Source organism: Modestobacter marinus, from assembly GCF_019799945.1.
GTDB lineage: Bacteria > Actinomycetota > Actinomycetes > Mycobacteriales > Geodermatophilaceae > Modestobacter > Modestobacter marinus_B.
Genome location: NZ_JABGCH010000020.1, coordinates 1 through 55124, shown reverse-complemented (window position 1 = coordinate 55124; position 55124 = coordinate 1). Strand labels below are relative to the sequence as shown.

Sequence of the window (55124 nt, the reverse complement as noted above, 5' to 3'; positions counted from 1 at the left end):
CGGGTGCCGGAGGCCTACCGGGGCTACCAGGAGTCGCTGACCGCCGGCGCGGGCCGGGGGCTGTTCGCCGCGCCCCGCCAGATCCGCACCGTGGTCGGGCAGCTGGACGAGTGGCTGGCCGGTCCGTACTTCGCCGGTGTCGTCGCCGGTGGGCCCGAGGAGCTGCGCGGGGAGCTCGACGCGGCGGCCGCCGCGGCCGACGCCGCCGTCGCCGAGGTCCGCGACTTCCTGCGCGACGAGTACGCCCCGAAGGCGGAGGGGACCCCGGACGCCGTCGGCCGGGACCGCTACGCCCGCTTCGCCCGCTCGTGGAACGGCGCCGACCTCGGCACCGGCACCCGGCTGGAGGAGGCGTACGCCTGGGGCTGGGCCGAGCACCGGCGGATCCTGGCCGAGCAGCGCGCCGAGGCCGAGAAGGTGCTGCCCGGTGCCACGCCCATGGCGGCCATGCGCTGGCTCAAGCAGAACGGCGAGGCCGTCGAGGGCGTCGAGGCGATCCGGCAGCGGCTGCAGGCGATGATGGACCAGGCGATGGACGCCCTCGACGGCGTGCACTTCGACATCGCCGGGCCGGTCCGCCAGGTCGAGGCGATGATCGCCCCGCCCGGCAGCGCGGCGGCCCCGTACTACACCCGCCCGGCGCAGGACTTCTCCCGGCCCGGCCGGACCTGGCTGCCCACGCTCGGGCAGGAGCGGTTCCCGCTGTGGGACCTGGTGTCCACCTGGTACCACGAGGGCGTTCCCGGCCACCACCTGCAGCTGGCCCAGTGGGCCTACGTCTCCGGCCAGCTGTCCACCTACCAGACGTCGGTGGGCTCGGTCGGCGCGAACGTCGAGGGCTGGGCGCTGTACGCCGAGCGGCTGATGGACGAGCTGGGCTTCCTGGAGGACCCGGGCGCGCGGCTGGGCTACCTGGACGCGCAGCAGATGCGCGCGGTGCGGGTGGTCGTCGACATCGGCATGCACCTGGAGCTGCCGATCCCCGAGGGCGTCGAGGGCTCGGTGGCCGGGCACGCCGGCGAGCCGTGGACCCCGGAGCTGGCCCGGGCCTTCTTCGGTGACCACTGCGGCCGGGACGAGGCCTTCCTCGACAGCGAGCTGGTGCGCTACCTGGGCATGCCCGGGCAGGCGATCAGCTACAAGCTGGGGGAGCGGGCGTGGCTGGAGGGCCGGGAGGCGGCCCGGCAGGCCAGGGGTGCGGAGTTCGACCTCAAGGCCTGGCACATGGCCGCCCTCTCCCAGGGCAGCCTCGGCCTCGACGACCTCGCCGCCGAGCTCGCCCGCCTCTGAGGGCGGAAGTGGCCACGTCCGCCCTCGACCGGGGGACGGTCGGGCGCTGCCATAGGGCGGAAGTGGCCACTTCCGCCCCTACTCGGGGGCGTCGGCGGGGACGGGGTTGACCTCGTCGGCGTCCCAGGCGGTCCGGTCCCGTGGGTCGGCCGGCGCGATCTCCAGCCCGGCCGTCGTCAGCAGCTCGCCGATGCACGCGGCGCTGCCCCCGACGTAGGTGCTGACCAGGTCGACGTCGGTCACCACGCACCAGGCGCGGTCCGCCGGCCACCAGAGGTTCGCGCTCTGCTCGAAGGGCTCGGCCGCGAAGTTCGCCGTCGCGAGCTCGATCGGGCCGTTGACCAGCCAGTACTCTCGCGTGGGCAGGGCGAGCGGGGTGTGGTCGGTGATGATCGTGCCGCCGACCGCCACGCCGAACCAGCAGACGTCGGGAGTCGTGGTGTGCCGGGAGAGGACCGGGACCATCCGTTCGGCCACCGGCACCGGCAGGTGGCCGCGCGCGGGGGCGCCGTGCCACAGCGGCGCCTGGTCGTCGTTCTCGAAGTAGTCCATCGCGCCGGTGACCGAGCCCCACTGCATGAGAGGGTGCGGGGTGGTGGCGTTGGCCGCGGCCACGGCGGCCCAGGGCACCTCGACGTCGTCGTCCCCGACGTACCGGACGGCGGGGTGGAAGATCCGGGCAACGGCCTCGAAGCGGGCGGGGACGTGTGCGGCGACGGTGTCCGGGCGGGCGCCGCGGGTGGCCTCGGCGAGCCACAGGCCGGCGGAGGTGTCGAGCGCGACGGCCCGTCCGGCGAACTGCACGCGGCCATTCTCGCAGAGAACGGACAACCCCCGGGCTGCTCCGCGGCGCTGGGCCCCGCCGGAGCGGGGGAGCGGCACGCGGGCCGACTGGACAATGGTCGGCGGCCCGGGGGTCGGGTGACTGTCCGGTTCTCGCTCGCCGCCGTACGACGGACGGGCGATCATGCCGTCGTTCGGAATCCACTCCGAACAGGCGGCCCATCTGGACGGCGGCTAGCGGACAGCCACCTCACGAGTCCGATCAGCATGCAAGGTTACGGACCACCTCCTCTCTCGTGTGCCACGACGGTACGTCGCGATCCGAGGGGCGGCAACGCGCTTTTTCAGCCCTCGGCGGACGGCCGCTGGTAGACGTCGGGCACCCCGTCGGCGTCCTCGTCGGCCGTCTCCGCCTCCTCGATCAGCCGGTACCGGCGGTCCCTGAGGCGCAGCAGCACGGCCGCGAGCGCGGCGGCGGTCAGGGTGCCGGTCAGGACGCCGACCTTCACGTGCTCGTCGCGCACCGACCCCTCGCCGTAGGCCAGTGCGCCGATGAGCAGCGAGACGGTGAAGCCGATGCCGGCGAGCAGCGCCAGCCCGATCACGTCGGGCCAGCCGAGCGACGGGTCGAGCTGGGCGCGGGTGAAGCGGGAGACCAGCCAGGTGGCCAGGGTGATGCCGATGGCCTTCCCGGCCACCAGGCCGACGACGATGCCGATCGCCACCGGGTCCGACAGCGAGTCGACCAGGCCGGAGAACCCGCCGATGGTGACGCCGGCGGCGAAGAAGGCGAAGACCGGGACGGCGAACCCGGCGGAGATCGGCCGGATCCGGTGCTCGAGGTGCTCGGCCAGGCCGGGCCCGGCGTCCGGTCCGCCATGGGAGTCCGCATTGCTGCGGACCACCGGGACGGTGAACGCCAGCAGCACGCCGGCGACGGTGGCGTGCACGCCCGACTCGTGCATCAGCACCCAGGTCACCACGGCCAGCGGCACCAGCAGCCACCCTGCCGTCCGCCCGCCCCACCACCCCGACGAACGCACCCGCTTCTGCACGAGGAACCCGAACACCGCGAGCGGCACGAGCGCGAGCAGCAACGGCGTGATCGCCAGCGACGAAGTGTAGAAGATCGCGATCACGGTGATCGCCAGCAGGTCGTCGACGACGGCCAGGGTGAGCAGGAACGTGCGCAACGCGGCCGGCAGGTGGGTGCTGATCACCGCGAGGACGGCGAGGGCGAAGGCGATGTCGGTCGCCGTCGGGATCGCCCACCCCGCGAGCGCGCCGTCCCCGGTGCGCAGGTTGACCAGGGTGAACAGCACCGCCGGGACGATCATCCCGCCGACGGCGGCGGCGACCGGGAGGACCGCCCGCCGCGGCTCGCGCAGGTCGCCGGCCACGAACTCCCGCTTCAGCTCCAGTCCCACCACGAAGAAGAAGACCGCCAGCAGCCCGTCGGCCGCCCAGGTGCCGAGGGTGAGGTCGAGGTGCAGCGACGCCGGCCCGACGCGCAGGTCACGCAGCGACTCGTACGCCGCCGACCACGGGGTGTTGGCCCAGACGAGGGCGATGGCCGCGCCGATGATGAGCAGGACGCCCCCGACGGTCTCCCTGCGCAGGACCTCGGCGATCCGGGAGGTCTCGGCCCAGGACCCGCGGCGGAAGAGGGGGCTGGTCATCGGGCGGCTCCGGGGTGCGGGGGTCGGGTCAGGAGTTGCCGACCAGACTTCCCGGCGCACCAGTGCCGAGACTACCGGGCGAGCAGTTCCCGGGCCCGCCGGGTGAGCCCCGCGTCGCCGCGGTCCACACCGTCCAGCCGGGTCACCGGCGCCGCGCCGCGGATCCCCGACAGCAGCCAGACCGCGTCGGCGGCGTGCAGGTCCTCGACGGTGCCCGGCGTGACGGCGGTGGGCCAGCCGTCGGCCTCGGCCGCGGCGAACAGCCGGGCCTGCGTGGTGCCGGCGAGGATCCCGGTCTCCACCGGCGGGGTGTGCAGCCGACCGCCGGCGGACCAGACGACGGTGGACGTCGGCCCCTCGAGCAGCTGCCCGTCCAGCGAGGTGAACACGACGTCGTCCGCGGCGGCCGTGCGCGCGTGCCGCAAGGCGGCCATGTTGACCGCGTAGGACAGCGTCTTGGCCCCGCCCAGCAGCCACGGCGCCCGGGCGCGGAGGTCGGCCGGCACCCCCAGCGACAGGGAGACGACGGCGATGCCCTCGTCCCGCTGCCGGATCGTCTCCGCGGGTACGGGGGCGAGCAGCGCGACCAGCGTGGGCGGCGTGCCGTCCCCGAGGCCGCGGGTGAGCAGCACCCGGCAGGCGCCGTCCACGTCGGCCGGCCAGTCCTCGACGACCGCGGCGACCACGGCACGGACCGCGTCGTCGCCGGGGTGGGCGAGGTCCATCAGCCGCGCCGAGCGGCCGAGCCGGGCCAGGTGGGCGGGCAGGTGCGGCGTCGTCCCGCCGGCGACGAGCACGGACTCGAAGGCGCCGTCCCCGCGACCCAGCCCCAGGTCGAAGGCGCCGACGACGGGCTCGTCCCAGCCCACCGTGCGGGCCGCCCCGTCCCGCCAGACCGCCACCCGCGCACCCGTCTGCTGCCGCTCGATCACGGGCCCACCCTGCCGTACCGGCGAACTAGGCTCGGCCGCGTGTCCGGTGAGGAGAGCGTCCCGCTCGCCGCGCAGCTGCGCGCCCGGGGCATGCGGCTGACCAGCCAGCGGCAGCGCGTGCTCGCCGCGGTGGCCGCGCTGGAGCACGGCACGCCGGAGGAGATCCACGCCTGGCTGAGGGCCGAGGCCGGGGCCGACGGCGCCGCGCCGGACACCTCGACCGTGTACCGCAACCTCGAGGTGCTGGAGCGGCTCGGCCTGGTCTGGCACACCCACCTGGGCAAGGGCGCGCCGGTCTACCACGCCGCGCAGCACCCGCACCTGCACGTGGTGTGCCAGTCCTGCGGGCAGATCATCTCGGCCGATCCCGGGCTGCTCGACAGCGCCGCGGAACGTCTGGCCGCCGATCTGGGTTTCACCGTCGACGTGGGTCACGTGGCGCTGAGCGGCACCTGCCGGGCCTGCGCGGAGAAGACCCGAACGGAGCACCGATGACCACCCCGTCCCCCCTGCTGTCCCGACCCGGCGCGGTCGCGCTCGCGCTGCCCGACGGCGGCACGGGCACCGTCGCCGGCCATTACGGCGACCCGTTGCCCGAGCAGCGCCGGCTGGCCGAGGGCGCCGGACTGGTCGACCGCAGCGACCGTGACGTGCTCGTCGTCCCGGGCGCCGACCGGCTGACCTGGCTGCACAGCCTCACCAGCCAGCACCTGGAGCGGCTCGGCGACGCCACCGGCAGCGAGGCGCTGGTGCTCTCGCCGCACGGGCACGTCGAGCACCACGTCGTCCTCACCGACCTGGGCGGCACCACCTGGGGCGACGTCGAGCCGGGCACCGGGGCCGCACTGGTCGACTTCCTGCAGCGGATGCGGTTCATGCTCCGGGTCGATCCGGCGCTGGTCACCGGCGAGTGGGCGCTGCTGTCGCTGGTCGGCCCGCGCGGGGACCAGGTGCTCGGGGCGGTCGGCTGGCCAGTGCCCGCGGACCCGTACGCCGTGGCCGCCCTGCCCGGCGGCGGGTGGGTGCGCCGGATGCCGGCGATCGGCGACGGGAGCGCCGCCGTCGTCGACCTGCTCGTGCCGCGCGCCGAGCTGTCCCCCCGCGCCGACGAGCTGCTGGCCGCCGGGGCCACCCTGTCCGGTCTGGACGCCTACGAGGCGCTGCGCGCCGAGGCCCGCCGGCCGCGGGCCGGGGTCGACTCCGACCACCGCACGATCCCCAACGAACTGGAGTGGCTGCGCACCGCCGTCCACCTCGAGAAGGGCTGCTACCGCGGCCAGGAGACGGTCGCCCGGGTGCACAACCTCGGCCGCCCGCCGCGCCGGCTGGTGCTGCTGCACCTGGACGGGATGAGCGAGACGCTGCCCACCCCCGGGACGCCGGTCACCGCCGGGGCGCGCGAGGTCGGCCGGGTGGGCACCGTGGTGCGCCACCACGAGCTCGGGGTGATCGCGCTGGCGCTGGTCAAGCAGTCGGTGCAGCCGGGCACGGCGCTCCACGTCGGGGAGGCGGTCGCCGCGATCGACCCGGACGACGTTCCGCAGGAGGTCGACGCGGACGTCGCCGCAGCCCGGAACCGCGTGCGTGCGGTGCGGTCTGCCACGATCAACCGGTGACCGGCGGCACCCTCATCACCCTCGCGCCCACCGGCGCGGAGTCGGCGAAGGCCGACGTGCCGGCGTTGCCGGTGACCGTCGAGGAGGTCGTCGCCACCGCGCGGGACTGCCAGGCGCTCGGGGCGGCGGTGCTGCACCTGCACGTCCGCGGCGCCGACACCCGCCCGACCCTCGACCTGGGCCGGGTGCGCGAGGTGGTCGCCGCCGTGCGGGAGGCCACCGACCTCGTCGTCCAGCTGTCCACCGGCGGCGCGGTCACCGACCCGTTCGACGCGCGCCTCGCCGTGCTGGACGCGGCACCGGACGCCGCCTCGCTGTCGCTGGGCACGGTGAACTTCGGCCGGGACGTCTTCAGCAACCCGTGGGACCTCATCGTCGAGCTGCACACCCGCATGCAGGAGCGCGGCATCGTCCCGGAGTACGAGGTCTTCGACCTGGGGCACCTGGCCACCCTCGCGCGGTTGCTGGACCGGTACGGCCTGCCGCACGGTGGGCACGTGCACGTCGACCTGGTCATGGGCGTGCCCGGTGGCATGCCCGGGACGACGGCGGCGCTGGCCGCGTGCCTGCCCTTCCTGCCGCCCGGCGCGACGTTCGCGGCGACCGGCGTGGGCCGCACCTCGCTGCCGGTGATGCTGGCCGCGCTCTCCGCCGGCGGTCACCTGCGGGTCGGCATGGAGGACACCCTGACGTATGCGCCCGGTGAGCCGGTGCGCGACAACGCCCAGCTCGTGGCCCGCGCGGCCGGGCTCGCCCGGATCGCCCAGCGGCCGCCGCTGTCGACCCCCGAGGCCCGGCAGCTGCTGGGCATCCCCGTCCGACCCGCTGTGGAGGTCTCCCCGTGACTGCCCCGACCCCGGCTGCCGGCGGCGCTGCCGTCGACGCGCTGCTCGACCCCGCCTTCCTGGACGGGATCGAGGAGCTGTCGATGGCCCAGGTGCGCGCCCTGCGGCACCAGGCCGAGCAGGAGGAGGTCAACCTCTCCTACACCCGGCGCCTGCTGCAGGGCCGGCTGGACATCGTCCGCCGGGAGCTGCAGCGCCGGGCGGAGCACGACGGCCGCTCGCTGGTCGACCTGCTCCCGGAGATCCTCTCCGAGAAGGGCCGCGGTCCGGCGCACGGGCTGGGCCGGCACCAGACGGTGCAGCCGACCGCCCCGGAGCACATGGAGCAGTGGGTCAACAGCCTGGCCCCGGACGTCGACCTCTCCGACGTCCCGTCCCTGCCGGACGACAAGCTGGAGTCCGCCGCCCGCGCGCTCGGCGCGGGGGAGCGGAGCCTGTCCGAGCGGCGCCGCGGCGTGCAGCAGGTGATGGACGCCGTCGCCGGTGAGCTCGCCCGCCGGTACCGCGACGGGCTGGCCGACGTGGCGCAGCTGCTGGCCGACGAGTCGCGGCACCGGTGAAGGTCGAGGGACCCCGTCCCCCTCAGCACTCGCACGCTCGCGCCGAGCCTCTGGACGGGGCCGACCACTCGCACGCTCGCGGCGGGGCCCTGCAGGGCGGCCGTTCCAGCACGTCACCATGGCCCGACGCCCCGGTGCTGGTCGAGGTGTGGCGCTCGGGCTTCCTGGAGTCCGTGCACCGCGGGGCGCTCGTCGTCCTGGACGCCGAGGGCCGGCCGCTGGTGCAGGCCGGCGACGTCACCCGGCCGGTGCTGCCCCGCTCGTCGAACAAGCCGGTGCAGGCCCTGGCGTACCTGGCCGCCGGCTGGGAGCCGCGCGACGACCGGGACCTGGCGATCGCCGCCGCCTCGCACAACGGGGAGGACGGGCACCGGGAGCTGGCCGGTGAGCTGCTGGCCGCCGCCGGGCTGGGCCCCGACCACCTGGGCTGCCCGCCGGCCCTGCCGCAGCACGAGGACACCCGCGCGCAGTGGCTGGTGGCCGGCCGGGCGCCGGAGCGGCTGGCGATGAATTGCTCGGGCAAGCACGCCGCGATGCTGGCGGCCTGCATCGCGGCCGACTGGCCCACCGAGGGCTACCTGGAGCGCGATCACCCGCTGCAGCAGTCGATCGAGGCGCTACTGGGGGAGGCCGCGGGGGAGCCGGTGACCGCGGTGGTCGTCGACGGCTGCGGCGCCCCGCAGCACGCGCTGTCGCTGACCGGGCTGGCCCGCGGGGTGCTGTCGCTGGTGCAGTCGGCGGTGGGCACGCCGGAGCGGCGGGTGGCCGACGCGATGCGCGCCCATCCGTGGCTGGTCGCCGGCACCGGACGTGAGGACACCGAGCTCATGCAGGGCCTCGCCGGGCTGCTGGTCAAGGGCGGGGCCGACGGCGTGCACGTCGCCGCGCTGCCCGGTCGCGGCGCGGTCGCGGTCAAGCTGGACGACGGCGGGGACCGCGGCCGGCTGCCGGCCCTGGCCGCTGGGTTGCGGCGGCTCGGGGTGCCGGCCGAGAAGTTGTCCCGGTGGCTGGTGACGCCGGTGTGCGGTGGCCACAGCGTGGTCGGTGAGGTCCGGGCGGGCGCCGTCCTGGCCTGACCGGCCGGTCGACCCTGCTAGCCCCCCGCTTGCAAGAGCTAGCAGTCCTGGCTACCGTGGTGGTGTGCAGCGACCCACCGAGTTCGTCCGCGAGCAGGTGAGTGCAGTCCGGGAGACCATGACCACCGCCGCGGCCAGCGCTGCCGCGGAGGCCTCCACCGTCCCCGCGCACGTCGGCGACTTCATCCGGAGCCAGCGCAACGCCGCGCAGGTGTCCCTGCGGGAGCTGGCCCGGTCCGCGGGCGTGAGCAACCCGTACCTCTCCCAGGTGGAGCGTGGGCTGCGCAAGCCGTCGGCGGAGATCCTGAGCCAGATCGCCCGGGGGCTGAAGATCTCGGCCGAGACCCTGTACGAGCAGGCCGGGATCCTCGACCGCAGGTCCGGGACGGCGGGCACCGTGGCCGCGATCCGCGCCGACGAGGCCATCTCCGAACGCCACAAGGCGGTCCTGCTCGAGCTGTACGAGACCTACGCCCGAGAGCGCGCCCGCGAGCAGGTCGCACCGCCCACCCACGAGTCATCCCAGGAGGAGACGGCATGAGTGCCACCGACACCCTGAAGCACTACGGCGAGACCCTCGTCGACACCGGTCGCACCGGTCTGCTCGCCATGATCGGCGCCGGCGACGTCGCCGTCGAGCAGGCCCGCGCGGTCGTCGACGGCCTGCGCTCGCGCGCCGAGGCGCTGCCCGGCGAGGCCCAGGTGCAGGCCGACCTGGCAGCCAAGGAGGCCCGCACCCGCGCCGAGCACGCCCGCGCCGCGGTCACCTCGGCAGCGGCCACCGTGCGCCCGGAGACCGTCGTCGGCACGCTCGCCGGCTTCGTCGGGACCGCCCGCAGCCAGGCCCTGCACACGATCGAGGAGCTGGCCGGCCGCGGCACCAAGGTCGTCGACGACCTGCGCACCCAGCCGGTGGTCCAGCGGGTCGTCGGCCACACCGAGTCGACCGTGGACGCCGCCGCCGACACGGTGCAGGACGCCGTCACCGGCCTGGTCGAGAGCACCGAGGACGCGGTGGACACCGCGTCGAACCGGGTGACCTCCATCACACAGAAGACCAGGTCGCGCGCCGACCGGGCGCTCGACGAGCTGGCCGAGGAGACCGGGGCCGCGACGTCCTCGGCGAAGCGCCGGGTGCGGGCCGCCACCGCCCCCGCCAAGGCCGACGAGCCGGCCGCGACGGCGGCTCCGGAGGAGAAGCCGGCCGCCAAGCGCACCGCCAAGGCCGCGCCGACGAAGGCCAGCACCGCGACGCTGCCCGACCCAACCGCGATCCCGGCCAAGAGCCCCGACGCCGACCACCAGGAGTAGGACTCCTCGCTGAGGGTCTGACCGCCGCCCCGTCACCCGCTCGCGTGGGGTGACGGGGCGGCGGCGTCCCACCCGCTGGGGCGCGGCGACTCCGTGCCGGCCCCGCCGGGACGCCCGAGGCGCCTATCCTGGCGCGCATGGTCAGCTTCGACGGGCTCGTCTACCTGGTCGCCTTCTACGCGACCCTCGCCCTCGCGGTGTGGGCCTTCGTCGATGCGATGGTCCGCCCCGCGGCCGCCTTCGTCGCGGCCGGCAAGCTGACCAAGCCCGGCTGGATGGCGATCACCGGGATCGCGCTGCTCGTGCTGCTGTGGATGCAGAACCCGCTGAGCTTCCTCGGGCTGCCCGCGGTCATCGCGTCCGTCGTCTACCTGGTCGACGTGCGCCCCGCGGTGCGCGGCCTGCGGCGGGGCAACAGCAACTGGTGAGCTGCGCCCCGCGCGGTCACCAGCTCTCCGGCCGGTCGTCGGCCGGCATGATCACCCACAGCACCAGGTAGGCGATGAACTGCGGGCCCGGGAGCACGCAGGAGATGACGAACGCCAGCCGCAGCCCGTTCCGGGAGATCCCGAGCCGGCGGGCCAGCCCGGAGCACACCCCGGCGATGACCTTGTGTCGGGTGTCGCGGGTCAGCCGGCGGGACATGGGGGCGGTCATGGGCCGACCCTACGGCCGGGACCTGCGCCGTGGCGATCAGGCGAAGACGCCGGCCGGGGGTTCCGGGGAGGGCTGGGCCTCGGCGTCGGTCACCGGCCCCAGCTGCCCGATGAACGTCCGCAGCGACTCCCCGTCCACCACGCGGGAGGGCATGGGGTCGCCGGCGCAGCGGCGGGTGAGCGCGGCGATCGGCAGCTCCGCGTCCGAGGCGACCGCGACCAGGTTGCCGAACCGCCGGCCGCGGAGGGTGCCCGGCTCGGCGATCAGCGCCACGTGGCCGAAGACCGCCGCGAGGGTGGCCGCCTCCGCCCGGGCGAACCGCAGCGGCGGGCCGTCGGAGACGTTCCACACGGTGGTGCCGCCTGCCCGCAGCACCCGGGCGACGTCGGTGGCGAACTCGACCGTCGTCAGGTGCGCCGGGGTGCGTGCGCCGGCGAAGACGTCAACCACGACGACGTCGGCACTGCGCGGCGGCAGCGCAGCCAGCCCCGCGCGGGCGTCGGCGGCCCGCACCCGGATGCGGGCACCGCGGGGCAGCGGCAGGCTGCTGCGGACCAGCTCGGTGAGCCGCTCGTCGACCTCCATCACCCGCTGCGGGGAGCCAGGCCGGGTCACCGCCACGTAGCGCGGCAGGGTCAGCGCGCCGCCCCCGAGGTGGACGACGTCCAGCGGCTCCCCGGGCTCACCGGCCAGGTCGAGCACGTGGCCGATCCGCCGGACGTACTCGAACTCCAGGTGCGTCGGGTCGGTCAGGTCGACGTGCGACTGGGGGACGCCGTCGAGCAGCAGCTGCCAGGACCCGTCCCGGTCGGCGTCGGCCAGCAGCTCTGCGGTGCCCCCGGCGACCTCCGTGCGCCCGGGGAGCGGGGTCAGGTGCGAGCGGTCCCGCCGGCTCACCGTGCTCTCACGCGGTCATCGTCCCCCACCCGGTCGGCCCCGGGAGGCGGTGATCACCGCGCCCCAGCCCCTCGTGCACGCCGGACGACCACCAGACCGGCGAGGGACGTCACGGACGACGCCGCGGCCACGGCGATGGCCGGATCCACCCAGCCGGTGAACGCCTGCGTCACACCAGAAGGCGCACAGCTCCAGAGTCAGCAGCCCGCCGGCCAGGGCGGCCCGCCACCATCGCGCTCGACACATGCGCCCGCTCATCCGCGTCGAGATCGGGGATCTCGGGCCTTTCGGGCCGGCGGGGAGCCCGGCATCCCCGATCTCGGTGATCCCTCGCGCTGAGGGGTCAGCGCGGCGCCACCGCAGACCAGCGCACGGTCACCTGGCCGTGTCTCCACCGCCGGGTCGAGCCGACCAGCGGCCACCCGTCGTCGGCGAGCGCCTGCACCGCGGCGGCCCACCGCTGCCGCGGGCCGAACGTCGACAACCCGGCCGCCGAGGCCCAGGCGGTGTCGAGCGCGCGCAGGAACTCGTGCACCGGCTCGCCGGGGACGTTGTGGTGGATCAGTGCCTTGGGCAGCCGCTCGGCCAGGTCGGAGGGGCGGTCCAGGTCGGAGACCCGGGCGGCGAGGGTCAGGGTGAGCGGCCCGTCCTCGTCCAGCGCCACCCAGGTCGAGCGCCGTCCCCACTCGTCGCAGGTGCCCTCGACCAGCAGCCCGCCGGGCGCCAGCGCGCCGCGCATGGTGTCCCACGCCCGCGCCGCGGAGTCCTCGTCGTACTGGCGCAGCACGTTGAAGGCGCGGACGAGGACCGGGCGCAGCCCGGCCAGCTCGAAGCCGCCGACCCGGAAGTCCAGCCGCGGCGGATCGCGGTGCTCGGCGACCGCCTCGACCCGCGCGGGGTCGATCTCCAGCCCGACGACCTCCAGGCCGGGGACCTCCGGGGCGAGCCGTTCGAGCAGCTCCAGCGTGGTGACGGCGGAGGCCCCGTAGCCCAGGTCGACCACCAGCGGCCGGGCGGCGTCGCGCAGCCGCGGCACCTGGGTGGCGACCAGCCAGCGGTCGACGCGCCGCAGCCGGTTCGCATTGGTGGTGCCGCGGGTGGGCAGGCCGAGGGCGCGGGCGCGGCCGGCGGCCAGCCGGGGGGCCTTCTTCAGCGGCGGCAGACTGGCGCGCTGGGTGTGGTCACCCCCGGCCCTGGTCATGTGCGTCCAGGGTAGCCGGGCCGGGCCCGGTTACCGTGGGCCTGTGCTGGTACGCCGAGACGCCCGCCTGGCGGACCTCACCACCCTCGGGGTCGGCGGGCCGGTCGAGCGGCTGGTCGAGGTCACCACCGCCGAGGAGCTGGTGGCCGCCGTCCGGGATGCCGACGACGCCGGCCGGCCGCTGCTCGTGGTGGGCGGTGGCTCCAACCTGATCGGCCCGGACGACGGCTGGTCCGGCGACGTCGTGCTCGTCCGCACCCGCGGCGTGGCCCGCACCGACGACGGCGCCGGAGCCCTGCTCGAGGTCGAGGCCGGCGAGCCCTGGGACGACCTGGTGGCCGCCACCGTGGACCAGCAGCTCGCCGGGCTGGAACCGCTGTCAGGGATCCCCGGCTCGACCGGGGCGACCCCGGTGCAGAACGTCGGCGCGTACGGCCAGGAGGTCGCCGCACTGATCACCTCCGTGCGGGCCTACGACCGGGCGGCCCGCACCGAGCGGGTGTTCGCGCCCGCGGAGTGCGGGTTCGCCTACCGGGACAGCCGGTTCAAGCAGCACCCCGGCGCGTACGTCGTCCTCTCGGTGACCTTCGCGCTGCGCCCGCAGCCGACCTCGGTCGCGATCAGCTACGCGGAGCTGGCCCGGAAGCTGGGCGTGGAGCTGGGGGAGACCGCGCCGCTGGCCGACGTCCGGCAGGCGGTGCTGGAGCTGCGCCGGGGCAAGGGCATGGTGCTGGACCCGGCCGACCCGCACACCCGCAGCGCCGGGTCGTTCTTCACCAACCCGATCGTGCCGGTCGGCGAGGCGGTGCCCGGCTGCCCGAGCTGGCCGGCCGGGATCGGCGCCGACGGCGCCGAGCAGGTGAAGCTGTCCGCCGCCTGGCTCGTGCAGTCGGCCGGTTTCGGCAAGGGCACGCGCGACGGCCGGGTCGGGACGTCGCCGCGGCACAGCCTCGCGCTGACCACCGAGCCCGGCGCGACCTCCGCCGAGCTGATGGCCTTCGCCGGCCGGATCGTCGACGCCGTCCGAGAGCGGTTCGGCGTCACCCTCGTCCCGGAGCCGGTCCGCCCCTGAGCGGCCGCCGACCGCTACAGGTGCGGCGGCAGCAGCGGTTCGTGGGGCCCCGGCCGGTCCCAGGAGCAGGTGAAGGTGGCGCGCACGTACGCCTCCGGCTCACCGGGACGGTCGACCCGCGCATGGACCACGCGGCCGGCACCGCCACAGCGACAGAGCACCACGCGGTCGGCATCCCGCCGCGCCCGGTCAAGGACCACCGTGTCCCCGGTCACGGTGGGAAGGGTCGACGCGCCGACGCCTCCTGACAAGAGGGCCGGGCGCGCCACCCGGCCGGCCGTCCCGGGCGAGGACGACGAAGTCCTCCTACTCGCGGGCGACCTTGTGGTGGGCCGCCTGCGCCCGCGGCCGGACGACCAGCAGGTCGACGTTGACGTGGTGCGGCCGGGTGACCGCCCAGCCGATCACGTCGGCGACGTCCGCGGCGACCAGCGGCTGCCGCACCCCCGCGTACACCGCGTCGGCCTTCTCCTGGCTGCCGGTGCGGTTGCGGGTGAACTCCTCGGTCCGCACCATCCCGGGGGCGATCTCGATCACCCGCACCGGGTCGTAGACCAGCTCCAGGCGCAGCGTCTCGGCCAGCGTGTGCACGCCGTGCTTGGCCGCGGTGTACGAGGCGCCACCCTCGTAGCTGATCAGCCCGGCGGTCGACCCGACGAACACCAGGTCCCCGGCTCCCGACGCCTTCAGCGCCGGCAGCAGCGCCTTGGTCACCCGCACGGTGCCGAGCACGTTCACCTCGTAGGTGCGCGTCCACGAGTCCAGGTCCGCGTCCGCGACCGGGTTGACGTCGAACGCCCCACCGGCGTTGTTCACCAGCACGTCGACCCGCTCCAGCCCGGCGGCGAGGGCCTCGACCGAGGCTTGGTCGGTGACGTCGAGCTGGACGGCGCGCCCGCCGATGCGCTGGGCCAGCTCGGTCAGCCGGTCGATCCGGCGGGCGGCGAGCACGACGGAGAAGCCGTCGGCGGCGAGCCGTTCGGCGGTCGCCGCGCCGATGCCGCTGGAGGCGCCGGTGACGACGGCGACCCGCCCGTCCCCGGGGAAGGGCAGGGCGGCGGACGGCGATGGAACGGGGCTGGACATGTGTCCATCTTGGCGCTGTAGGACACTGGTCAGACGACAGGGGGGCCCGACCGGGCGCCGTGATGCCCGAGCCGGGAGGAGAGCCGTGCCTGCTCGCCGCTCCCGTCGCTCCGCGCCGTCCTGGTCGGGTGCGCCGGCGCTGCCCCGCCGGGTGGCCACCCTCTCGGTGCACACCAGCCCGCTGGAGCAGCCCGGGGCCGGGGACGCCGGCGGCCTCAACGTCTACGTCGTCGAGGTGTCCCGCCGGCTGGCCGAGCGCGGGATCGCCGTCGACGTGTTCACCCGGGCCACCTCCAGCGAGCAGCCGCCGGTGGTCGAGATGAGCCCGGGCGTCACCGTCCGGCACGTCAGCGCCGGGCCGTTCGAGGGGCTGGGCAAGAACGAGCTGCCCGCGCAGATGTGCGCCTTCACCGCCGCGGTGCTGCGCGAGGAGGCCCAGCACGAGCCGGGCCACTTCGACATCGTCCACTCCCACTACTGGCTCTCCGGGCAGGTCGGGTACCTGGCCCGGGACCGGTGGGGCGTGCCGCTCGTGCACTCGGCGCACACCCTGGCCAAGGTGAAGAACGCGGCGCTGGCCGAGGGGGACGAGCCCGAGCCGCGGGCCCGGGTGATCGGCGAGGAGCAGGTGGTGGCCGAGGCCGACCGGCTGGTGGCCAACACCGCCGAGGAGGCCCGCCAGCTGGTCGACTTCTACGGTGCCGACCCGCGCCGCACCCTGGTGATCCCGCCCGGCGTCGACCTGCGGACCTTCCGCCCCGGCGACCAGCAGCGGGCCCGCGAGCGGATCGGGGTGGCCGCGGACGCCGTCGTCCTGCTGTTCGTCGGGCGCATCCAGCCGCTCAAGGCACCCGACATGCTGCTGCACGCGGCGGCCCGCATGCTCGCCGACGACCCGGCACTGCGCCCGCGCTTGCAAGTGCTGGTGGTCGGCGCGCCCAGCGGCTCGGGGCTGGCCGAGCCGCAGCGGCTGCAGGAGCTCGCCGCGCACCTCGGCGTGACCGACGTCGTCCGGTTCCTGCCGCCCCAGCCGCCGGCGCAGCTGGCCGACCACTACCGCGCCGCCGACGTCGCCGTCGTCCCCAGCCACAACGAGTCCTTCGGCCTGGTGGCCCTCGAGGCGCAGGCGTGCGGGACCCCGGTGGTCGCCGCCGAGGTCGGCGGCCTGCACACCGCCGTCGCCGACGGGGTCTCCGGGCTGCTGGTCGCCCGCCGCGACCCGGCCGAGTACGCCGCGGCGATCACCCGGGTGCTGGAGCGCCGGGAGCTGCTCGGGCACGGCGCCCGCCGGCACGCCGCCGCCTTCAGCTGGGACCGCACCGCGGACTCCCTGGTCGACGCCTATGCCGCGGCGATGGCCGAGCAGGCGCTCCGGACCGGCCCGGTGGTCCGCGTCGTCGGCGACCGGGTGCTGACCCCGGTGCGGCTGCGCGCGCGATGAGCGGGCGCAGCGTCGCCGAGCTCGACGCGGTCGTCGAGGAGACGCTGCGGTCGGCGGAGCTGGAGTTCGAGCACCCGGGGGAGGGCCGGTTCGTCGTCGTCCTGCCCGGGACCAAGAAGCTCCGGACGGTCGTCGGGCTGACCGTCGGGGAGCACGGGTTCCGGGTCGAGGCGTTCGTCTGCCGGCAGCCGGACGAGAACCGTGAGCAGCTGTGGGCCTGGCTGCTGCAGCACAACGCCCGGATGTACGGCGTCGCGTACTCCATCGACACCGTCGGGGACGTCTATCTGACCGGCACGCTCGGGCACGGCGCGGTCACCCCGGAGGAGATCGACCGGCTGCTCGGCGCCGTGCTCACCTACGCCGACGACCACTTCAACACGATGCTGGAGATCGGCTTCGGCTCCTCGATCCGCCGCGAGTGGGAGTGGCGGGTCAAGCGCGGTGAGTCGCTGCGCAACCTGGAGGCCTTCGCCGCCTTCGCCGACCCGGCGCGCAGACCGAGCACCACGGGGGAGAACGCACCGGGGTGAGCACCGCGCACCCCGCCGAGACCGAGTCCACCCCGCTCCCCGCGGGCTACGAGCGGCGCTGGTGGGTGCTGGCGACCATGATCGTCTGCCTGCTGATGGTGATCATGGGCAACACGATCCTCAACGTCGCGCTGCCCACCCTGCAGCGGGAGCTCCCGGCCACCCAGGGCGAGCTGCAGTGGGCGATCGACTCCTACATCCTGGTCTTCGCCGGGCTGCTGTTCAGCTGGGGCGTGATCGGCGACCGGATCGGGCGGCGCAAGGTGCTCCTCGCCGGGCTGACCATCTTCGCCGTCGGCTCGGTGCTCGCGGCGTTCAGCGGCTCGCCGCTCGAGCTGATCGCCTGGCGGGCGCTCATGGGCGTCGGCGGGGCCGCCGTGCAGCCGGCCACGCTCGCGGTGATCACCAACGTCTTCCCGCCCGGTGAGCGGGGGCGGGCGATCGGCCTGTGGGCCGGCGCCTCCGGGCTGGCCGTGGCCGGCGGACCGCTGGCCGGGGGCCTCGTGCTGGGGCACTTCTGGTGGGGCGCGGTCTTCCTGCTCGGCGTGCCGGTGGCCGCGCTCGGCGTGCTCGGCATCCTGCTCGTCGTCCCCGAGTCCAAGGACCCCGACCCCGGCCGGCTCGACGTGCCCGGCGTGCTGCTGTCCATCGTGGCGCTGGCCGGGTTGGTGTTCGGGATCATCCGCGGCGGCAGCGAGGGCTGGGCGACGCCGACGACCTGGGGCCCGCTGGTCGGGGGCGTCCTGCTGCTCGCGTTCTTCATCTGGTGGCAGAGCCGCACCAGCCACCCGGCGCTGGACGTCTCGCTGTTCCGCAACCCGGCGTTCTCCTCCGCCGCGGGGGCGCTGGCGCTGAACTTCTTCGCGCTCCAGGGCGCCACCTTCTACCTCGTGTACTACCTGCAGGGCGTGCGCGGGCTGACGCCGCTGCAGGCCGGGGCGACCCTGGTGCCGGTGGCGCTGGGGATCGCGCTGATGGCGCCGCGCACCTCCGCGCTGGCCGCCCGGTTCGGCGCCAAGGCCGTGTGCGCGGCCGGCTTCGCCGTCATCGCGCTCTCGTTCGCCGGCATCCAGCTGCTGGGGGTCGACACCCCGGTGTGGCTGATCCTGGTCGTCTTCGCGGTCCAGGGACTGGGCATGGGCTCGGTGATGGCGCCGGCCACCGAGTCGATCATGTCCGTCGTCCCGCGGGAGAAGGCCGGCGCGGGGGCGGCCGTGAACAACGCCGTCCGGCAGGTCGGTGGTGCCCTCGGCGTCGCGATCCTCGGCTCGGTGCTCACCGGCGCCTACACCGCCCGGCTCGGCGCGGGCGTCGAGGGGCTGCCGCCCGCCGCCCGGGACCAGGCCGGGGAGTCGATCGTGGCCACGCTGGCCGCGATCGAGGACGCGCAGCGCGCGGGTGGGGACGCCGCCCGGTCCGCCGCGGCGGTGGCCGACCCCGCCCGGGAGGCGTTCGTCGGTGCGATGCACCTGACCGCGATCGGCACCGCGGGGTGCGCGGTGGTCGCCGCGCTCGTCGTCCTGATCTGGCTGCCAGGGCGCGACCGCGCCTCCTGAGCTCCGTCCGGGTGTCACCCGGACGCGCCGCGGTCTGCCCCGATCCGGCTCCGCTCCGTCGATCCGTGATGCGGGCCACGCCGGGTCGGGTGTCACCCGTACGTAGCTCAGGTCGGTCGGTTGACTACTGACGGTGGCGACCGTCAGGGTCAGAGCCGACCCGGGCGGGAACGCCGCGCGGGGCAGGAGGAGGAACCCGTGCTCGACGTCCGTCCCGTCCGCCCGGCCGCCCGCCGTGACGCGTTCGCGCCGCTGCTGGACAACCCACGGGCGGAGATGATGCGGCGGCACGTGCGGGACGGCGTGGCCACCCACTCGGTACCGGCCGCCGGTGCTCCGCAGGCGGTGACCGTGTTCGCCGACGGCCGGTCGCGGGTGAACCTCGGCACCAACAACTACCTGGGGCTCGCCGGTGACCCGCAGGTCGTCGAGGCGGCGGTGGCCGCGCTGCGCCAGTACGGCACCAGCACGTCGGGCAGCCGGATCCTCAACGGCACCACCCGGCTGCACCTGACCCTGGAGCAGGAGCTCGCCGACCACTACGGCACCGAGGCCGCCGTGCTCACCTCGGCGGGGGTCAACGCCAACGTGGCGGTGCTGTCCACCGCCGGTGCCCCCGGTGACGTGCTGCTGGTCGACGGGCACGCCCACGCCAGCCTGCACGCCGCCGCGGCCGCCAGCCCGGGCACGGTGACGCGGTTCCGGCACAACTCCGTGGAGTCGCTGGCCGGGCGGCTCGCGCGGCTGGCACCCGACGCCGGCGCGGTGGTCGTGGTGGACGGCGTGTACTCGATGAGCGGCGAGTCCGCGCCGCTGGCGGAGATCGCCGACCTCTGCACCCGGTACTCCGCCCGGCTCGTCGTCGACGAGGCGCACGGGCTCGGCGTGCTGGGGGAGCGGGGGCGTGGCGCGGCCGAGGCCGCCGGGGTGCTCGACCGCGTCGACGCGGTCACCGTGGCGTTCAGCAAGTCCCTGGCCAGCGTGGGCGGCGCGGTGATGACGTCCGCGGCGGTGGCCGACGGGATCCGGGCCACGGCGCTGCCCTACGTCTTCAGCGCCTCCAACGACCCGGCCGCCGTCGCCGCCGCGCTCGCCTCGCTGCGCGTGCTGCGCCGCGAGCCGGAGCGGATGGCCCGGCTGCGCGAGAACGGTGCCCTGCTCCGCCGGGTGCTCACCGAGCACGACGTGCCCCCGGTCCCCGGCCGCGGCGCGGTGCTCGCCGTGCCCACGGGGGAGGACGAGGTCACCGTCGCCGCCTGGAACGCCGCCCACGAGGCCGGCGTCTACACCAACGCGGTCTGCTACCCGGCCGTCCCGCGGGGGCAGGGGGTGCTCCGGCTCGCGGTGATGGCCACGCACACCGAGGAGCAGCTCCGGCTCGCCGGCGAGGTCGTCGCGGCCGCCGTCCGGTACGCGCGCGGCGAGACCGCCCGGGAGACCGCGGCCTGAGGTCCCCTGCAGGGGCCCGCCGCGAGCTCGCGAGTGGTGGGGGCAGGGGTCCTCACACCGGCCACCAGAGGGTGGTGGCCGTCCGCGGCCGGTCGTCGGCGAGGCGGGTCATCGCCTCGGCCACCTCCGGCTCCCGCCCGGCGGGCAGGCACAGCCGCCGCCGGGTGAAGGCCAGGACGACGTCGGCCGGTGCGTCGCGCCAGGGGTCGTCCCGCTGCCAGGTGACCGACTCCGTGGCCAGTCCGAGCTCGGCCAGCACCTCGCCGAACAGCTCCGCGGTCGGGCCGGCCGGCCGCTCCTGGCCGTGGAAGTGCCGCCACAGCCCGGCCAGCGACGTCCAGGGGTGCACGTCGGTGAGCTCGACGACGACCCGCCGCCGGGCGTGCGCGGTCAGCGCGGTCACGAAGTCGGCGACGTCCGGCACGTTGTAGACGACGTTCGCGCAGACGACGACGTCGGCCACCGGGACCTCCCCGGCGACGTCCGGCCAGCGGCCCGGGAACGTGCGCGCGCCCGGCCCGGCCGCGGCCGCGAAACTGGCCAGCAGCTCCGGGGACTCGTCCACCCCGAGCAGCTCCGGCGCCCCGACCGGCACGCTCGCCGCCCCGCCGCCGCAGCCGACGTCCAGCACGCTGCGCGGCCGCACCGCCCGAACCGCCTCGTGCGTGGCCGCCGCGCCCCGGTCGGCACCGAACAGGCCCACCGGGAACCCGTAGGGCGACTCCGGGGCGGCGGCCAGCACTTCCGGGTCGATCGTCCACGCGGCCAGCTCCGCCGCCCACCGCTCCGTCGCCCGCACGGGCAGATCCTGCCTGCCGGTGCCCCCGGGTGGCCCGGTCGGGCAGGATGGCCGGTGTGACTGACACCGCGACGCTGGTCCTGCTCCGCCACGGCGAGAGCGAGTGGAACAAGGCGAACCTGTTCACCGGCTGGGTGGACGTCCCGCTGTCGGAGAAGGGGCGCACCGAGGCCGCCCGCGGTGGGCAGCTGCTCGCCGAGCAGGACCTGCTCCCCGACGTGCTGCACACGAGCGTGCTCAAGCGCGCGATCAGCACCGCCGAGCTGGCCCTGGCCGAGGCCGACCGGCAGTGGATCCCGGTCAAGCGGTCGTGGCGGCTCAACGAGCGCCACTACGGGGCGCTGCAGGGCAAGGACAAGGCGGCCACCCTCGCCGAGTTCGGCGAGGAGCAGTTCATGCTCTGGCGCCGCTCGTACGACGTCCCGCCGCCGCCGATCGACCCGGGCAGCGAGTTCTCCCAGGACGGCGACGCGCGCTACCTGTTCCTGCCGCCCGAGGCCCGGCCGAAGACCGAGTGCCTCAAGGACGTCGTCATCCGGATGCTGCCCTACTGGTACGACTCGATCGTCCCGGACCTGCGCAGCGGGCAGCGGGTGCTGGTCGCCGCGCACGGCAACAGCTTGCGGGCCCTGGTGAAGCACCTCGACGGCATGGGCGACGAGGAGGTCGTCGGGCTCAACATCCCCACCGGCGTCCCGCTGCGCTACGACCTGGATGCCGACCTGCGCCCGCTGAAGCCCGGCGGCGAGTACCTCGACCCGGAGGCGGCCGCCGCCGCGATCGAGGCCGTCAAGAACCAGGGCAAGAAGTAGCGACGACGGAGCCCCCGGCAGCTGGGCTGCCGGGGGCTCCGTCGTCGTCGCTCAGCCGGCCGCGGGGGCCATGCTCCGCTCGCCGGTGACCAGGTAGACCACCCGCCGGGCCACGCTCACCGCGTGGTCGGCGAACCGCTCGTAGTAGCGGCCGAGCAGGGTCACGTCGATCGCCGACTCGATGCCGTGCGGCCAGTCGTCGCTGAGCAGCTCGCGGAACAGCTGCGCGTGCAACCGGTCCATGACGTCGTCGTCGGCCTCAAGCTGGGCGGCCGCCGCGATGTCCCGCTTGGCGATGACCGTGCCGGCCTTCGCGACCAGGCTCTCCGCGACGTGGCCGGCCTCGAGGAAGACCGGCCGGACCTCCTGCGGCACCGCGTGCTCGGGGAACCGCATCCGGGCCACCTTGGCGATGTGCTCGGCCAGGTCGCCCATGCGCTCCAGGTCGCCGACGATCCGCATCGCGGTGGTGATCGTGCGCAGGTCGGTGGCGACCGGCTGCTGCCGCGCCAGGAGGGTGAAACAGCGCTCCTCGATGCTCTCGCGCACGGCGTCGATGCGCGCGTCGCCGGCGATCACCAGGTCCGCCAGGGCGACGTCGGCGTCCAGCAGGGCCGTGGTCGCCGTGCTCATCGCCGAGCCGACGGTGTTCGCCATCCCCACCAGGCAGGCGTTGATGTCGTCCAGTTCCTCGCGGTAGCTCTCCCGCAGCACGATTTCCTCCTCCGGCCGCCGCCCGCGCCGGGGATCGGCTCTCCTCGACGTCGCGACCTGCGTCACCGCGAGCGTAGGCAGCTCGGCAACCGCCGACGAGACCGTTGGGTGAACGACCGGGAGCCGCCCGGTGAACACTGCCCACCCGACGGGGTGAGGCCCCCGGATGTTCCTGGTGGGGCGCGTCGCCGTGGCTAGCATCGATCACGTGGAAGCGGTGGTCGCCCTGGTGGCGGGCCTCGTGATCGGCCTGCTCCTGGCGCTCTCGGTGGTCCGCGCCCGCAGCCGGGCCCTCGACGAGGGTCCGGCCGAGCGCGTCGTCGCGCGCCCCGGGGACGACGCCGCGCTCAGCCGCCGCCTGGTGGACCTGATGGACCCGGCGGTGGTGCTGGTCGGTCCCGACGACGAGATCCTGCTGGCCAACCCCTCCGCCCGCGCGCTGGGCATCCTGCGCGGCGATCGGCTCCAGGTGCCCGCCCTGCTCCAGGTCGCGCGCAGCGTGCACACCGCCGGGAGCCGCCGGGCGGAGATCCCGCTGGCCGGCGACGTCGTCGGCAGCGGGCCGCGCACGGTCGGCGTGCACGCGATCCGGCTCTCCAGCGGCCCGGTCGTCGGCCCCGGTCCGGTCGCCCTGGTGCTGCAGGACGTGACCGAGGCGCGCCGGGTGGAGGCGGTCCGCCGGGACTTCGTGGCCAACGTCGGGCACGAGCTGAAGACGCCGGTGGGTGCTCTCATCCTGCTGGCCGAGGCGGTGCAGGGAGCCGCGGACGACCCGGAGGCGGTGCAGCGGTTCGCCGCCCGGATGCAGCACGAGGCCGATCGGTTGGCCCGGCTGGTCCGGGAGCTGATCGACCTGTCCCGGCTGCAGGGCGCCGAGCCGCTGCCCGAGCTGGCGCCGGTCGCGGTCGCCACCGTCGTCGGTGAGGCAGTCGACCGCACCCGCGCCGCCGCGGCGGCCAAGGACATCGAGCTCGCCGTCGCCTGCCAGCCGGGCCTCGTGGTCCGCGGTGTGGAGGCGCAGCTGGCCACCGCGCTCACCAACCTGCTGGCCAACGCGGTCGCCTACAGCCCGCCCGACACCACCATCGCGGTGGGCGCGCGGGCGAGGTCCGGGTTCGCCGAGATCGCCGTCACGGACTCGGGGATCGGCATCCCGCGGACGGACCGCTCCCGGGTGTTCGAGCGCTTCTACCGGGTCGACCAGTCGCGGGCCAGCGCCACCGGGGGCACCGGGCTGGGGCTGGCGATCGTCAAGCACGTCGCGAGCAACCACGGCGGCTCGGTGAGCGTGTGGAGCGAGGAGGGCCTCGGTTCCACGTTCACGCTGCGGATCCCGCTCGCCTCGCGCGCCGACCGGGCGGTGGACGACGTCGCCCCCGAGCGCCCGCCGGTGCCCCCGCTGCACCCCTTCCGGAGCTCCGACGCCGTCGGTGGCCCGGAACCCACGGACCACGGCCCCACCGGGGTCGCCGAGAGAGGACGGTCATGACCCGAGTGCTCGTGGTGGAGGACGAGGAGTCCTTCTCCGACGCGCTGTCCTACATGCTGCGCCGGGAGGGCTACGACACCGTCGTCGCCGCGAACGGCCCGGACGCGCTCACCGAGTTCGACCGGGCCGGGGCCGACATCGTCCTGCTCGACCTCATGCTGCCGGGGCTGCCGGGCACCGAGGTCTGCAAGGCGCTGCGCGCGAAGAGCTCGGTCCCGATCATCATGCTGACCGCCAAGGACACCGAGATCGACAAGGTCCTCGGCCTGGAGCTCGGCGCCGACGACTACGTGACCAAGCCGTACTCGGCGCGCGAGCTGGTGGCCCGGATCCGCGCGGTGCTGCGCCGCGGCACGGAGGCCGATCCGGCGGTGGACACCTCGCTGGCGGCCGGACCCGTCCGGCTGGACGTCGAGCGGCACGTCGTCGCGGTCGACGGGCAGCCGGTCGCGCTGCCGCTGAAGGAGTTCGACCTGCTCGAGGTCCTGCTGCGCAACGCCGGCCGGGTCCTCACCCGGGGACAGCTCATCGACCGGGTGTGGGGCGCGGACTACGTGGGCGACACCAAGACCCTCGACGTCCACGTCAAGCGGCTGCGCGCCAAGCTCGAGCCGGACCCGGCCAACCCCCAGTACCTGCTGACCGTGCGGGGCCTCGGCTACAAGTTCGAGGCCTAGCAGAGGCCCCTTCCCGGGGCCCACCCCGGGAAGGGGTCCTCCCGCCTCCAGGGCCCGCCCGGTGCCTCATTGACCCCGGCCGGTCTCCTCCCGCAGCTCGTCGATCTTGCGGGAGGCGTCCGCCTTGGAGATGTCCTCGGGGACGTCCTCGCCCGCCTCGCGGGCCAGTGTGCCCAGGTAGCTCTTCTGCGCGCCGGTGGCGGGCTCGTCACCGGTCACCCAGTCGGACGGGTCCTTCTCGGTGCTGCGGGCGCTGTCGGGTCCGGTCGATTCGCTCATGTGTTCGAAGTTACGCGGGGACGCTCACGCGCGCAGCCCGAGTGGCCGTGTCCGCCGCCGCGGCAGCTGCGGCGGCCGCGTTCCGGGTGGCGGCGCGCTCCATCACGCGGGCCCGCGCCTCCTCCCAGCGCCGGCCGGTGCGCACGACGTGCTCGGCGCCGCAGGGGCAGGCGATCGTGAGGGCGATGTGGGTCCGGTGGTTGACGACCGATCGGATGCGCCGGTCGGCGACCAGCTCGTCGGTCCGGGTCACGGGGCAGTGGATCATCAACATGCGATGAGCGTGCTCGCGGCCGGCACGGTCCACGAGTGGCAGGAGTGACCGACAACGCAATTTTTCTGCCATGCTGTGTCCGTGGACACACAGGGCCGTCCGATGGTGGTCAGCGCGGTCGTCGCCGACGGGGTGGTGGGCAGCTTCGGGATCGGCGTGACCTCGGAGGTGTTCGGCTACGACCGGACGGCGCTGGGGCTGCCGCGCTTCGACTTCGCGCTGGTCAGCGAGTCGCCCGGCGTCATCCGCACGGACACCGGACTCCAGCTGGTGGTCGAGCACGGCCTCGAGCGGCTCGCCCGGTCCGACATCGTCACGTTCACCGCCTGGGAGCTGTTCGAGCGGGTCCCCTCCCCGGAGCTGGTGACGGCCCTGCGCGCCGCCCACGCCCGCGGCGCGATCATCGTCAGCCAGTGCACCGGCGCGTTCGTGCTCGCCCACGCCGGTCTGCTCGACGGCTGCCGCGCCACGACGCACTGGCGCTACGCCGGCGAGCTGGCCGCTCGGTTCCCGGCCGTGACGGTCGACCCGGCCGTGCTCTACGTCGACTCCGGCCAGATCCTCACCGGCGCCGGCACCGCGGCCGGCGTCGACACCCTGCTGCACCTGGTCCGCCGCGAGTGGGGGTCCACCGCGGCCAACGCGATGGCCCGGGACATGGTGGTGCCGCCGCACCGCGACGGCGGGCAGGCGCAGTTCATCGACAACCCGGTGGCTCCGTGCGAGGACGACCTGCTCGGCGCCGTCCTGGAGTGGTGCCGCGGCCACCTGGCCGAGGAGATCAGCGTCGAGATGCTGTCCCGGCGGGCCCTGATGAGCCCCCGCAGCTTCGCCCGCCACTTCAAGGCCACCACCGGGACGACGCCGCACGCCTGGCTGCTGGCCCAGCGCCTGGCCGCGGCCGAGGAGCTGCTCGAGGAGAGCGACGCTCCCGTGGAGGAGATCGCCCGGCTGGTCGGCTTCGGCACCGCCGCCGGCCTGCGCGAGCAGTTCACCCGCCGCCGGGGCGTCTCCCCACGGGCCTACCGGCAGACCTTCCGGGCCGGCCGCCGGCCCGCGGGCGCCTCAGTCGGTGCGGCGGCGGTGGAGCTGCACCGGAACCGGCCGGGGGCTCGCCGGGTGCGGGGCGACGAGGCCGGCGTCGAGGCGGGCCTCGGTCAGCCGGCGTAGCTCGGCGTAGGCCGCCGGCCCGAGCAGTGCGGTCAGCTCCGGCTCGTAGGTCTCCACCAGCGGCTGCGCGGAGACGTGGGCGATCGGCGCCCCGGTGCACCACCAGTGCAGGTCGTGCCCGCCGGGTCCCCACCCGCGGCGGTCGAACTCGCCGATGGTCGACACGAGCACCCGGGTCTCGTCCGGCCGGTCCACCCACTCCTGCTCCCGGCGGATCGGCAGCTGCCAGCACACGTCGGGCTTGGTCTCCAGCGGGTGCCGGCCCTGGCGGAGCGCCATCGCGTGCAGCGCGCACCCGGCCCCGCCGGGGTGTCCGGGGCGGTTGAGGAAGACGCAGGCCCCGTCGGTGACCCGGGTGCGCAGCGCCTGCTCGGCGACCTCTCCGGGCGGGGGCTCGGCGAGCGTGTCGGGCTCGGTCCACTCGTCCCGCCCGACCGGGCGTCCGGGATGCCGCTGCCAGTCCAGCGGGGTCAGTTCCGCGACCGACGCCTCCACCCGGGCCAGGTCGTCCTCGTCGGTGAAGAAGGCCCCGTGGTTGCAGCACCCGTCGTCGGCCCGTCCCTCGACCACGCCGGCGCAGCCACGGCCGAACACGCACGTCCACGCGCTGGTCAGCCAGGTGAGGTCGGCGCGCACGAGGTGCTCGGGATCGGCGGGGTCGACGAACTCGATCCACTCGCGCGGGAAGTCGAGTCCCACCTCGGACGGCGGGCCGACGGGCGTGCTCGGGTCCACTGACGCAGCGTAGGGGTCGGCCCGGCAGACTCTCGGCCATGCGGCTCGGGGTGCTGGACGTCGGTTCGAACACGGTCCACCTGATCGTGGTCGACGCACACCGCGGGGCGCACCCGACCCCGATGCACGACGACCGGTGGCTGCTGCGGCTCGCCGAGCACGTCGGGGACGACGGCAAGCTGTCCAAGGCAGGGGAGAAGGCGCTGCTCGCCGCGGTGCAGAAGGCGAAGCGGCAGGCCGCGGACCGCAGGTGCGACGAGCTGCTCGCCTTCGTCACCTCCGCCATCCGGGAGGCCGACAACGGGGCCGCGGTGATGCGCCGGGTGCGCGAGCAGACCGGCGTCGACCTGCAGGTGCTGACCGGGGAGGACGAGGCCCGGCTCACCTTCCTCGCCGTGCGGCGGTGGTTCGGCTGGAGCGCCGGCCGGCTGCTCGTGATGGACATCGGCGGCGGCTCGCTGGAGCTGGCCAGCGGGATCGACGAGGACCCCGATGTGGCGATCTCGCTGCCACTGGGCGCCGGCCGGATGACCCGCCGCTTCCTCCCGGAGGCCCAGACCGGGGGGCGGCCGGACCTGGCGGCGCTGGCCGCGCTGGACGACCACGCCGCCGACCTGCTCGCCCCGGTGGGGGACAAGTTGCGCGCGGGCGGCCCGCCGGACCTCGCCGTCGCCACCTCCAAGACCTTCCGCACCGTCGCGCGGCTGGCCGGAGCAGCGCCCTACGGCGCCGGGCTGCGGGTGCTGCGGGAGCTCAGCGAGACCGCGCTGGACCAGGTGCTGGGCTTCGTGGCCCGGATCGAGTGCGACGCGCTGGCCGAGCTGCAGGGGGTCTCGCCGCAGCGGGCGCACCAGGTGCCGGCCGGTGCCGTCGTGGCGCGGGCCGCGATGCGGGCGGTGGACGTACCGTCTGTCCGTATCTGCCCGTGGGCGCTGCGTGAGGGAATCATCCTGCGCCGCCTGGACCAGCTGGAGGGAGCGTGATGTCGCAGCCGCCCACGGGGGACTTCAGCGTCCGCACTCTCGCCGAGATCCTGCGGGAGCACGGCCTCGAGAGCGAGCAGGGGACCCGCCCGGGCCGCCGTCGTCGTCAGCCCGGGGAGCCCGCGACGAACGGAGGCCCGGCGCGCGTCGACCCCGAGCGGTCCGCGCCGGCTCGTCCGGCGGCCGGACGGCCGGAGGCTCCCGGCCGTGCCCCGACGCCGCCGCGCACGCCCGCCCGGGGCGCCGCGCCGTCCGCCGCGCCGCAGCCGTCCACACCGCCCTCCGTACCGCCGGTCTCCGCGCCGCCGCCGTCCTCCGCACCCGCGTCCCGCGCACCGGCTCCGCGCCCGGCTCCCCGGACACCCGGCGCGGGATGGCGGGACGGCGGCCGCCGCGAGGCGCCGTCCAACGGCAGTGGACTCGGCCAGCTGGCCGGGCCGGGCGCTCCGGGCGCGCCGAGCGGTCCGGCCTCCACGACCGGGCCGGTGGCGAAGCGGGCCGAGGCCGGCCCGCCGTCGGCCCAGACCGGCCGCCGCTGGCGCGATGCGGAGCCCGCGGCCGCCCCGCCCCGCGTGGCCAAGCCCGTTCCGCCCGAGCCGGCGCCGGTCCGCACCCCGGGGCCCTCGACCGCCGCGATCCCCGCGCTGCAGACCTCGTCCGGCACGGCCGCGGTCGGGCCGAACACCGAGGAGCGGCGTCGCGTCGGGGCGCACCGCACCGGTCCGCAGCCGACCGTCGCGGCCGACGGGGAACCGCTCACCGGGCGGCAGAGCGCGCTGGCGTGGCTGCGGTTCGCCGGCGAGATGGTCGTCGCGCTCGCCGTCGGCATCGGGGTGTACTTCGCGTTCACGGTGCTGTGGGAACTCGTCCCCTACGGGGCGCTCGTCGCCGCGCCGCTCACGATCACCGGTCTGGTCGCCGGTGTCAGTGCCTACCGGCAGAAGCGCGGTGAGGGCCCGCCGGGCGTGTGGCTGCTCGCCGGCCTGCTGCTCGCCGCGGCCGTCCTGGTGATCGCGCCGGCCGCCGGGCTCCTCGCCACCCCCTGAGGCGTTCGACCCCGGCGCGGCCGGTCACCCGGTGGCGAACTGCTCCACGATCGCCTTGCCGAACGCCCCAAGGTCGTCGGGGTTGCGGCTGGTGGTGCGGTTGCCGTCGACGACGACCTCCTCGTCCACCCGCTCCGCCCCGGCGCTGCGCAGGTAGGTCCGCAGGGGGGCCAGGAGGTCATCCGCCGTCCGCGCACCACGTCGGCCTCGGCCAGCACCCACGGGGCGTGGCAGATCGCGGCCACCGGCTTGCCGGTGCCCCCGGGGTCACACGTCCCTCCGGCCCACTACCGTCGGCGCATGATCACCGCGAGACGCTCGGGTCTGGCCATCGTCGGCGGCGGGAAGATCGGCGAGGCGCTGCTCGCCGGCCTGGTCCGTCGCGCGGGCACGGGGGAGGGCGTGCTCGTCGTCGAGCGCAGTCCGCAACGGGCGGCCGAGCTGGCTGCCCGGCACGGTGTGACGACGGTCGACCTGGCCGAGGCCGCGGCCCGGGCGCGGGTCCTGCTGATCGCGGTCAAGCCGCAGGACATGGACGTCCTGCTGGGGCTGCTCGGTCCGCACGTCACCTCCGATCACCTGGTCGTCTCGGTGGCGGCCGGCGTGCCCACCAGCCGGATCGAGGCCGCGCTGCCCGCGGGCACGCCGGTGGTACGGGTCATGCCGAACACCCCGGCGCTGGTCGACGCCGGCATGAGCGTGATCTCCGCGGGGGCGCACGCCGGTGAGGAGCACCTGGACGAGGCCGAGGCGCTGCTCTCGCCGGTCGGGCAAGTGCGCCGGGTCCCGGAGGACCAGCAGGACGCGGTGACGGCACTGTCGGGCAGCGGTCCGGCGTACTTCTTCTTCCTCGTCGAGGCGATGATCGACGCCGGGATCCTGCTCGGCCTGCCCCGCACGCTGGCCGCCGACCTCATCGTGCAGACCGCCTACGGCTCGGCCGTGATGCTGCGCGACTCGGGGGAGCACCCCGTCCAGCTGCGCGAGGCGGTCACCAGCCCCGGGGGGACGACGATCGCGGCGATCCGCGAGCTCGAGCGGCACGGCGTTCGGGCCGCGCTCATCGCCGCCATCGAGGCGGCCCACCAGCGCTCGGTGGAGCTCGGCCGGACCACGAACTGAGCGTCCGGCAGTTCTCGACGACAGCCCGCGGTCGGCGTCCGGCGGCGCTGGCAGATCGTCGCCGTCGGGTGTCCGGGTGACAGCGGAGAGCTGCGGTCGCCGGGAGGGCGGATCTGCCGGGAGGCGCACCCGGCTTCCCGCGCTGTCGTGTGATCCAACTCGCTCACCAGCGGAATGACACCGCTGTGTTTGTCCACAGGAACTGTGGAGAAGTGGCCGGGGAAGGGAGTCGACTTGGGGACAACACGCCGTAACTGGTGGGTCACACGGTGTCTCTGTCCACTTGTGCCCAGGACGGACCGGTCCGCATGTCCGTTTCACCCATCGCATCAGTCACTCCGGTCCCCATATGGTTCTTTCCAGCACGTGCGTGTCCCGTCCGCCGGTGGGGAAGCCGGTGGCCCGACTCGTGCTGAACCGGAGATGAACGACATGACCATGCCCCACCGCGCACCGCTGCAGCAGACCTCTCGCCCGGGCGTCCCGGCACCTCGGCCCATGGGGCGCCCCATGTCGGCCGCTGCGCTGTCCCGTCCGGTCCCCGCGGCCCACCCGGCCGCCATGCCCGTCGGCCGCCCGGCCGCCGTCCCGGCCCCCCGCGCCGCCGTCGCCTTCCTGACCGTCGCCGAGGTCGCCGCCCTGATGCGCGTCTCGAAGATGACCGTCTACCGCCTCGTCCACGGCGGTGAGCTGTCCGCCGTGCGCGTCGGCCGCTCCTTCCGGGTGCCCGAGCGCGCCGTGCACGACTACCTGCGCGACGCCTACACCGACATCGCCTGAAGAAGGACCACCCTGCCCCCCACCGCTCGCACGCTCGCGGCGGGACCCTGCAGGGCGGCCGGACCCCGCGGGGTGGCCGCCCCGCCCGGGCAGACCCGGCCGGGTACGCTCGGGCGCTGAGCGGTTACGCCTCCGGACCGGGGGCCGGCCGCGCACGAGCTGATCACCTCGCACGGTGCACCGGACTCCGAGCGGCGGGCCCACCCGGTCGCCACTCCCGGACGCCGCGCGACCACGACGTCGGGAGCGGGACATGGGTTCGGTCATCAAGAAGCGCCGCAAGCGGATGGCGAAGAAGAAGCACCGCAAGCTGCTCAAGAAGACCCGCGTCCAGCGGCGCAACAAGAAGTGAGCTGACGCTCGTGCCGCCCGCGGTCGTCCTGGTCACCGGCGTGAGCCGGTGGCTGGGCGGCGCGCTGGCGGCCGAGCTCGCTGCGAACCCGTCCATCGACCGGGTCATCGGGGTCGACACCATCCCCCCGTCCGCCGAGGTGCTCCGCCGCCTGGGTCGCACCGAGTTCGTCCGCGCCGACATCCGCAGCCCGTTGATCGGGAAGGTGGTCGAGTCGGCGTCGGTGGACACGGTCGTCCACATGAACATCAGCGCTACAGCGGCGGGTGCCGGTGGGCGGGTGCCGATGAAGGAGCTCAACGTCATCGGCACCATGCAGTTGCTGGCGGCCTGCCAGCGGTCCCCCACGGTGCGCCGGCTCGTGCTCAAGTCCACCAGCGCGGTCTACGGGGCGAGCCCCCGCGACCCGGCCGTCTTCACCGAGGCCATGGAGGCGCGGCGGGTCCCCCGCGGCGGTTTCGCCCGGGACAGCCTCGACATCGAGGGCTACGTGCGCTCCTTCGCCCGCCGGCGTCCGGACGTCGGCGTCGCGGTGCTGCGCTTCACCAACATCATCGGGCCGCAGATCGACTCGCTGCTGTCCGGCTTCTTCCGGATGCCGGTGGTCCCCACCGCGCTCGGCTACGACGCGCGCCTTCAGCTCCTGCACGAGGACGACGCGGTCGCCGTCCTCGCCCGGGCCACCACCGGCGACTTCGTCGGCACGGTCAACGCGGGCGCCCCCGGCACCCTGCTGCTGTCCCAGGCGATCCGCCGGCTCGGCCGGGTCGCCCTGCCGGTGCCCCCCGGCGCGATGGGCGTGGTCGGCCGGCTCACCCGCCGGGCCGGGCTGCGCGACTGGTCGCTGGAGCAGATGAACTCCCTCACCTCCGGCCGCGTGGTCGACATCCGGGTGCTGTGCGAGGAGTTCGGCTACGTCCCCCGGTACACCACGGAGGAGGCGCTGGCCGACTACGCACGCACCGTCACGCCCGTCGTCCGGCCGGAGGTCGTCGCCGACGTCACCGGCACCGCCCAGTCGGTGGTGCACCGGGTGGCCGAGGGCGTCTCCGCGGTCGAGTCGATGGTCGCCGACCGGCGCCCGGCGCCGTCGGTGCCCGGGCTGCGGGCGGTGCGCGATGCCTGAGGCCCGCATCATCCCGCTGCGCCCGGACGAGGACCCACCCCCGCCGCCGGGCAGCCCCTCCTGGGAGGAGCAGGTGGCCGGTGGCCTGGAGTTCCTCCGCCGCCGGCTGACCGGGGAATACGACACCGACGAGTTCGGGTTCGACCCGGACCTCGCCGACCACGTCCTGCTGCCGATGCTGCGCCCGTGGTTCGAGCGCTGGTTCCGGGTCGAGACCCAGGGTCTGGAGAACGTGCCGGACACCGGCGGCGCGCTGGTGGTGGCCAACCACTCCGGCACGATCCCGGTCGACGCCCTCATGGAGACCGTCGCCCTGCACGACCAGCACCCGGCCGGTCGCCGGCTGCGGCTGCTCGGCGCCGACCTGGTCTTCCAGGCCCCCTTCATCGGCGCGCTGGCCCGGAAGATGGGCGTGACGCTGGCCTGCAACGAGGACGCCGAGCGGCTGCTGTCCGCCGGGGAGCTCGTCGGGGTGTTCCCCGAGGGGTTCAAGGGCGTGGGCAAGTCGTTCAGCGAGCGGTACACCCTGCAGCGGTTCGGCCGGGGCGGGTTCGTGAGCGCCGCCCTGCGCACCGGGGTCCCGATCGTGCCCTGCGCCATCGTCGGGGCCGAGGAGATCTACCCGATGCTGGGCAACGCGCGCACCGCGGCCCGGCTGCTCGGCCTGCCCTACTTCCCGATCACGCCCACGTTCCCGCTGCTCGGGCCCCTGGGCGCGGTGCCCCTGCCCTCGAAGTGGTTCATCGCGTTCGGGGAGCCGATCGAGACGGCGTCCTACGGCTCGGCCGCCGCGGACGACCCGATGATCGTGTTCAACCTGACCGACCAGGTGCGCGAGACCATCCAGCACTCGCTGTACCGGCTGCTCCTGCAGCGCCGCTCCGTCTTCAGCTGACGGGGGTCGAGCCGCCCGGGCGACCGCCGGGCCGCGACGTGACCCGGCTCGACGGTCGGGTCATCGGCTCAGCTCGAGGGCGTCCGGTCAGAACGGCCAGCGGTTGCGGCGGCGGAGCGCCACGAGGCCGCCCACGACCCCACCGGAGAGCGCCGCGGCGCCGACCGTGGGGACGCCGATCCGCGCCGCCTTCCGGCCGGTGCGGAAGTCCTTGACCGTCCAGCCCCGGGACCGCGCGATGGCCCGCAGGTCGCTGTCCGGGTTCACCGCCACCGAGGTGCCCACCAGGCTCAGCATCGGGAGGTCGTTGCTCGAGTCGCTGTAGGCCGTGCAGCGGGAGAGATCCAGCCTCTCCCGGTCGGCCAGCGCGCGCACCGCCTGCGCCTTGGACTCCCCGTGCATCATCTCGCCGACCAGCCGCCCGGTGTACCGGCCGTCCACCACCTCGGCCACCGTCCCGAGCGCACCGGTCAGCCCCAGCCGGTGAGCGATGACCTTGGCCAGCTCCACGGGCGTGGCGGTGACCAGCCAGACCCGCTGACCGGCGTCCAGGTGCCGCTGGGCCAGCATGCGCGTGCCCGGCCAGATGCGGTCGGCCATCAGCTCGTCGTAGATCTCCTCGCCGGCGGCGCTGATCTCCTGCACCGACCGGCCGGCCACGAACGCCAGCGCGTTGTCCCGCACGGTGTGCATGTCGACGCTGCGCTCCGTGCCGGCGATCCGGAACTTCGCCTGCTGCCAGACGAATGAGGCGACGTCGCGCCCGGTGAAGTACTCGCGGGCAGCCAGGCCACGGGCGAACCAGAAGATCGAGGCGCCCATCATCATCGTGTTGTCGACGTCGAAGAACGCCGCCCCCGTGAGGTCGGGCTCCGGCGCGGGCGGGACCTCGGTCTCCGCCGCTGCCGCGGACGCTTCACCCGCGACGAGGGCGCGGGTCTCCTCGTCGTCGGCTTCGGCACCGATCCGCGCCGCGCGGCCACGGAAGGGCACTCGGACCACTCCGCACTCCTCCCGCACTCCTCGTCGTCGCCGCGCCGACCCTAACGGGGGCCGTCCCTGCCGCGCCCGCGGGTCAGCAGACCATGGGAATGGCCGAGCGCGCTCACGCCGAGCCGGGGAACGGGCCACCGCCCGGCCCGATCGCGCACGCCTGGACGGTGCGACCCGTGCCCCTTGGTGACAACATCGTGCCTCTGCGTCTCCGCAGCGCCGGAACCGGCCCCGCCGGTCGGTGTCGCGCCGTCCCGAGGAGGTCCCGTGCCGCTCGACCAGGCCGCCGCCGAGGTCCGTTCCCTCTCGGCGCTCGTCCGCCGGGCGGCCGCCACGGCGGGCGGGTCCCCGGCCCTCGTGGCCGGTGCGCGGCGGCTGAGCTGGGCCGAGCTGGACGCCCTCGTCGACCGCGCCGCGGCCGGGTTCGCCGCCCGGGGGCTCACGGCCGGGGAGCGGGTCGCGGTGCAGCTGCCCAACGGCGTCGACTGGGTGGTCGCGGTCATGGGCGCGCTGCGGGCCGGCCTGGTCGTGGTCCCGGTCAACACCGCCTACACCGATCCGGAGATCGCCCACCTGCTCGCCGACTCCGGGGCCCGGCTGCTCGTCGGCCCGCCCGGGCGAACCGAGGTGGCCGGCGTCCCCGTGCCCGACGCGCCACCGGAGGCTGACGGGCCGGCGCCGGCGGACCCGGATGACCCGGCGGCGCTCGCGCTGCTGGCCTACACCAGCGGGACGACGGGCCGGCCGCGGGGTGCGATGCTGACCCACGGTGCGCTCCTGGCCAACCAGCAGCAGTGCCTGGCGCTCGAGCCGCCGCCGGTGCGCCCCGGCGACCGGGTGCTCGTCGTCCTCCCGCTGTTCCACGCCTACGGCTTCACCAGCGGCTGGGGGCTGGTCGCGGCCACCGCGGCGTGCGCCGTCCTGGTCGACACCTTCGACCCGGTCGCCACGCTGCGGCTGATGGCCGACGAGGAGGTCACCGCGGTGCCCGGCGCGCCGCCGATGTACGCCGCGTGGCTCGCGGCGGCCGACGCCGCCGGCAGCGACGCGCAGCTGCGCCGCGGGTTCGCCGCCGTCCGGACCGCCAGCTGCGGCGCCGCGCCGATGCCCGCCGAGCTGTTCGGCGCGATGCGGGAGCGCGCCGCGGTCACCGTCTGGGAGGGCTACGGGCTCACCGAGGCCGGGCCGGTGCTGGCCAGCACGCTGGCCACCGGCCGGCCCAAGCCGCAGTGCATCGGTGGTCCGCTGCCCGGGGTGGAGCTCCGGCTGCGGGAGACCGCCGGGGGTCCCGCGGCCGGGCCGGACCCGGGCGACCGGGTCCGCGAGGACGTCTTCGGTGACCCGTTCGGGACCGGGGAGGAGGACGGCGAGACCGGCGAGATCTGCGCCCGCGGACCGAACCTCTTCTCCGGGTACTGGCCCGACGGCGCCGACGGGCCGGACGCCGAGGGCTGGCTGACCACCGGCGACATCGCCTACCGGGACGCCGACGGCGACCTGCGACTGGTCGACCGGCGGCGCGACCTGGTGATCGTCAGCGGCTTCAACGTCTATCCGGGTGAGGTGGAGCGGGTGCTCGACGAGCACCCGGCCGTGGCCGAGAGCGCGGTGATCGGTCTCCCCGACGCCCGCACCGGGGAGGCGGTGCACGCCGTCGTCGTCCTGACGCCGGGCCGCGAGGTCACCGAGGCCGAGTTGCGCGAGCACGCGGGCCGGTCGCTGGCCCGGTTCAAGGTCCCGGCCGCCGTGCACGTCGTGCCTGAGCTGCCGCACTCGCTGGCCGGCAAGGTGAGCCGGGCCCGGCTGCGCGAGCTCGGCCTGGAGCTGGCGGCGGCCGCCGCCGCGGACGAGGAGGTGCCCGGTGACTGATCCGCTGCCGCGGCTGCAGCTGCTCACCCGCGCGGGTTGCCACCTGTGCGTCACCGCGGAGGAGACGCTCACCCGGATCGCCGCCGAGGCGGGGCTGGTGCCCGGGCTGGTGGACGTCGACACCGACGACGAGCTGCGGGCCGAGTACGGCGACCGGGTGCCCGTCGTCCTGCTCGACGGCCGGGAGCACAGCTACTTCACCGTCGACGTCCCGCGGCTGCGCCGGGACCTCGGCGTCGGCTGACCGGTCCGGGCGACCCGCCCGGTGCTCCCGCGGCGTGTCGTGCACCACAGCGGAGCGCGATGACCTGCGGGGACGTCCTCGCCGACTTTGTTCAGGCGTTCACAAGCGGTTACCGTGAGGCCGCCGGGTGCGGACGCGCCCGTGCCCCTGTTCCCCGATCGTCCCATCGCCCCGGTCCGCCGGGACGGGGACGGACCGCTGTGGAGTTCGCTCGTGACCCAGTCGCGGCCCCGGATCATCCCGGAGGCCACCGTCGCCCGACTGGCCGTGTACCTGCGGGTGCTGGCCGGTCTCGCCGACGGCGGCCGGACGCACGTCTCCTCCGGAGAGCTCGCCTCGGCCGCCGGGGTCAACCCCGCCGGGCTGCGCAAGGACCTCTCCCACCTCGGCCCGTGCGGCGTGCGCGGCGTCGGCTACTCGGTGGCCAGCCTCCGGGAGCGGCTGACCGAGGTGCTGGGTGGCGAGCAGTCCCGCGCGTGCGTGCTCGTGGGCATCGGACGGCTCGGCTCGGCGCTGGCCGACTACTCCGGCTTCGCCAGCCGGGGCTTCGAGTTCGTCGGCCTGCTGGACGCCGACCCCCGCCGGGTCGGCGAGCGGGTGGGCGGGCTCAGCGTGCGCCCGGTCGATGACCTCGAGACCGTCGTCGCCGGCAGCCAGGCCTCCATCGGGGTCATCACGACACCGGCCGACGTGGCCCAGTCGGTCTGCGACCGGCTCGTCGCGGCCGGGGTGAGGAGCATCTTGAACTTCGCGCCGGTGGCGTTGTCGGTGCCCGCGGGCGTCGACGTCCGCAAGGTGGACCTGTCGGTCGAGCTGCAGGTGCTGGCCTTCCTGGACCAGCAGCGGGACGGCGCCGTGCAGCTGCCGACCGTCGCGGGAGGTGCCCGATGAGCCTGCTCGCCGTCGGCCTCAGCCACCAGACCGCCCCGGTCACGCTGCTCGAGCAGGTCAGCATGTCCGGTGACGACACCGTCAAGACGCTGCACGAGCTGGTCGACAGCGACCACGTCAGCGAGGTCATCGTGCTGGCCACCTGCAACCGCATCGAGGTGTTCGCCGAGGTTGACCGCTTCCACGGGGGGATCACCGACGTCAGCCGGGTCCTCGCCCGGCACGCCGGGGCCACCGTCGAGGAGCTGGCCCCCTACGTCACCGTCTACTACGAGGACCAGGCGATCGCACACCTGTGCGCCGTCGCCGCGGGCCTGGACTCCATGGTCGTCGGCGAGACCCAGGTGCTCGGCCAGCTCCGCGCCGCGTACGCGCTCGCCCAGGAGCAGGGCACCGTGGGCCGCGAGCTGCACCCCATCGCGCAGCGCGCCCTGCGGGTGGGCAAGCGGGTGCACAGCGAGACGGGCATCGACCGGGCCGGCGCCTCGCTGGTGTCGGTCGCCCTCGACCGGGCCACCGAGGTGCTCGGCGACCTCACCGGCCGGCCGGTGCTCGTGGTCGGCGCGGGCTCCATGGGCGCCCTGGCCGCCACCACGCTGGCCCGCCGCGGAGCCGCGGTGACCGTCAGCAGCCGGACACCGGACCACGCCGCCCGCCTGGCGGAGGCCGTCGGCGGCCGGCAGGCCGACCTCGAGCGGCTCCCGGCCGAGCTCGCGGTCGCCGACGTGCTGGTCACCTGCACCGGTGCGACGGGCACCGTCATCGGCACCGACGTCGTCGGCACGGCCATGGCGGGCCGCGGCCGCCGCCCGCTGGTCGTCGTCGACCTGGCCCTGCCCCGGGACGTCGAGCCCGCCGTCGCCGGTCTCCCGGGCGTGCACGTCGTCGACCTGGCGATGCTGCAGGGGGAGCGCGCGGCCAACGACGGGCGCCCGGTCGCGGGCTCCGTCGCCGCCGACGACATCGCCGCCGCGCACGCCCTCGTGGAACTGGAGACCTCGCTGCTCCGCGCCGAGCGGCAGGCCGCGGCGGTCGCCCCGACCGTCTCCGCGCTGCGCAGCCAGGCCGCCGAGGTGGTCGACGCGGAGCTGCTGCGGCTGTCCACCCGGCTGCCGGACCTGGACGTCAAGGCCCACAGCGAGATCGCCCGCACCGTCCGCCGGGTCGTGGACAAGCTCCTGCACGAGCCCACCGTGCGCGTGAAGGAGCTGGCCAGCGCCCCGGGGGGCACCGACTACGCCGACGCTCTGCGCGCGCTGTTCGGGCTGGGCCTGTCCGGGGACACCGACGTCGACGCCACCACGCTGTCCCGGGCGGTCACCGTGGACCCGCAGCCGGCCGGTCCCATCCGGCTGTCCGCGCTGGACGTGCGGATGCCGGAGGCCCCGCGCGACCGGGACGCCGGAGGCGCCGCGTGACCGCCCCGCTCCGGCTGGGCACCCGGGCCAGCCAGCTGGCGCTCACCCAGTCCCAGCACGTGGCCGACGCCCTCACCGCCGCCCGCGGCGTGCCGGTGGAGCTCGTGCACGTGAGCACCTACGGCGACCGGTCGCAGGCGGCGATCAGCCAGCTCGGCGGCACCGGCGTCTTCGTGACCGGGCTGCGCGACGCGCTCCTCGACGGCTCCGTCGACCTGGCGGTGCACAGCTACAAGGACCTGCCGACCGTGCCCGCACCCGGCCTCGCGCTGGCCGCGGTGCCGACCCGGCAGGACCCCCGCGACGTGCTCGTCGCCCGCGACGGGCTGACCCTCGGGGAGCTCCCGGCCGGGTCCCGCGTCGGCACCGGCGCGCCGCGGCGGATGGCCCAGCTGCGCGCCCTCGGCCTGGGCCTGGAGGTCGTGCCGATCCGCGGCAACGTCGACACCCGGATGACCCGCGTCACCGGGCGCGACGGCGAGCCGGGCGACCTGGACGCCGTCGTCCTGGCCCGGGCCGGCCTGGCCCGGCTGGGCCGGCTGGCCGCTGTCACCGAGGTCCTCGACCCGATCCAGGTGCTGCCCGCCCCGGCCCAGGGCGCGCTGGCCGTGGAGTGCCGCAGCGACGACACTCGTGTCCGGGAACTGCTCGCCGACCTCGAAGACCCGGCCGCGCGGGCCTGCGTCGCCGCGGAGCGCGCGGTCCTCGCCGCCCTCGAGGCCGGTTGCAGCGCCCCGGTGGCCGCGCACGCCGAACTCGCCGAGGACGAGGACGGCGTCGCCGAGCTGTACCTGCGCGGGTCGGTCACCGCGATCGACGGCAGCGACGCCGTCCGCGGCTCGCTCACCGGACCGGCCACCGCACCCGAGGAACTGGGCCGGCAGCTCGCCGCGGAGCTGCTCGACCGCGGCGCCGCCGCGCTGATGGCCGGTCCCCGGTGACCGCCTCCCCGCGGGCGGCAGTGCCGTCCACCCGGCCCGCCCCAAACCCCCATCGTCCCGCACCACCCGCAGCGACCCCCACCAGGGGGCAGGAACAGGAGCACGCGATGACGCGCTCACGCAAGCAGAACACCGGCCGGAAGGGCACCATCGTCTTCGTCGGCGCCGGGCCCGGCGACCCCGAGCTGCTCACCGCCCGGGCCTCGGCCGCGATCGCCGGCGCCGACGCCGTCCTCGTGGACCCCGACGTGTCCACGGCGGTGCACGAGGCCGTCCGCGAGGCCAACCCGGGCCTCGAGCTGACGCCGGTCACCGGCGAGCCCGCCGAGGTCGCGAAGGCGGCCGTCACCGCCGCCAAGACCGGCAGCGTCGTCGTCCGGCTGGTCGCCGGCGACCCGTTCACCAGTGACGCCGTGGTCAAGGAGGCGCTGGCGGTCACCCGCACCAGCATCCCGTTCGACGTCGTCCCGGGCGTCGCGGTGAGCACCGCCGTCCCGGCGTACGGCGGCGTCGCGCTCGGGAGCACGTCGCTGACCGCCGACCTGCGCCCGGGCACCGAGTCCCCGGCCGACCTGGGCGCGCTCGCCGCCGCGGCCGCCCGCACCGGCGCGACCCTGGTGCTCCAGGCGACCGCGGACCAGCTGCCGACCGTCGCCGCCGGGCTGGCCGAGGGCGGCCTGTCCGGCAGCACGCCGGTCCTGGTGACCACCGAGGGCAGCGGCACGTCGCAGAAGAGCGTCGCGGCCAAGCTCGCCGCCGTCGCCGAGAAGAACGCCGGGCTGGACAGCCTGGCCGGCCCGGTCGTGATCACCGTCGGCTCGGTGGTGGACAAGCGCGCCAAGCTCTCCTGGTGGGAGAGCCGGCCGCTGTTCGGCTGGCGGGTCCTGGTGCCGCGCACCAAGGAGCAGGCCGGTGAGATGAGCGACCGGCTGCGCGCCTACGGCGCCGTGCCGGTCGAGGTGCCCACCATCGCCGTCGAGCCGCCGCGCAGCCCCGCGCAGATGGACCGCGCCGTGAAGGGCCTGGTCACCGGCCGGTACGGCTGGATCGTGTTCACCTCCACCAACGCCGTCCGCGCGGTGCGGGAGAAGTTCGTCGAGCTCGGCCTGGACGCCCGCGCCTTCGCCGGGGTCAAGGTCGCCTGCGTCGGCGAGCAGACCGCCCAGGCGGTGCGCGACTTCGGCATCGCGCCGGAGCTGGTGCCCACCGGTGAGCAGTCCAGCGAGGGCCTGCTGGCGGACTTCCCGCCCTACGACGACGTGTTCGACCCCATCGACCGGGTGCTGCTGCCCCGCGCCGACATCGCCACCGAGACCCTCGCCGCAGGCCTGAAGGAGCGCGGCTGGGAGATCGACGACGTCACCGCCTACCGCACCGTCCGGGCGGCGCCGCCGCCGGCTGCCGTGCGCGAGGCGATCAAGGGCGGCGGCTTCGACGCCGTCTGCTTCACCTCGTCGAGCACGGTGCGCAACCTGGTCGGCATCGCCGGCAAGCCGCACGCGAAGACGGTCGTCGCGGTGATCGGCCCGGCCACCGCGGCCAGCGCCACGGAGTTCGGCCTGCGCGTGGACGTGCAGCCGGAGACGGCCGCCGTCGGCCCGCTGGTCGACGCGCTCGCCGAGTTCGCCCTGGCCCGCCGGGCCGAGGCGGAGGGCGGCGAGGGCAAGTGACGTCCGGCGGGGCGAACCCCGGCTTCGCCCGGGGGCGCCGGCTGCGGTCGACCCCGGCGATGCGCCGCTGGACGGCACAGACCCGGCTCGCCCCGGCCGACCTGGTCCTCCCGGTGTTCGTCAAGGAAGGCCTCGCCGAGCCGCAGCCGATCAGCTCCATGCCCGGCGTCGTCCAGCACACCCAGGAGTCGCTGCGGAAGGCCGCGCACGAGGCGGCCGAGGCCGGCATCAGCGGCCTGATGCTGTTCGGCATCCCGGCGGAGAAGGACCCGGTCGGCTCGCAGGCCGATGCCGCCGACGGTGTGGTCAACGTGGCGCTGCAGCAGCTGCGGGCCGACCTCGGCGACGAGCTGGTGCTGATGGCCGACCTGTGCCTGTGCGAGTACACCGACCACGGGCACTGCGGCGTGGTCACCCCGGCCGGCGTCGTGGACAACGACCCGACCCTGGACCGGTACGCCGCCGTCGCGATCGCCCAGGCCCGGGCCGGGGCGCACGTCATCGCCCCCAGCGGGATGATGGACGGCCAGGTCGCGGCGATCCGCGCCGGGCTGGACAGCGCGGCGTTCACCGAGACGCCCATCCTCGCCTACGCGGCCAAGTACGCCTCGGGCTTCTACGGCCCGTTCCGGGAGGCCGCCGAGGGCGCGCCGCAGTTCGGTGACCGGTCGACCTACCAGATGGACCCGCCGAACGCCGACGAGGCGCTGCGGGAGGTCGCGCAGGACCTCGCCGAGGGTGCCGACGCGGTCATGGTGAAGCCCGCGCTGCCCTACCTGGACATCGTCGCGAAGGTCGCCGACGCCGTGGACGTCCCGGTCAGCGCGTACCAGGTGAGCGGTGAGTACGCGATGGTCGAGGCCGCCGCGGCGCACGGCTGGGTGGACCGGCGGCGGGCCGTCCTGGAGACGCTCACCGCGATCCGCCGGGCCGGCGCCGGGTCGGTGCTCACCTACTGGGCGGTCGAGGCCGCCCGCTGGCTGCGCTGAGGCAGCGCCACCCTGCCCCCCACGCTCGGCCCGGGCGCTGGAGGGTGGCCGCTCCGGTACATCGGGATCAGGTCACACAGACACGCCTGGGAGAGTGGACCCGTGAGTGAGCCCTACCCCTACGAGGCACCCGCGTCGGCGCAGCTGTTCGACCGGGCCGGCCGGGTGACACCGGGCGGGGTCAACTCACCGGTGCGTGCCTTCCGGGCCGTCGGCGGCACCCCGCGGTTCATGGCCCAGGGGTCCGGTGCCTGGCTGACCGACGCCGACGGCCGCCGGTACGTCGACCTCGTGGCCTCCTGGGGCCCGATGATCCTCGGCCACGCCCATCCCGAGGTGGTAACCGCAGTCATCGAGGCGGCCCGGCGCGGGTTCACCTTCGGCACCCCCACCGCCGGTGAGGTCGACCTGGCCGAGGAGATCGCCGGCCGGATCAGGCCGGTCGAGCGGGTGCGGCTGGTCAACTCCGGCACCGAGGCCGTGCTGTCCGCCGTCCGGCTGGCGCGCGGGGTCACCGGCCGCCCACTGGTGGTGAAGTTCGCCGGCTGCTACCACGGCCACGTCGATGCGCTGCTGGCCTCCGCGGGCTCCGGGGTGGCGACCCTCGGGCTGCCGGACACCCCCGGCGTCACCACCGGCGCCGCCGCCGACACGATCGTGCTGCCCTACAACGACGTCGCCGCCGTCGAGGCGGTGTTCGCCGAGCGCGGGGCGCAGATCGCCTGCGTGATCAGCGAGGCGGCGGCCGGGAACATGGGCGTCGTCCCGCCGCTGGACGGCTTCAACGCCGCGCTGCGCCGGATCACCGCCGCGCACGGCGCGCTGCTGGTGCTCGACGAGGTGATGACCGGTTTCCGGGTCTCGCGCTCGGGCTGGTACGGCCTCGACCCGGTCGACGCCGACCTGTTCACCTTCGGCAAGGTGATGGGCGGCGGCCTGCCCGCGGCGGCGTTCGGTGGCCGGGCCGAGGTGATGGACCAGCTGGCCCCGGCCGGGCCGGTCTACCAGGCGGGCACGCTGGCCGGGAACCCGGTCGCGGTGGCCGCCGGGCTGACCACCCTGCGGCTGTGCACCGACGACGTCTACGCCCGCTGCGACGAGGTCGCCGCCACCCTGCGCGGTGCCGCCGGCGCGGCGCTGTACTCGGCCGGGGTGCCGCACCGGGTGCAGCAGGCCGGCAACATGTTCTCGGTCTTCTTCGTCCCCGACGAGCGTCAGGTGCGCGACTACGACGACGCCCGCACCCAGGACGTCGCCGCGCACACGGCCTTCTTCCACTCGATGCTCGCGCAGGGCGTCTACCTGCCGCCGTCGGCGTTCGAGGCGTGGTTCGTCAGCGCCGCCCTGGACGACGACGCGGTCGGGCACGTGCTCGCGGCGCTGCCCCGCGCCGCCCGCGCGGCCGCCGCGGCGCAGGGCGGGCCGGCGCCGTCACCCGAGTCCTACGACGCCCAGGAGCTGTCCCCGTGAGCGGCCGCGGAGCGAACCGGAGGACATCGTGAGCGAGCGGACCGTCGTCCACCTGCTGCGGCACGGCGAGGTGCACAACCCCGACGGCATCCTCTACGGCCGGCTGCCCGGCTTCCGGCTGTCGGTGGTCGGGGAGGCGATGGCGCTGACGGCGGCGGAGTGGTTCGCCGGCAAGGACGTCACGCACCTGGTGTCCAGCCCGCTCGAGCGGGCCCAGCAGACGGCCGGGCCGATCGCGGAGACCCTCGGCCTGCCGATCGGCACCGACGACCGGCTGATCGAGGCCGGCAACTCGTTCCAGGGGAAGACCTTCGGCGTCGGGGACGGCGCGCTGCGCCGGCCGGCCAACTGGTGGCTGCTGCGCAACCCGTTCCGGCCGTCCTGGGGCGAGCCCTACGTCGAGATCGCCGCCCGGATGCTCGGCGCGGTCGAGACCGCCCGGGACGCCGCGCGCGGGCACGAGGCGGTCCTGGTCAGCCACCAGTTGCCGATCTGGACGCTGCGGCTGCACATGGAGGCCCGCCGCTACGTGCACGACCCGCGCCGCCGGCAGTGCGGCCTGGCCAGCGTCACCTCGCTGACCTACGAGGGCGACCGGTTCCTCCGGCTGGACTACGCCGAGCCGGCCGGGGCCACCGACCCCGACGCGGTGCCCGGTGCGTAGGACGCGGGGGCTGCTCGCCGCCGTTCTGGCGCTGGCCGCGCTCACCGGCTGCAGCACCGGGTCGGACGCCGTCGACGTGAACAACGGCGGGGAGTTCCGCTTCGTCGCCGGCACGCCGGCCGGCCAGGTGATCGCCGACGCCGAGCGGCAGAGCGCCCCGGAGTTCTCCGGGACCCTGCTCACCGGCGAGGAGTTCACCTCCAGCTCGCTGGCCGGTGACATCGCGGTGCTCAACTTCTGGGGCTCCTGGTGCCCGCCCTGCCGGGTGGAGACGCCGCAGTTCCAGGAGGTGTACGCCGAGGTCGCCGACGACGGCGTGCAGTTCCTCGGCCTCAACGTCAAGGACACCGAGCAGCTGGCGAAGGCGTTCCTGGAGAGCAAGGCGATCACCTTCCCCTCGCTCTACGACCCCAAGGGCGAGGTGGCGCTGGCGTTCCGGGACTACCCGGCGACCGCGATCCCGTCCACGATCGTGCTGGACCGGGAGAACCGGGTCGCCGCGGTGTACACCGGTGAGGTGCGCCAGGACGACCTGCGCGCCGTGCTGCAGCAGCTGATCGGGGAGGCCTGAGGTGGACGACGGCATCACCGGCCTCGTCACCGACGGCCCGCTGCTGGTCGCGGCCGCCGTCGCCGCGCTCGCCGGGCTGATCAGCTTCGCCTCGCCCTGTGTCCTCCCACTGGTCCCCGGCTACCTCTCCTACGTCACCGGCCTGGTCGGCGCCGGTGCCCCGACCGCCGCTGCGGCGCCCGCCGCCCCGGCCGGCGGGGTGGCGACGGCGGTGCGCCCGGCGACCGACGAGCGTTCCACCCGCGGCCGGATGGTCCTGGGTGCGGTGCTGTTCGTGCTCGGCTTCACCGTCGTCTTCGTCGCGCTGAGCTCCGCCGTCGGTGGGCTGGGGCGGCTGCTCTTGGAGCACAACGACGTCATCACGCGGGTCATGGGCGTGGTCACCGTCGTCGTCGGGCTGGGCTTCCTCGGCTGGCTGCCGCTGCTGCAGCGCACCAAGCGGCTGGCGGTCCGCCCCGCGGTGGGCCTGGCCGGCGCCCCGCTGCTCGGCGTGGTGTTCGGGCTCGGCTGGACGCCGTGTCTCGGGCCGACGCTCTCGGCGGTGCAGAGCCTGGCGTTCGTCGAGGCCACCGCGGGCCGCGGGGCGGTCCTCGGGCTCGCCTACTGCCTGGGCCTGGGCGTGCCGTTCGTGCTCGTCGCGCTGGGGGCGCGCTGGGCGGTGGGGGCGACGACGTTCCTGCGCCGGCACGCCCGCGCGGTCACCCGGTTCGGTGGCGCCGTCCTGGTGCTGGTCGGCCTGCTGCTGGTCACCGGCGCGTGGACCGAGGCGATGCAGTGGCTGCGCGGCTGGATCGCCGCGGCCGGCCTGGGGGAGTCCGTGCTGTGACGACGACGGCCCCGGAGCGGGCGGCTCCGCCCACCCCGCCGTCCCGGCCGTCGGCCGGCCGCCGGCTGCTCACCCGGCTGCTGCGCTGGTGGCGCCAGCTCACCGCGATGCGCACCGCGCTGGTGCTGCTGTTCCTGCTCGCGGTGGCCTCCATCCCTGGGTCGCTGCTGCCGCAGCGGTCGCTGTCGCAGAACAGCGTCAACCGGTACTTCGCCGACCACCCGACGCTCGCGCCGTGGCTGGACCGGCTGTTCCTCTTCGACGTCTTCAGCTCGCCGTGGTTCGCCGCGATCTACCTGCTGCTGTTCATCTCGCTGATCGGCTGCGTGCTGCCCCGCGCGCTGGAGCACGCCCGGGCGCTGTTCCAGCCACCGCCGGCCGCGCCCCGCCACCTGCACCGGCTGCCGGACAACGCGGCGCTCACCACCCCGTTGCCCGGGCCGGTGGCGCTGGACGTGGTCGAGGAGGAGCTGCGGGTCCGCCGCTACCGGGTGGCCCGCCGGGACGGGCGGCACGGCCCGGAGGTCGCCGCCGAGAAGGGGTACCTGCGCGAGACCGGCAACGTGCTGTTCCACCTGTCGCTGCTGGCGCTGCTCGTGGGGCTGGCCGGCGGGAAGCTGTGGGGGTACGAGGGCAGCATCCTGGTCACCGAGGGCCAGGGGTTCTGCAACTCCTTCCAGCAGTACGACACCTACCGCTCCGGTCCGCTGGTCGACAGCGGGGACCTCTCCGACCTGTGCGTCGACCTCACCGACTTCGAGGCCGAGTACGAGGAGGACCTGACCGCGTCCTCCTACACCGCCGACATCACCTACGGCCCGGCCGGGGACAGCGGCGCGTCCCGGGAGACCATCGGGGTCAACGACCCGCTGCGGGTGGACGGCGACCGGGTGTACGTCACCGGCCACGGGTTCAGCCCCACCTTCGACGTGACCCTGCCGGACGGGACGGCGTTCACCGGCCTGTCCGCACCGTTCCTGCCCGCCGACACCGCCACGATGGCCAGCCAGGGGGTGCTCAAGCTCCCCGACCTGGGCGCGGGCCGGACCGACCAGCTGGGCATCGAGGGCTTCTTCGCGCCTACCGGCGTGGTGCAGGGCGGGATCCTCACCTCGGTCGACCCGCGACCGCTGGACCCCCAGGTCGCGATCGTCGTCTACTCCGGCTACCTGGGCCTGGACTCCGGGCTGCCGCAGTCGGTGTACTCCCTCGACCAGACCCAGATCGATCGGGACCTGCTGACCCGGGTGGGCGCGGCCAACCTGCGGGCGGGGGAGTCCACCACGCTGCCCGACGGCACCGTGGTCACCTTCACCGGCTACGCCGAGTACGCGGCGCTGCAGCTGTCCCACGACCCTGGCCAGGTCTACGTGCTGGGCGCGTCCATCGCCGTGCTGGTGGGCCTGCTCGGGATGCTGCTGGTCCGCCGGGAGCGCGTGTTCGTCCGGGTCGGGCCGGCCCCCGAGGGCGGGGGTACGGTGCTGTCGATCGGCTCGCTGACCCGGGGGAGCGCCGAGACCGGCCCGCGGTTCACCGCGCTGTCCGACGAGGTCGGGGCCGCCCTCGCCACCCGGGCGGCAGCGGGCCCGCCGTCCCGATCCACTGAGGAGACCCCGCCGTCGTGACCGAAGAGCAGCTCGCCGCGCTGTCCGACACCCTGTTCTCGGTCGCGGTGGCCCTGTACTCCCTGGCGGTGGTGGCCTTCTGCGCCGAGCTGGCCTTCGGCCGGCCGACGCGGACGCCGGCCCGGCAGCTCGTCGGCGCCGGCGGCGCGCCGGTTGACGAGCCCGCCGCCGGGGGGACGGTGGGAGAGCCCCCGCGGGCCCGTCGTCTGGGGCTGCTCGCGATGGCGCTCACGGTGCTCGGGGCGCTGGCGCACGCCGGCGTCCTGGTGGCCCGCGGGCTGGCCACCCACCGGCTGCCCTGGGGCAACATGTACGAGTTCGCCACCGCGGTGGTGCTCGTCGCCGTCGTCGCCTACGCGGTCCTCGCGGTGCGCGCCCCGGTGCTGCGCCACATCGGCGTGTTCGTGCTGGCCCCGGTGGTCGTGTCCATGGTGCTGATCGGGCTGTTCCTCTACACCGAGGCCGGCCCGCTGGTGGCCGCCCTGCGGTCGAGCTGGCTGGCCGTGCACGTGTCGACGGCGACCCTCGGTTTCGGCGTCTTCTTCGTCAGCGGCATCGCCAGCGTGCTGTACCTGGTGCGCAGCCGCCGGGACGCCCGGGTCGCCGCCGGCGCCACGGCCCCCTCGCTGCTGGACCGGTTGCCGTCGGCGGCGGCGCTGGACCGCACCGCGCACCGGACGGCCGTCTTCGGCTTCCCGATCTGGACCTTCGCGGTCATCGCCGGCGCGATCTGGGCGGAGAGCGCGTGGGGCCGGTTCTGGGGCTGGGACCCGAAGGAGACCTGGGCGTTCATCGCCTGGGTCGTGTACGCGGCCTACCTCCACGCCCGCACGACATCGGGCTGGCGCGGCCGCCCCTCGGCCTGGGTGAACGTGGTGGGGCTCGCGGTGATGGTCTTCAACCTGCTGTACGTCAACCTGGTCTCCACCGGCCTGCACAGCTACGCCGGGGTCAGCTGATCCCCGATCCTGTCGGTGGGCCGTGCCATCCTGACCGCATGACCGGACGTGGTGACCACCGTGGGTAGGCACACGGCCGACGACGGGGCCGGTGTGCACCCGATCGTCGCGGCAGCGCTGCAGCAACGCGTTCCCCAGCCGGAGGACGGCGGGCCCCGGCACGTCTCCGGCCAGGGCGGACTCGGCTGGCCCGGCGACCCGGCGGAGGGCACCGGCCTCGGCTGGCCGGCCGGCACCGAGGCCGAGGGGCAGGGCGCCGTCCCCGCCGCATCGCAGCCGGTCGAGCAGTCCCCGGCCCGCCACCGGTCGGTGTGGCAGCGGCTGTTCGCCGCATGACAAAGGACCGAGGACGCGACTCCTAGTGCCGCGCCCGGCAACGTTCGCCCTGAGGCGGCTCCAGAGTCAGCGGCGCGCGTCGTCGACCTGTCCCACCGAGTGAGGGGTTTCGGTAGTGCCCGCTAACCGTCGCCGTCACCGCCGTCCCCCAAGTCACCGAAGCCAGGGCTCCAGTCGGGCGGGGGTTCCGCTGGCTCGGCTGGGTGGAGAGCGATCGTCTCTTCGAGCGCTACAGGCTCCGGCAAGTGCTGATAGCCAGGGCTGCCGCTGTCAGGCCAGCGTGTACGAGCATCGTCCGGTGTTGTCATGACCGTCACCTCTCGCAACCCCGAGCCTGGCGTCGACAGTCCGCGCCGCATCGACAGGGCGAACTGTGGCGGACGGGTACTAGCTCATGCTGCCGTCGTCGCGGCGGGTGCGCCGCTCCAGCTCACGCAGGAAGTCCGGGTCGTCGTCGGGCGCGAGCGGGCGCCCCTGCGGCGGTCGGGGACGCCGGGGTGCCCGGGGCCGGCTGCCGCCGCCGAAGCCCCCACCGCCGCCGCCACCCTGCGCAGCCGCCGCGCGCATCACGAGCACGACCGCGATCACCGCGATCACCAGCATCACCACGAAGACCATCCGGCCACCCCCTCGTCCGCAATCAATGTACGTCCGGAGGGATAATCGGGGGCGGGTGATACGGCTCCTCGGGGGCCGGTCCACAGACAGCCGCAGACGAGCGCCGCCGTCCCCGCGACGGACCGGCCCGCGGCGCCAGGGCGCGCCGCCGTCGGCACGAGCAGCCGGAGGGCGTCATCGACGCGGTGGACCAGCAGTTGATCGACCTGTTGCGCAGGAACGGGCGCGCCAGCTGGGCCGAGCTCGCCCGACAGGTGGGGCTCTCGGCCCCCTCGGTGCACGAGCGGGTGGGCAAGCTGGAGGCCGCCGGCGTCATCACCGGGTACCGGGCCGTGGTCGACCCCGCCTCCGTGGGCCTGGGGGTGACCGCCCTGGTGGGCGTGATCGAGAGCGACCAGGTCGACGACACCGGGCTGGAGCAGGCGATGGCGAAGCTGCCCTCGGTTGAGGACTGCTGGCGGGTGGCCGGCAGTGAGGGGTACGTGCTCAAGGTCCGTGTGGCCGACATCCCGGCACTGGAGGACACCATCAGCGCGTTGAACAGGCTCCGGGGCGTCGCCCGCACCCGGACGACCGTTGTGCTCTCGACGAAGTGGGAAGGCCGACATGGCTGAGCCGACCGCGACCACCACCGGCAGCACCGCGCCCCCCGCGGTGCTGCCCACGCTGCTGCTCTACACCCTGGCCCGGCTGGCGATCGTCGCCGTCCTCGTCGCGGTGATCTGGGTGGCCGGGCTGCCCGGCACGCCGGCGTTCCTCTTCGGGCTGGTGCTGGCGATGCCGGTGTCCTACCTGGTGCTGCGCCCGCTCCGGGCGCGGCTGACGGCGGCGCTGGTGGCCCGCGCGGAGCGCAAGGAGCGGATCCGCGCCGAGCTCGCCGGCTCCGACACCGACGACGGCCGCGCCTGAGCGCGGTCCCGGGCATGTTGGCCGACATGGCCGGGCTCAGCTGAGCGCCAGGCCGACCGCGAGCAGGACGCCGGTGGCCAGGGTGAGCCGGCCGGTGCCCTGGAGCGCGCCGATCAGCACCGGACCGCGGCCCCCGGACAGCACGGTCCGCACCGGCGGCACCGCCAGCGGGACGGCGAGCAGCCCCAGCAGCGCCCACGGCCGGACGACCCCGATCAGCCCCACGCCGAGGAACACGACGGCCAGCAGCGCGGTGTAGAACACCCGGGTGCGGGCCTCGCCGAGGAGCACGGCCAGGGTGCGCTTGCCGACGGCGGCGTCCCCGTGCACGTCGCGCAGGTTGTTGACCACCAGCAGCGACACCGAGCACAGCCCGATCGGCACGGCGGCGGCGAACGCCAGCCCGTCCAGCGAGCGGGTCTGGGCGAACGTCGTCCCCACCACGGCGACCAGGCCGAAGAACACGAAGACGAACACCTCGCCCAGCGCCCGGTAGCCGTAGGGGATCGGCCCGCCGGTGTAGGTCCAGGCCGCGAGGATCGACACGGCGCCGACGGCGACCAGCCACCAGCTGGACAGCGCGGCGAGCGCCAGCCCGGCCACCGCGGCGACCGCGAAGGCGAGGACGGCGGCGACCAGCACCTGCCGCGGGGCCGCCGCGCCCGAGCCGACCAGTCGCATCGGCCCCACCCGGTCGGCGTCGGTGCCGCGCCGGCCGTCGGAGTAGTCGTTGGCGTAGTTCACCGCCACCTGCAGGGCCAGCGCGACCAGCAGCGCCAGCAGGGCGGGCACCAGCCGGAACCCGTCGAGCGCGGCGGCCGCGCCGGTGCCGACGAACACCGGCGCGAGGGCGGCCGGCAGGGTGCGGGGGCGGGCGCCCTCCAGCCACTGGGCGGGGGTGGCCACTAGCGGTCTCCTCGGGTCAAGTCGCGCAGCACGGCCCGGCGGTCGGGCTTGCCGGTGTGCAGGGTGGGGACGGCGTCGACCCGGTGCAGCTCCCGCGGCGCGGCCGGCGCGCCCAGCCGCCCGGCCACCCACGGCCGGAGCTCGGCGAGCTGCGGGTCGGCGCCGGGCGCGGGGACGACGACGGCGACGACCCGCTGCCCCCACTCCGGGTCGGGGAGGCCCGCGACCACGGCATCGGCGACCGCGGGGTGCGCGCGCAGCGCCGCCTCGACCGCCTGCGGGGACACGTTCACCCCGCCGCTGACCACCACGTCGTCCAACCGCCCGTGCACCGTCAGCGTGCCGTCGGGGGCGAGGCCGCCGGCGTCCCGGGTGCGGAACCAGCCGTCCACGAACGCTCCCGCGGTCGCCGCGGGGTCCAGCCGGTAACCGTGCGCGAGCACCGGACCGGACAGCTCGACGCCCTCGTCCACCCGCACGGTCACGCCGTCCAGGGGCCGGCCGTCGTAGACGCAGCCGCCGGCGGTCTCGCTCATCCCGTACGTCGTCCGCACGCGGACGCCGGCGGCCCGGGCGGCGTCCAGCAGCGGGGCATCGGTGGCCGCGCCGCCGACGAGCACCGCGTCGAAGGAGGCCAGCGCCTCCGGGTCGGTGGCCAGGAGGCGCCGCAGCTGGGTGGGCACCATCGAGGTGTACCGGCGGTCGCCGGCCGGCAGCCGCCCGACCGCCGCGGCCAGCGGCTCGCCGCGCTCGAGCACGGTCGGCTCACGGTCGGCGAGCGCGCTGCGGACCAGCACCTGCAGGCCGCCGACGGCGGAGGGCGGCAGCATCAGCAGCCAGCTGCCCGGCCCGCCCAGCCGGTGCTCGGTGGCCGTGGCCGAGGCCCGCAGCGCGCCGGCGGACAGCAGCACGCCCTTCGCGCCGCCCGTGGAGCCGGAGGTGACCACGACCAGGTCGGTGCCGGGCTCCAGCGGCTCGTCGGGGCGCAGCACGGCGCGGGCCGCGGCGGCCGGGCCGGGAGCGGCGGGGACGACGGCCAGCGGGGCGTCGCCGGCCAGGCTGCGGCGCAGGGCCGGCCACACACCGACCAGCGCCGCTCCGGCGGCCTCGGGGGGCGGCGCCGGCACGAGGTTCAGCTGCCGGGCCACGAGGAGTCAGGTTACTGCGCACCTGGGGGCCGCCGGACGCAGCGATCTAGGCTGGGCGCCGTGATCGCCCCGGCAGCAGGCGGCGCCGGGACGGCGCTGGAGACGCACGTCTACCGCGTGCCCCTCCGCACCCGGTTCCGGGGCATCGACGTGCGCGACGGCATGCTGGTGCGCGGACCGGCCGGCTGGGGCGAGTTCTCCCCGTTCTGGGACTACGGCGTCGCCGAGAGCCGCCGCTGGTGGGCCGCGGCCGCCGAGGCCGCCGAGGTGGGCTGGCCGGACCCGGTGCGGGTGAGCGTGCCGGTCAACGTCACCGTCCCCGCCGTCGGGCCGGAGCGGGCGCACGAGATCGTCCGGGCGTCGGGCTGCCGCACCGCGAAGGTGAAGGTCGCCGAGCCCGGGCAGTGCGCCGCCGAGGACCTCGCCCGGGTCGAGGCGGTGCGCGACGCGCTCGGGCCGGACGGCGCGATCCGGGTGGACGCCAACGCCGCCTGGGACGTCGACACCGCGGCCGCCCGGCTGCGGGAACTGGACCGGGTGGGCCTGGAGTACGCCGAGCAGCCGTGCGCCACCGTCGCCGAGCTGGCCGCGCTGCGCCGCCGGGTGGACGTGCGGGTCGCCGCGGACGAGGTGCTGCGCCGCGCGCCGGACCCGCGGCGGGTGGACCTGCGGGACGCCGCGGACGTCGTCGTCCTCAAGGTGCAGCCGCTGGGCGGGGTGCGCGCCGCGCTCGAGGTGGCCGGGGCGCACGGCCTGCCCTGCGTGGTGTCCTCCGCGCTGGAGAGCTCGGTGGGGATCGCCGCCGGGGTGGCGCTGGCCGCGGCGCTGCCCGAGCTGCCCTTCGCCTGCGGGCTGGCCACGGTCGCGCTGTTCACCGCCGACGTCTGCAGCGAGCCGCTGCTGCCGGTCGACGGTGCCCTGTCCGCCAGCCGGCCGGTGCCCGACCGGCTGGCGGACACGGCCGCCGACCCGGCGACCGCGGAGCGCTGGCGGGCGCGCCTGGCCGCGGTGCGGGCCGCGTGAACCCCGCCACCGCGTTCGGCCGGGTGCTGGTCGACGAGCTGGTCCGCGGCGGCGTCACCGACGCCGTCCTCGCCCCCGGGTCCCGGTCGGCGCCGGTCGCCGTCGCGCTGGCCGATGCGGAGGTGACCGGCCGGCTGCGGCTGCACGTGCGGATCGACGAGCGCACCGCGGCCTTCCTCGCGCTCGGCCTGGCCCGGGCCTCGGGCCGGCCGGTGCCGGTGCTCACCACCTCCGGGACGGCGACCGCCCACCTGCACGCGGCCGTGCTGGAGGCCGACGCCAGCGCGGTCCCGCTGCTGGCGCTGACCGCCGACCGCCCGCCGGAGCTGCGGTCCACCGGCGCCAACCAGACCATCGAGCAGCCCGGCTTGTACGGGCGGGCGGTGCGCTGGGCGGCCGACGTCGGCGTGCCGGAGGAGGGCCGGGAGGCGGCGCAGAACCGCTACTGGCGCTCCGTGGTGGCCAAGGCGCTGCTCGTCGCGCGGGGCGACCTCTCCGGGGACCCAGGCCCGGTGCACCTCAACCTGGCGCTGCGCGAGCCGCTGATGCCCGACGACCCGCAGTGCCCGGCGCCGCTCGACGGCCCGTTCGCCGGCCGCCCCGACGGAGCGCCGTGGACCGCGCCGGCCGGTGGCCCGCCGTCCCGCGCGCCCCGGGCGGGCGTGGACCCGATCGGCAGCGCCCGCACGCTGGTGGTCGCCGGGGACGCCCCGCCGGCGGTCGGCCGGGTGGCCGCGATCGTCGCCGACCAGCGGGGCTGGCCGGTGCTCGCCGAGCCCGGCAGCGGCGCGTGGGGCGCGGCCGGCGCGGTGCGCGGCCCGGCGCTGCTGCTCGGCGCGGCGGACTGGCTGGCGGAGCACCGCCCCGACCGGGTGCTCGTCGTCGGCCGGCCGACGCTGTCCCGTCCGGTGTCCGCCCTGCTCGCCGACCCCGCGGTGGTCGTGGAGACCTACGCCCCCACCCCGCGCTGGGCCGACCCGGGGCGGGGCAGCGTGCTGGTCGGCAGCGCGCACCTGGACCCCGCGCCGGCGCTGCGCGGCGCCCCGGCGCGGTCGGCCGCCGCCGACGGGTGGGCCGCCACCTGGGCCGACGCCGCCGGCCGGGTGGGCGCGGCGGTCGACGCGGTGCTCGACGACCCCGCCGTGCGGCGGCCCACCGCCGCCCGGCTGGCCCGCGACCTGGTGGCCGCGCTGCCGGCCGGCGCGCTGCTGGTGCTGGGTTCCTCGACGCCGGCGCGCGACGTGGACCGGCTCGCCGCGCCGCGGCCGGGGGTGACCGTGCTGGCCAACCGCGGTGTCGCGGGGATCGACGGCACGATCTCCACCGCGGTCGGGGCCGCGCTGGCGCACCAGGGCGCCGGTGGGGGGCCGGCCTTCGCGCTGATGGGTGACCTGACGTTCCTGCACGACCTGACCGGCCTGCTCCTGGGCGAGGGCGAGCCCCGGCCGGACCTGACCGTCGTCGTCCCCGACAACGACGGCGGCGGCATCTTCGCCCAGCTGGAGCCCGGGCAGCCGCGGTACGCCGGAACCTACCGCCGGGTCTTCGGCACGCCGCACGGCCGCGACCTGGTCACCGTGGCCCGGGCGCTGGGCTGGGCGGCGACCGCGGTCAGCGACCCCGGGCAGCTCGCCGAGGCCCTGACGGCCGGCGGACCGCGGGTGGTCGTCGTCCGCACCGACGCCGCCGCCGAGGCGGAGCTGGCCGGGCGGCTGCGCGCGGTGGCCGCGGCCGCGCTGCGCTAGATGTATTGACCCGCAGCGTTGTTGACGCGGTCGATGGGTGAGCGTCCGCCGATGCCCAGGTGGGGCCGGTTC

Annotated in this window: 60 protein-coding genes and 1 pseudogene (1 of these 61 running past the window's edge); 43 read left to right on the top strand and 18 right to left on the bottom strand. The window is 75.6% G+C overall.

Going from position 1 to position 55124, the window contains the following annotated elements; genetic code table 11:
* Window positions 1–1290, top strand: the 3' portion of a protein-coding gene (locus HK417_RS16455; RefSeq protein ID WP_222268394.1) for a DUF885 domain-containing protein. The gene continues 426 nt to the left of window position 1, outside the view; 1290 of the gene's 1716 nt are visible here — the last part of the coding sequence; its start codon lies beyond the left edge, outside the window; its stop codon occupies window positions 1288–1290.
* 78 nt (window positions 1291–1368) lie between these two features.
* Here HK417_RS16455 and HK417_RS16450 read toward each other — a convergent pair whose 3' ends face one another.
* The 3 genes from HK417_RS16450 to HK417_RS16440 all read right to left on the bottom strand — a co-directional run bounded on the left by HK417_RS16450 (window position 1369) and on the right by HK417_RS16440 (window position 4684).
* Window positions 1369–2094, bottom strand: coding sequence for a hypothetical protein (locus tag HK417_RS16450; protein ID WP_222268392.1), 726 nt, complete (start codon window positions 2092–2094; stop codon window positions 1369–1371).
* A 323-nt stretch (window positions 2095–2417) separates the two neighbouring features.
* Window positions 2418–3752 (bottom strand): Na+/H+ antiporter NhaA, encoded by a 1335-nt coding sequence (gene nhaA, locus HK417_RS16445; protein WP_222268390.1) that lies wholly within the window; start codon window positions 3750–3752, stop codon window positions 2418–2420.
* A gap of 71 nt (window positions 3753–3823) precedes the next feature.
* Window positions 3824–4684 (bottom strand): aminotransferase class IV, encoded by an 861-nt coding sequence (locus HK417_RS16440; protein WP_308123644.1) that lies wholly within the window; start codon window positions 4682–4684, stop codon window positions 3824–3826.
* 39 nt (window positions 4685–4723) lie between these two features.
* Here HK417_RS16440 and HK417_RS16435 point away from each other — a divergent pair, with 39 nt between their 5' ends.
* The 8 genes from HK417_RS16435 to HK417_RS16400 all read left to right on the top strand — a co-directional run bounded on the left by HK417_RS16435 (window position 4724) and on the right by HK417_RS16400 (window position 10520).
* Window positions 4724–5179, top strand: a complete 456-nt coding sequence (locus HK417_RS16435) for a Fur family transcriptional regulator (RefSeq protein WP_222268388.1) — start codon at window positions 4724–4726, stop codon at window positions 5177–5179.
* The gene (gene ygfZ, locus HK417_RS16430; protein ID WP_222268386.1) at window positions 5176–6300 is read left to right on the top strand and encodes a CAF17-like 4Fe-4S cluster assembly/insertion protein YgfZ; all 1125 of its coding nucleotides are present in this window, start codon (window positions 5176–5178) and stop codon (window positions 6298–6300) included. Before HK417_RS16435 ends, ygfZ begins: the two co-directional genes overlap by 4 nt.
* Window positions 6297–7145 (top strand): 3-keto-5-aminohexanoate cleavage protein, encoded by an 849-nt coding sequence (locus HK417_RS16425; RefSeq protein ID WP_222268384.1) that lies wholly within the window; start codon window positions 6297–6299, stop codon window positions 7143–7145. The genes ygfZ and HK417_RS16425 overlap by 4 nt, the downstream gene beginning before the upstream one ends.
* Window positions 7142–7705 carry an RsiG family protein gene (locus HK417_RS16420; protein ID WP_222268382.1) on the top strand — a complete coding sequence of 188 codons (564 nt, stop codon included), beginning with the start codon at window positions 7142–7144 and terminating at the stop codon, window positions 7703–7705. Before HK417_RS16425 ends, HK417_RS16420 begins: the two co-directional genes overlap by 4 nt.
* A 134-nt stretch (window positions 7706–7839) precedes the next feature.
* A complete protein-coding gene (locus tag HK417_RS16415) occupies window positions 7840–8781 on the top strand; it encodes an asparaginase (RefSeq protein ID WP_222268381.1) in 942 nt (313 codons plus the stop codon).
* A gap of 64 nt (window positions 8782–8845) precedes the next feature.
* Window positions 8846–9322 (top strand): helix-turn-helix domain-containing protein, encoded by a 477-nt coding sequence (locus tag HK417_RS16410; RefSeq protein WP_308123643.1) that lies wholly within the window; start codon window positions 8846–8848, stop codon window positions 9320–9322.
* Window positions 9319–10092, top strand: a complete 774-nt coding sequence (locus HK417_RS16405; protein ID WP_222268379.1) for a hypothetical protein — start codon at window positions 9319–9321, stop codon at window positions 10090–10092. The genes HK417_RS16410 and HK417_RS16405 overlap by 4 nt, the downstream gene beginning before the upstream one ends.
* A gap of 137 nt (window positions 10093–10229) precedes the next feature.
* Window positions 10230–10520 carry a DUF2516 family protein gene (locus HK417_RS16400; RefSeq protein WP_222268377.1) on the top strand — a complete coding sequence of 97 codons (291 nt, stop codon included), beginning with the start codon at window positions 10230–10232 and terminating at the stop codon, window positions 10518–10520.
* A gap of 16 nt (window positions 10521–10536) precedes the next feature.
* Here HK417_RS16400 and HK417_RS16395 read toward each other — a convergent pair whose 3' ends face one another.
* The 3 genes from HK417_RS16395 to HK417_RS16385 form a co-directional block, all read right to left on the bottom strand.
* Window positions 10537–10749 carry a PspC domain-containing protein gene (locus tag HK417_RS16395; protein WP_222268375.1) on the bottom strand — a complete coding sequence of 71 codons (213 nt, stop codon included), beginning with the start codon at window positions 10747–10749 and terminating at the stop codon, window positions 10537–10539.
* A gap of 36 nt (window positions 10750–10785) precedes the next feature.
* Window positions 10786–11646: a spermidine synthase gene (locus tag HK417_RS16390; protein ID WP_222268373.1), complete on the bottom strand. Its 861-nt coding sequence runs from the start codon at window positions 11644–11646 to the stop codon at window positions 10786–10788.
* A gap of 343 nt (window positions 11647–11989) precedes the next feature.
* The gene (locus tag HK417_RS16385) at window positions 11990–12847 is read right to left on the bottom strand and encodes a class I SAM-dependent methyltransferase (protein WP_222268371.1); all 858 of its coding nucleotides are present in this window, start codon (window positions 12845–12847) and stop codon (window positions 11990–11992) included.
* Between the two features lie 43 nt (window positions 12848–12890).
* On the opposite strand from HK417_RS16385, the gene HK417_RS16380 reads away from it, so the two are divergent.
* Entirely contained in the window at window positions 12891–13919 is a 1029-nt protein-coding gene (locus HK417_RS16380) for a UDP-N-acetylmuramate dehydrogenase (RefSeq protein WP_222268369.1), read from the top strand.
* 14 nt (window positions 13920–13933) lie between these two features.
* Here the strand turns inward: HK417_RS16380 and HK417_RS16375 are convergent, their stop codons facing one another.
* Together HK417_RS16375 and HK417_RS16370 are read right to left on the bottom strand one after the other, a co-directional pair.
* On the bottom strand, window positions 13934–14134 hold the full coding sequence (locus tag HK417_RS16375) for a hypothetical protein (RefSeq protein WP_222268367.1): 201 nt from the start codon (window positions 14132–14134) through the stop codon (window positions 13934–13936).
* Window positions 14135–14225: 91 nt separating this feature from the next.
* Entirely contained in the window at window positions 14226–15005 is a 780-nt protein-coding gene (locus HK417_RS16370; RefSeq protein ID WP_222268365.1) for an SDR family oxidoreductase, read from the bottom strand.
* Between the two features lie 85 nt (window positions 15006–15090).
* Between HK417_RS16370 and mshA the strand changes: the two genes are divergently transcribed.
* The 4 genes from mshA (at window position 15091) to HK417_RS16350 (ending at window position 19984) form a co-directional block, all read left to right on the top strand.
* Window positions 15091–16446: a D-inositol-3-phosphate glycosyltransferase gene (mshA, locus tag HK417_RS16365; protein WP_308123642.1), complete on the top strand. Its 1356-nt coding sequence runs from the start codon at window positions 15091–15093 to the stop codon at window positions 16444–16446.
* The gene (locus HK417_RS16360) at window positions 16443–16979 is read left to right on the top strand and encodes a YbjN domain-containing protein (protein ID WP_222268363.1); all 537 of its coding nucleotides are present in this window, start codon (window positions 16443–16445) and stop codon (window positions 16977–16979) included. The genes mshA and HK417_RS16360 overlap by 4 nt, the downstream gene beginning before the upstream one ends.
* Window positions 16976–18535: a DHA2 family efflux MFS transporter permease subunit gene (locus HK417_RS16355; RefSeq protein ID WP_308123641.1), complete on the top strand. Its 1560-nt coding sequence runs from the start codon at window positions 16976–16978 to the stop codon at window positions 18533–18535. Before HK417_RS16360 ends, HK417_RS16355 begins: the two co-directional genes overlap by 4 nt.
* A 198-nt stretch (window positions 18536–18733) precedes the next feature.
* Entirely contained in the window at window positions 18734–19984 is a 1251-nt protein-coding gene (locus HK417_RS16350; protein WP_222268361.1) for an aminotransferase class I/II-fold pyridoxal phosphate-dependent enzyme, read from the top strand.
* Window positions 19985–20036: 52 nt separating this feature from the next.
* Here the strand turns inward: HK417_RS16350 and HK417_RS16345 are convergent, their stop codons facing one another.
* Window positions 20037–20783, bottom strand: a complete 747-nt coding sequence (locus tag HK417_RS16345; protein ID WP_222268359.1) for a class I SAM-dependent methyltransferase — start codon at window positions 20781–20783, stop codon at window positions 20037–20039.
* Window positions 20784–20839: 56 nt separating this feature from the next.
* Here HK417_RS16345 and HK417_RS16340 point away from each other — a divergent pair, with 56 nt between their 5' ends.
* On the top strand, window positions 20840–21595 hold the full coding sequence (locus HK417_RS16340; RefSeq protein WP_308123640.1) for a phosphoglyceromutase: 756 nt from the start codon (window positions 20840–20842) through the stop codon (window positions 21593–21595).
* A gap of 51 nt (window positions 21596–21646) precedes the next feature.
* Here HK417_RS16340 and phoU read toward each other — a convergent pair whose 3' ends face one another.
* Window positions 21647–22309 carry a phosphate signaling complex protein PhoU gene (gene phoU / locus HK417_RS16335; RefSeq protein ID WP_308123639.1) on the bottom strand — a complete coding sequence of 221 codons (663 nt, stop codon included), beginning with the start codon at window positions 22307–22309 and terminating at the stop codon, window positions 21647–21649.
* Window positions 22310–22517: 208 nt separating this feature from the next.
* Here phoU and HK417_RS16330 point away from each other — a divergent pair, with 208 nt between their 5' ends.
* Entirely contained in the window at window positions 22518–23798 is a 1281-nt protein-coding gene (locus tag HK417_RS16330; RefSeq protein WP_222268355.1) for a sensor histidine kinase, read from the top strand.
* Window positions 23795–24475, top strand: a complete 681-nt coding sequence (locus HK417_RS16325) for a response regulator transcription factor (protein WP_222268353.1) — start codon at window positions 23795–23797, stop codon at window positions 24473–24475. Before HK417_RS16330 ends, HK417_RS16325 begins: the two co-directional genes overlap by 4 nt.
* Before the next feature lie 66 nt (window positions 24476–24541).
* Here HK417_RS16325 and HK417_RS16320 read toward each other — a convergent pair whose 3' ends face one another.
* The gene (locus HK417_RS16320) at window positions 24542–24754 is read right to left on the bottom strand and encodes a DUF3072 domain-containing protein (protein WP_222268351.1); all 213 of its coding nucleotides are present in this window, start codon (window positions 24752–24754) and stop codon (window positions 24542–24544) included.
* A gap of 10 nt (window positions 24755–24764) precedes the next feature.
* Window positions 24765–25028 (bottom strand): hypothetical protein, encoded by a 264-nt coding sequence (locus HK417_RS16315; protein WP_222268499.1) that lies wholly within the window; start codon window positions 25026–25028, stop codon window positions 24765–24767.
* A gap of 81 nt (window positions 25029–25109) precedes the next feature.
* On the opposite strand from HK417_RS16315, the gene HK417_RS16310 reads away from it, so the two are divergent.
* On the top strand, window positions 25110–26198 hold the full coding sequence (locus HK417_RS16310; protein WP_308123638.1) for a helix-turn-helix domain-containing protein: 1089 nt from the start codon (window positions 25110–25112) through the stop codon (window positions 26196–26198).
* Here the strand turns inward: HK417_RS16310 and HK417_RS16305 are convergent.
* A complete protein-coding gene (locus HK417_RS16305) occupies window positions 26094–26933 on the bottom strand; it encodes a hypothetical protein (RefSeq protein ID WP_222268350.1) in 840 nt (279 codons plus the stop codon). The genes HK417_RS16310 and HK417_RS16305 overlap by 105 nt on opposite strands.
* Before the next feature lie 38 nt (window positions 26934–26971).
* Here HK417_RS16305 and HK417_RS16300 point away from each other — a divergent pair, with 38 nt between their 5' ends.
* Together HK417_RS16300 and HK417_RS16295 are read left to right on the top strand one after the other, a co-directional pair.
* Window positions 26972–27916, top strand: a complete 945-nt coding sequence (locus HK417_RS16300) for a Ppx/GppA phosphatase family protein (RefSeq protein ID WP_222268348.1) — start codon at window positions 26972–26974, stop codon at window positions 27914–27916.
* Window positions 27916–28962: a hypothetical protein gene (locus HK417_RS16295; RefSeq protein ID WP_222268346.1), complete on the top strand. Its 1047-nt coding sequence runs from the start codon at window positions 27916–27918 to the stop codon at window positions 28960–28962. The genes HK417_RS16300 and HK417_RS16295 overlap by 1 nt, the downstream gene beginning before the upstream one ends.
* Window positions 28963–28986: 24 nt before the next feature.
* Here the strand turns inward: HK417_RS16295 and HK417_RS16290 are convergent.
* A pseudogene (locus HK417_RS16290) lies at window positions 28987–29159 on the bottom strand (DJ-1/PfpI family protein).
* Between the two features lie 103 nt (window positions 29160–29262).
* On the opposite strand from HK417_RS16290, the gene proC reads away from it, so the two are divergent.
* The 5 genes from proC to HK417_RS16265 all read left to right on the top strand — a co-directional run bounded on the left by proC (window position 29263) and on the right by HK417_RS16265 (window position 33237).
* On the top strand, window positions 29263–30084 hold the full coding sequence (gene proC / locus HK417_RS16285; RefSeq protein WP_222268344.1) for a pyrroline-5-carboxylate reductase: 822 nt from the start codon (window positions 29263–29265) through the stop codon (window positions 30082–30084).
* A 432-nt stretch (window positions 30085–30516) separates the two neighbouring features.
* Window positions 30517–30864, top strand: a complete 348-nt coding sequence (locus HK417_RS27295) for a helix-turn-helix domain-containing protein (protein ID WP_222268342.1) — start codon at window positions 30517–30519, stop codon at window positions 30862–30864.
* Window positions 30865–31117: 253 nt separating this feature from the next.
* Window positions 31118–31216 carry a 30S ribosomal protein bS22 gene (locus tag HK417_RS16275; RefSeq protein WP_012854759.1) on the top strand — a complete coding sequence of 33 codons (99 nt, stop codon included), beginning with the start codon at window positions 31118–31120 and terminating at the stop codon, window positions 31214–31216.
* Between the two features lie 10 nt (window positions 31217–31226).
* The gene (locus HK417_RS16270; protein WP_222268339.1) at window positions 31227–32342 is read left to right on the top strand and encodes an NAD-dependent epimerase/dehydratase family protein; all 1116 of its coding nucleotides are present in this window, start codon (window positions 31227–31229) and stop codon (window positions 32340–32342) included.
* Complete coding sequence (locus HK417_RS16265) at window positions 32335–33237, top strand: lysophospholipid acyltransferase family protein (protein ID WP_222268337.1); 903 nt, start codon at window positions 32335–32337, stop codon at window positions 33235–33237. Before HK417_RS16270 ends, HK417_RS16265 begins: the two co-directional genes overlap by 8 nt.
* A gap of 87 nt (window positions 33238–33324) precedes the next feature.
* On the opposite strand, the gene HK417_RS16260 is transcribed toward HK417_RS16265, so the two are convergent.
* Entirely contained in the window at window positions 33325–34239 is a 915-nt protein-coding gene (locus HK417_RS16260) for an HAD family hydrolase (RefSeq protein ID WP_222268335.1), read from the bottom strand.
* 258 nt (window positions 34240–34497) lie between these two features.
* Between HK417_RS16260 and HK417_RS16255 the strand changes: the two genes are divergently transcribed.
* The 14 genes from HK417_RS16255 to HK417_RS16190 all read left to right on the top strand — a co-directional run bounded on the left by HK417_RS16255 (window position 34498) and on the right by HK417_RS16190 (window position 48703).
* Window positions 34498–36099 (top strand): class I adenylate-forming enzyme family protein, encoded by a 1602-nt coding sequence (locus HK417_RS16255; protein ID WP_222268333.1) that lies wholly within the window; start codon window positions 34498–34500, stop codon window positions 36097–36099.
* Window positions 36092–36343, top strand: a complete 252-nt coding sequence (locus tag HK417_RS16250; protein ID WP_222268331.1) for a glutaredoxin family protein — start codon at window positions 36092–36094, stop codon at window positions 36341–36343. The genes HK417_RS16255 and HK417_RS16250 overlap by 8 nt, the downstream gene beginning before the upstream one ends.
* A 141-nt stretch (window positions 36344–36484) precedes the next feature.
* Window positions 36485–37234: a redox-sensing transcriptional repressor Rex gene (locus tag HK417_RS16245; protein WP_308123637.1), complete on the top strand. Its 750-nt coding sequence runs from the start codon at window positions 36485–36487 to the stop codon at window positions 37232–37234.
* Window positions 37231–38652, top strand: a complete 1422-nt coding sequence (locus HK417_RS16240) for a glutamyl-tRNA reductase (RefSeq protein ID WP_222268329.1) — start codon at window positions 37231–37233, stop codon at window positions 38650–38652. Before HK417_RS16245 ends, HK417_RS16240 begins: the two co-directional genes overlap by 4 nt.
* On the top strand, window positions 38649–39593 hold the full coding sequence (gene hemC, locus HK417_RS16235; protein ID WP_222268327.1) for a hydroxymethylbilane synthase: 945 nt from the start codon (window positions 38649–38651) through the stop codon (window positions 39591–39593). Before HK417_RS16240 ends, hemC begins: the two co-directional genes overlap by 4 nt.
* 107 nt (window positions 39594–39700) lie before the next feature.
* Window positions 39701–41263: a uroporphyrinogen-III synthase gene (locus HK417_RS16230; protein WP_222268325.1), complete on the top strand. Its 1563-nt coding sequence runs from the start codon at window positions 39701–39703 to the stop codon at window positions 41261–41263.
* Window positions 41260–42252 (top strand): porphobilinogen synthase, encoded by a 993-nt coding sequence (gene hemB / locus HK417_RS16225; RefSeq protein WP_222268324.1) that lies wholly within the window; start codon window positions 41260–41262, stop codon window positions 42250–42252. Before HK417_RS16230 ends, hemB begins: the two co-directional genes overlap by 4 nt.
* A 102-nt stretch (window positions 42253–42354) precedes the next feature.
* Complete coding sequence (gene hemL, locus HK417_RS16220) at window positions 42355–43722, top strand: glutamate-1-semialdehyde 2,1-aminomutase (protein ID WP_222268322.1); 1368 nt, start codon at window positions 42355–42357, stop codon at window positions 43720–43722.
* 28 nt (window positions 43723–43750) lie between these two features.
* Window positions 43751–44386 carry a histidine phosphatase family protein gene (locus HK417_RS16215; protein WP_222268320.1) on the top strand — a complete coding sequence of 212 codons (636 nt, stop codon included), beginning with the start codon at window positions 43751–43753 and terminating at the stop codon, window positions 44384–44386.
* Window positions 44379–44957 (top strand): TlpA family protein disulfide reductase, encoded by a 579-nt coding sequence (locus tag HK417_RS16210; protein ID WP_222268318.1) that lies wholly within the window; start codon window positions 44379–44381, stop codon window positions 44955–44957. The genes HK417_RS16215 and HK417_RS16210 overlap by 8 nt, the downstream gene beginning before the upstream one ends.
* Window position 44958: 1 nt before the next feature.
* Window positions 44959–45783, top strand: a complete 825-nt coding sequence (locus HK417_RS16205) for a cytochrome c biogenesis CcdA family protein (protein WP_222268316.1) — start codon at window positions 44959–44961, stop codon at window positions 45781–45783.
* Complete coding sequence (resB, locus tag HK417_RS16200) at window positions 45780–47408, top strand: cytochrome c biogenesis protein ResB (protein WP_222268314.1); 1629 nt, start codon at window positions 45780–45782, stop codon at window positions 47406–47408. Before HK417_RS16205 ends, resB begins: the two co-directional genes overlap by 4 nt.
* On the top strand, window positions 47405–48367 hold the full coding sequence (gene ccsB, locus HK417_RS16195) for a c-type cytochrome biogenesis protein CcsB (protein WP_222268312.1): 963 nt from the start codon (window positions 47405–47407) through the stop codon (window positions 48365–48367). Before resB ends, ccsB begins: the two co-directional genes overlap by 4 nt.
* 60 nt (window positions 48368–48427) lie before the next feature.
* On the top strand, window positions 48428–48703 hold the full coding sequence (locus HK417_RS16190) for a hypothetical protein (RefSeq protein WP_222268310.1): 276 nt from the start codon (window positions 48428–48430) through the stop codon (window positions 48701–48703).
* Window positions 48704–49090: 387 nt separating this feature from the next.
* Here the strand turns inward: HK417_RS16190 and HK417_RS16185 are convergent, their stop codons facing one another.
* On the bottom strand, window positions 49091–49321 hold the full coding sequence (locus tag HK417_RS16185; protein ID WP_222268308.1) for a hypothetical protein: 231 nt from the start codon (window positions 49319–49321) through the stop codon (window positions 49091–49093).
* A 185-nt stretch (window positions 49322–49506) separates the two neighbouring features.
* On the opposite strand from HK417_RS16185, the gene HK417_RS26535 reads away from it, so the two are divergent.
* Complete coding sequence (locus HK417_RS26535; RefSeq protein ID WP_222268306.1) at window positions 49507–49935, top strand: Lrp/AsnC family transcriptional regulator; 429 nt, start codon at window positions 49507–49509, stop codon at window positions 49933–49935.
* Window positions 49928–50230, top strand: coding sequence for a DUF4229 domain-containing protein (locus HK417_RS16175; RefSeq protein WP_222268303.1), 303 nt, complete (start codon window positions 49928–49930; stop codon window positions 50228–50230). Before HK417_RS26535 ends, HK417_RS16175 begins: the two co-directional genes overlap by 8 nt.
* Window positions 50231–50266: 36 nt before the next feature.
* Here HK417_RS16175 and HK417_RS16170 read toward each other — a convergent pair whose 3' ends face one another.
* Window positions 50267–51136, bottom strand: coding sequence for a 1,4-dihydroxy-2-naphthoate polyprenyltransferase (locus HK417_RS16170; RefSeq protein WP_222268301.1), 870 nt, complete (start codon window positions 51134–51136; stop codon window positions 50267–50269).
* Window positions 51136–52284 carry an o-succinylbenzoate--CoA ligase gene (menE, locus tag HK417_RS16165; RefSeq protein ID WP_308123636.1) on the bottom strand — a complete coding sequence of 383 codons (1149 nt, stop codon included), beginning with the start codon at window positions 52282–52284 and terminating at the stop codon, window positions 51136–51138. Before menE ends, HK417_RS16170 begins: the two co-directional genes overlap by 1 nt.
* A 60-nt stretch (window positions 52285–52344) precedes the next feature.
* On the opposite strand from menE, the gene HK417_RS16160 reads away from it, so the two are divergent.
* Together HK417_RS16160 and menD are read left to right on the top strand one after the other, a co-directional pair.
* Window positions 52345–53307: an o-succinylbenzoate synthase gene (locus HK417_RS16160; RefSeq protein ID WP_222268299.1), complete on the top strand. Its 963-nt coding sequence runs from the start codon at window positions 52345–52347 to the stop codon at window positions 53305–53307.
* Window positions 53304–55052: a 2-succinyl-5-enolpyruvyl-6-hydroxy-3-cyclohexene-1-carboxylic-acid synthase gene (gene menD, locus HK417_RS16155; RefSeq protein ID WP_222268297.1), complete on the top strand. Its 1749-nt coding sequence runs from the start codon at window positions 53304–53306 to the stop codon at window positions 55050–55052. The genes HK417_RS16160 and menD overlap by 4 nt, the downstream gene beginning before the upstream one ends.
* The last annotated feature ends 72 nt before the right edge of the window (window positions 55053–55124 follow it).

Excerpts from the sequence above, each read along its gene's own strand:
- nhaA (WP_222268390.1), bottom strand. The coding sequence starts at position 3,752 with ATGACCAGCCCCCTCTTCCGCCGCGGGTCCTGGGCCGAGACCTCCCGG.
- ygfZ (WP_222268386.1), top strand. The coding sequence starts at position 5,176 with ATGACCACCCCGTCCCCCCTGCTGTCCCGACCCGGCGCGGTCGCGCTC.
- HK417_RS16405 (WP_222268379.1), top strand. The coding sequence starts at position 9,319 with ATGAGTGCCACCGACACCCTGAAGCACTACGGCGAGACCCTCGTCGAC.
- HK417_RS16400 (WP_222268377.1), top strand. The coding sequence starts at position 10,230 with ATGGTCAGCTTCGACGGGCTCGTCTACCTGGTCGCCTTCTACGCGACC.
- HK417_RS16395 (WP_222268375.1), bottom strand. The coding sequence starts at position 10,749 with ATGACCGCCCCCATGTCCCGCCGGCTGACCCGCGACACCCGACACAAG.
- HK417_RS16385 (WP_222268371.1), bottom strand. The coding sequence starts at position 12,847 with ATGACCAGGGCCGGGGGTGACCACACCCAGCGCGCCAGTCTGCCGCCG.
- HK417_RS16370 (WP_222268365.1), bottom strand. The coding sequence starts at position 15,005 with ATGTCCAGCCCCGTTCCATCGCCGTCCGCCGCCCTGCCCTTCCCCGGG.
- HK417_RS16360 (WP_222268363.1), top strand. The coding sequence starts at position 16,443 with ATGAGCGGGCGCAGCGTCGCCGAGCTCGACGCGGTCGTCGAGGAGACG.
- HK417_RS16325 (WP_222268353.1), top strand. The coding sequence starts at position 23,795 with ATGACCCGAGTGCTCGTGGTGGAGGACGAGGAGTCCTTCTCCGACGCG.
- HK417_RS16320 (WP_222268351.1), bottom strand. The coding sequence starts at position 24,754 with ATGAGCGAATCGACCGGACCCGACAGCGCCCGCAGCACCGAGAAGGAC.
- HK417_RS16315 (WP_222268499.1), bottom strand. The coding sequence starts at position 25,028 with ATGTTGATGATCCACTGCCCCGTGACCCGGACCGACGAGCTGGTCGCC.
- HK417_RS16300 (WP_222268348.1), top strand. The coding sequence starts at position 26,972 with ATGCGGCTCGGGGTGCTGGACGTCGGTTCGAACACGGTCCACCTGATC.
- HK417_RS16295 (WP_222268346.1), top strand. The coding sequence starts at position 27,916 with ATGTCGCAGCCGCCCACGGGGGACTTCAGCGTCCGCACTCTCGCCGAG.
- proC (WP_222268344.1), top strand. The coding sequence starts at position 29,263 with ATGATCACCGCGAGACGCTCGGGTCTGGCCATCGTCGGCGGCGGGAAG.
- HK417_RS27295 (WP_222268342.1), top strand. The coding sequence starts at position 30,517 with ATGACCATGCCCCACCGCGCACCGCTGCAGCAGACCTCTCGCCCGGGC.
- HK417_RS16275 (WP_012854759.1), top strand. The coding sequence starts at position 31,118 with ATGGGTTCGGTCATCAAGAAGCGCCGCAAGCGGATGGCGAAGAAGAAG.
- HK417_RS16265 (WP_222268337.1), top strand. The coding sequence starts at position 32,335 with ATGCCTGAGGCCCGCATCATCCCGCTGCGCCCGGACGAGGACCCACCC.
- HK417_RS16240 (WP_222268329.1), top strand. The coding sequence starts at position 37,231 with ATGAGCCTGCTCGCCGTCGGCCTCAGCCACCAGACCGCCCCGGTCACG.
- HK417_RS16230 (WP_222268325.1), top strand. The coding sequence starts at position 39,701 with ATGACGCGCTCACGCAAGCAGAACACCGGCCGGAAGGGCACCATCGTC.
- HK417_RS16185 (WP_222268308.1), bottom strand. The coding sequence starts at position 49,321 with ATGGTCTTCGTGGTGATGCTGGTGATCGCGGTGATCGCGGTCGTGCTC.
- HK417_RS16175 (WP_222268303.1), top strand. The coding sequence starts at position 49,928 with ATGGCTGAGCCGACCGCGACCACCACCGGCAGCACCGCGCCCCCCGCG.